This window comes from Streptomyces sp. CA-142005 (genome assembly GCF_050942335.1).
GTDB lineage: Bacteria > Actinomycetota > Actinomycetes > Streptomycetales > Streptomycetaceae > Streptomyces.
Window position 1 is genome coordinate 9,172,374 of sequence record NZ_CP192078.1, and the last position, 54,827, is coordinate 9,227,200.

Annotated in this window: 50 protein-coding genes and 1 pseudogene (1 of these 51 only partly in view); 26 read left to right on the top strand and 25 right to left on the bottom strand. The window is 73.3% G+C overall.

Features of this window, described 5'->3' with window-relative positions:
• Positions 1 to 357 carry the beginning of a M56 family metallopeptidase gene (locus tag ACQPXS_RS42310; protein WP_365331238.1) on the bottom strand. It extends 537 nt beyond the left edge of the window, so the window shows 357 of its 894 coding nt (coding positions 1-357); the start codon lies at positions 355 to 357; its stop codon lies off the left edge, out of view.
• Complete coding sequence (locus ACQPXS_RS42315) at positions 354 to 737, bottom strand: BlaI/MecI/CopY family transcriptional regulator (protein WP_390679938.1); 384 nt, start codon at positions 735 to 737, stop codon at positions 354 to 356. Before ACQPXS_RS42315 ends, ACQPXS_RS42310 begins: the two co-directional genes overlap by 4 nt.
• A 167-nt stretch (positions 738 to 904) precedes the next feature.
• On the opposite strand from ACQPXS_RS42315, the gene ACQPXS_RS42320 reads away from it, so the two are divergent.
• From ACQPXS_RS42320 to prcB, 3 genes are all read left to right on the top strand, one after another.
• On the top strand, positions 905 to 2,392 hold the full coding sequence (locus ACQPXS_RS42320) for a hypothetical protein (protein ID WP_433456193.1): 1,488 nt from the start codon (positions 905 to 907) through the stop codon (positions 2,390 to 2,392).
• A complete protein-coding gene (locus ACQPXS_RS42325; RefSeq protein ID WP_433454800.1) occupies positions 2,389 to 3,369 on the top strand; it encodes a lysylphosphatidylglycerol synthase domain-containing protein in 981 nt (326 codons plus the stop codon). The genes ACQPXS_RS42320 and ACQPXS_RS42325 overlap by 4 nt, the downstream gene beginning before the upstream one ends.
• 74 nt (positions 3,370 to 3,443) lie before the next feature.
• A complete protein-coding gene (prcB, locus tag ACQPXS_RS42330; RefSeq protein WP_433454801.1) occupies positions 3,444 to 4,298 on the top strand; it encodes a proteasome subunit beta in 855 nt (284 codons plus the stop codon).
• A 159-nt stretch (positions 4,299 to 4,457) separates the two neighbouring features.
• On the opposite strand, the pseudogene ACQPXS_RS42335 reads toward prcB, so the two are convergent.
• From ACQPXS_RS42335 to ACQPXS_RS42350, 4 genes and pseudogenes are all read right to left on the bottom strand, one after another.
• Positions 4,458 to 4,679: pseudogene (locus ACQPXS_RS42335) on the bottom strand (response regulator transcription factor); the annotation flags it as partial.
• Entirely contained in the window at positions 4,633 to 5,388 is a 756-nt protein-coding gene (locus ACQPXS_RS42340; protein WP_433454802.1) for a phosphatase PAP2 family protein, read from the bottom strand. The gene ACQPXS_RS42340 and the pseudogene ACQPXS_RS42335, both read right to left, overlap by 47 nt.
• Positions 5,385 to 5,996 carry a phosphatase PAP2 family protein gene (locus tag ACQPXS_RS42345; RefSeq protein ID WP_433454803.1) on the bottom strand — a complete coding sequence of 204 codons (612 nt, stop codon included), beginning with the start codon at positions 5,994 to 5,996 and terminating at the stop codon, positions 5,385 to 5,387. The genes ACQPXS_RS42340 and ACQPXS_RS42345 overlap by 4 nt, the downstream gene beginning before the upstream one ends.
• Complete coding sequence (locus ACQPXS_RS42350; protein WP_365331222.1) at positions 5,996 to 6,655, bottom strand: DedA family protein; 660 nt, start codon at positions 6,653 to 6,655, stop codon at positions 5,996 to 5,998. Before ACQPXS_RS42350 ends, ACQPXS_RS42345 begins: the two co-directional genes overlap by 1 nt.
• Positions 6,656 to 6,868: 213 nt before the next feature.
• On the opposite strand from ACQPXS_RS42350, the gene efeU reads away from it, so the two are divergent.
• The 3 genes from efeU (at position 6,869) to ACQPXS_RS42365 (ending at position 11,565) form a co-directional block, all read left to right on the top strand.
• A complete protein-coding gene (efeU, locus tag ACQPXS_RS42355; protein ID WP_433454804.1) occupies positions 6,869 to 8,899 on the top strand; it encodes an iron uptake transporter permease EfeU in 2,031 nt (676 codons plus the stop codon).
• A gap of 68 nt (positions 8,900 to 8,967) precedes the next feature.
• Positions 8,968 to 10,239 (top strand): iron uptake transporter deferrochelatase/peroxidase subunit, encoded by a 1,272-nt coding sequence (gene efeB / locus ACQPXS_RS42360; protein ID WP_433454805.1) that lies wholly within the window; start codon positions 8,968 to 8,970, stop codon positions 10,237 to 10,239.
• A 168-nt stretch (positions 10,240 to 10,407) separates the two neighbouring features.
• Positions 10,408 to 11,565 (top strand): HoxN/HupN/NixA family nickel/cobalt transporter, encoded by a 1,158-nt coding sequence (locus tag ACQPXS_RS42365; RefSeq protein WP_356311729.1) that lies wholly within the window; start codon positions 10,408 to 10,410, stop codon positions 11,563 to 11,565.
• A 16-nt stretch (positions 11,566 to 11,581) separates the two neighbouring features.
• Here ACQPXS_RS42365 and ACQPXS_RS42370 read toward each other — a convergent pair whose 3' ends face one another.
• A complete protein-coding gene (locus ACQPXS_RS42370) occupies positions 11,582 to 11,812 on the bottom strand; it encodes a hypothetical protein (protein ID WP_433454806.1) in 231 nt (76 codons plus the stop codon).
• A gap of 134 nt (positions 11,813 to 11,946) precedes the next feature.
• Between ACQPXS_RS42370 and ACQPXS_RS42375 the strand changes: the two genes are divergently transcribed.
• On the top strand, positions 11,947 to 12,423 hold the full coding sequence (locus ACQPXS_RS42375; RefSeq protein WP_433454807.1) for a DUF5709 domain-containing protein: 477 nt from the start codon (positions 11,947 to 11,949) through the stop codon (positions 12,421 to 12,423).
• A gap of 102 nt (positions 12,424 to 12,525) precedes the next feature.
• On the opposite strand, the gene sthA is transcribed toward ACQPXS_RS42375, so the two are convergent.
• Positions 12,526 to 13,911, bottom strand: a complete 1,386-nt coding sequence (gene sthA / locus ACQPXS_RS42380; RefSeq protein ID WP_433456195.1) for a Si-specific NAD(P)(+) transhydrogenase — start codon at positions 13,909 to 13,911, stop codon at positions 12,526 to 12,528.
• Positions 13,912 to 14,065: 154 nt separating this feature from the next.
• On the opposite strand from sthA, the gene ACQPXS_RS42385 reads away from it, so the two are divergent.
• A complete protein-coding gene (locus tag ACQPXS_RS42385) occupies positions 14,066 to 15,199 on the top strand; it encodes a molybdopterin-dependent oxidoreductase (RefSeq protein ID WP_433454808.1) in 1,134 nt (377 codons plus the stop codon).
• A 144-nt stretch (positions 15,200 to 15,343) separates the two neighbouring features.
• Here the strand turns inward: ACQPXS_RS42385 and ACQPXS_RS42390 are convergent, their stop codons facing one another.
• Positions 15,344 to 15,550 carry a hypothetical protein gene (locus ACQPXS_RS42390; protein WP_356311736.1) on the bottom strand — a complete coding sequence of 69 codons (207 nt, stop codon included), beginning with the start codon at positions 15,548 to 15,550 and terminating at the stop codon, positions 15,344 to 15,346.
• A 152-nt stretch (positions 15,551 to 15,702) separates the two neighbouring features.
• On the opposite strand from ACQPXS_RS42390, the gene ACQPXS_RS42395 reads away from it, so the two are divergent.
• Positions 15,703 to 17,550 (top strand): glycoside hydrolase family 15 protein, encoded by a 1,848-nt coding sequence (locus tag ACQPXS_RS42395; RefSeq protein ID WP_433454809.1) that lies wholly within the window; start codon positions 15,703 to 15,705, stop codon positions 17,548 to 17,550.
• Positions 17,551 to 17,641: 91 nt separating this feature from the next.
• On the top strand, positions 17,642 to 17,875 hold the full coding sequence (locus ACQPXS_RS42400) for a hypothetical protein (RefSeq protein WP_356311738.1): 234 nt from the start codon (positions 17,642 to 17,644) through the stop codon (positions 17,873 to 17,875).
• Positions 17,876 to 17,888: 13 nt separating this feature from the next.
• On the opposite strand, the gene ACQPXS_RS42405 is transcribed toward ACQPXS_RS42400, so the two are convergent.
• The 6 genes from ACQPXS_RS42405 to ACQPXS_RS42430 all read right to left on the bottom strand — a co-directional run bounded on the left by ACQPXS_RS42405 (position 17,889) and on the right by ACQPXS_RS42430 (position 27,140).
• Positions 17,889 to 19,208 carry a hypothetical protein gene (locus tag ACQPXS_RS42405; RefSeq protein ID WP_433454810.1) on the bottom strand — a complete coding sequence of 440 codons (1,320 nt, stop codon included), beginning with the start codon at positions 19,206 to 19,208 and terminating at the stop codon, positions 17,889 to 17,891.
• A 55-nt stretch (positions 19,209 to 19,263) separates the two neighbouring features.
• Entirely contained in the window at positions 19,264 to 22,002 is a 2,739-nt protein-coding gene (locus ACQPXS_RS42410) for a SpoIIE family protein phosphatase (protein WP_433454811.1), read from the bottom strand.
• Between the two features lie 85 nt (positions 22,003 to 22,087).
• Positions 22,088 to 24,598 (bottom strand): SpoIIE family protein phosphatase, encoded by a 2,511-nt coding sequence (locus ACQPXS_RS42415; protein ID WP_433454812.1) that lies wholly within the window; start codon positions 24,596 to 24,598, stop codon positions 22,088 to 22,090.
• A gap of 172 nt (positions 24,599 to 24,770) precedes the next feature.
• The gene (locus tag ACQPXS_RS42420; RefSeq protein WP_433454813.1) at positions 24,771 to 25,499 is read right to left on the bottom strand and encodes a 2-phosphosulfolactate phosphatase; all 729 of its coding nucleotides are present in this window, start codon (positions 25,497 to 25,499) and stop codon (positions 24,771 to 24,773) included.
• A gap of 29 nt (positions 25,500 to 25,528) precedes the next feature.
• On the bottom strand, positions 25,529 to 25,813 hold the full coding sequence (locus ACQPXS_RS42425; protein ID WP_433454814.1) for a DUF1232 domain-containing protein: 285 nt from the start codon (positions 25,811 to 25,813) through the stop codon (positions 25,529 to 25,531).
• A gap of 91 nt (positions 25,814 to 25,904) precedes the next feature.
• A complete protein-coding gene (locus ACQPXS_RS42430) occupies positions 25,905 to 27,140 on the bottom strand; it encodes a hypothetical protein (RefSeq protein WP_433454815.1) in 1,236 nt (411 codons plus the stop codon).
• A 326-nt stretch (positions 27,141 to 27,466) separates the two neighbouring features.
• On the opposite strand from ACQPXS_RS42430, the gene ACQPXS_RS42435 reads away from it, so the two are divergent.
• Both ACQPXS_RS42435 and ACQPXS_RS42440 read left to right on the top strand, forming a co-directional pair.
• On the top strand, positions 27,467 to 27,847 hold the full coding sequence (locus tag ACQPXS_RS42435; RefSeq protein WP_433456197.1) for a PadR family transcriptional regulator: 381 nt from the start codon (positions 27,467 to 27,469) through the stop codon (positions 27,845 to 27,847).
• Positions 27,844 to 28,845, top strand: a complete 1,002-nt coding sequence (locus ACQPXS_RS42440) for a hypothetical protein (RefSeq protein ID WP_433454816.1) — start codon at positions 27,844 to 27,846, stop codon at positions 28,843 to 28,845. The genes ACQPXS_RS42435 and ACQPXS_RS42440 overlap by 4 nt, the downstream gene beginning before the upstream one ends.
• A gap of 34 nt (positions 28,846 to 28,879) precedes the next feature.
• Here ACQPXS_RS42440 and ACQPXS_RS42445 read toward each other — a convergent pair whose 3' ends face one another.
• Together ACQPXS_RS42445 and ACQPXS_RS42450 are read right to left on the bottom strand one after the other, a co-directional pair.
• Complete coding sequence (locus ACQPXS_RS42445) at positions 28,880 to 29,845, bottom strand: DUF1152 domain-containing protein (protein ID WP_433454817.1); 966 nt, start codon at positions 29,843 to 29,845, stop codon at positions 28,880 to 28,882.
• Positions 29,846 to 29,978: 133 nt separating this feature from the next.
• Entirely contained in the window at positions 29,979 to 31,343 is a 1,365-nt protein-coding gene (locus tag ACQPXS_RS42450) for an FAD-dependent oxidoreductase (RefSeq protein WP_390679913.1), read from the bottom strand.
• Positions 31,344 to 31,567: 224 nt separating this feature from the next.
• Between ACQPXS_RS42450 and ACQPXS_RS42455 the strand changes: the two genes are divergently transcribed.
• Entirely contained in the window at positions 31,568 to 32,626 is a 1,059-nt protein-coding gene (locus tag ACQPXS_RS42455) for an NAD-dependent epimerase/dehydratase family protein (RefSeq protein ID WP_433454818.1), read from the top strand.
• Between the two features lie 34 nt (positions 32,627 to 32,660).
• Here the strand turns inward: ACQPXS_RS42455 and ACQPXS_RS42460 are convergent, their stop codons facing one another.
• Positions 32,661 to 34,280, bottom strand: a complete 1,620-nt coding sequence (locus ACQPXS_RS42460) for an NlpC/P60 family protein (RefSeq protein WP_433454819.1) — start codon at positions 34,278 to 34,280, stop codon at positions 32,661 to 32,663.
• Between the two features lie 367 nt (positions 34,281 to 34,647).
• Between ACQPXS_RS42460 and ACQPXS_RS42465 the strand changes: the two genes are divergently transcribed.
• Entirely contained in the window at positions 34,648 to 36,588 is a 1,941-nt protein-coding gene (locus ACQPXS_RS42465; protein WP_433456199.1) for a DUF1996 domain-containing protein, read from the top strand.
• Between the two features lie 176 nt (positions 36,589 to 36,764).
• Positions 36,765 to 37,403, top strand: a complete 639-nt coding sequence (locus tag ACQPXS_RS42470; RefSeq protein WP_433454820.1) for a GNAT family N-acetyltransferase — start codon at positions 36,765 to 36,767, stop codon at positions 37,401 to 37,403.
• Between the two features lie 20 nt (positions 37,404 to 37,423).
• Here the strand turns inward: ACQPXS_RS42470 and ACQPXS_RS42475 are convergent, their stop codons facing one another.
• The gene (locus ACQPXS_RS42475) at positions 37,424 to 38,125 is read right to left on the bottom strand and encodes a lipoprotein (protein ID WP_433454821.1); all 702 of its coding nucleotides are present in this window, start codon (positions 38,123 to 38,125) and stop codon (positions 37,424 to 37,426) included.
• Between the two features lie 91 nt (positions 38,126 to 38,216).
• Positions 38,217 to 39,161, bottom strand: coding sequence for a GNAT family N-acetyltransferase (locus tag ACQPXS_RS42480; RefSeq protein WP_433454822.1), 945 nt, complete (start codon positions 39,159 to 39,161; stop codon positions 38,217 to 38,219).
• 103 nt (positions 39,162 to 39,264) lie between these two features.
• On the opposite strand from ACQPXS_RS42480, the gene ACQPXS_RS42485 reads away from it, so the two are divergent.
• The 3 genes from ACQPXS_RS42485 (at position 39,265) to ACQPXS_RS42495 (ending at position 42,495) form a co-directional block, all read left to right on the top strand.
• Positions 39,265 to 39,723, top strand: coding sequence for a flavodoxin family protein (locus tag ACQPXS_RS42485; RefSeq protein ID WP_433454823.1), 459 nt, complete (start codon positions 39,265 to 39,267; stop codon positions 39,721 to 39,723).
• A 302-nt stretch (positions 39,724 to 40,025) separates the two neighbouring features.
• A complete protein-coding gene (locus ACQPXS_RS42490; protein WP_433454824.1) occupies positions 40,026 to 42,194 on the top strand; it encodes an acetoacetate decarboxylase family protein in 2,169 nt (722 codons plus the stop codon).
• A gap of 37 nt (positions 42,195 to 42,231) precedes the next feature.
• Positions 42,232 to 42,495 (top strand): hypothetical protein, encoded by a 264-nt coding sequence (locus ACQPXS_RS42495; protein ID WP_433454825.1) that lies wholly within the window; start codon positions 42,232 to 42,234, stop codon positions 42,493 to 42,495.
• 116 nt (positions 42,496 to 42,611) lie between these two features.
• Here ACQPXS_RS42495 and ACQPXS_RS42500 read toward each other — a convergent pair whose 3' ends face one another.
• Together ACQPXS_RS42500 and ACQPXS_RS42505 are read right to left on the bottom strand one after the other, a co-directional pair.
• Entirely contained in the window at positions 42,612 to 43,265 is a 654-nt protein-coding gene (locus tag ACQPXS_RS42500; protein WP_433454826.1) for a GNAT family N-acetyltransferase, read from the bottom strand.
• A gap of 370 nt (positions 43,266 to 43,635) precedes the next feature.
• Positions 43,636 to 44,289 (bottom strand): ATP-binding protein, encoded by a 654-nt coding sequence (locus ACQPXS_RS42505; RefSeq protein WP_433454827.1) that lies wholly within the window; start codon positions 44,287 to 44,289, stop codon positions 43,636 to 43,638.
• A gap of 720 nt (positions 44,290 to 45,009) precedes the next feature.
• Between ACQPXS_RS42505 and ACQPXS_RS42510 the strand changes: the two genes are divergently transcribed.
• From ACQPXS_RS42510 to ACQPXS_RS42525, 4 genes are all read left to right on the top strand, one after another.
• Entirely contained in the window at positions 45,010 to 45,885 is an 876-nt protein-coding gene (locus tag ACQPXS_RS42510) for a helix-turn-helix domain-containing protein (protein WP_433454828.1), read from the top strand.
• Between the two features lie 57 nt (positions 45,886 to 45,942).
• Positions 45,943 to 46,758 (top strand): SAM-dependent methyltransferase, encoded by an 816-nt coding sequence (locus tag ACQPXS_RS42515; RefSeq protein ID WP_365331161.1) that lies wholly within the window; start codon positions 45,943 to 45,945, stop codon positions 46,756 to 46,758.
• A gap of 121 nt (positions 46,759 to 46,879) precedes the next feature.
• On the top strand, positions 46,880 to 47,365 hold the full coding sequence (locus tag ACQPXS_RS42520) for an SRPBCC domain-containing protein (RefSeq protein ID WP_433454829.1): 486 nt from the start codon (positions 46,880 to 46,882) through the stop codon (positions 47,363 to 47,365).
• A gap of 178 nt (positions 47,366 to 47,543) precedes the next feature.
• Positions 47,544 to 48,044 carry a hypothetical protein gene (locus ACQPXS_RS42525; RefSeq protein WP_365331157.1) on the top strand — a complete coding sequence of 167 codons (501 nt, stop codon included), beginning with the start codon at positions 47,544 to 47,546 and terminating at the stop codon, positions 48,042 to 48,044.
• A gap of 107 nt (positions 48,045 to 48,151) precedes the next feature.
• Here the strand turns inward: ACQPXS_RS42525 and ACQPXS_RS42530 are convergent, their stop codons facing one another.
• On the bottom strand, positions 48,152 to 49,303 hold the full coding sequence (locus tag ACQPXS_RS42530; protein ID WP_433454830.1) for a PP2C family protein-serine/threonine phosphatase: 1,152 nt from the start codon (positions 49,301 to 49,303) through the stop codon (positions 48,152 to 48,154).
• 305 nt (positions 49,304 to 49,608) lie between these two features.
• Between ACQPXS_RS42530 and ACQPXS_RS42535 the strand changes: the two genes are divergently transcribed.
• From ACQPXS_RS42535 to ACQPXS_RS42545, 3 genes are read left to right on the top strand one after another with little or no spacing between them, the layout of a single operon-like run.
• Positions 49,609 to 50,328, top strand: a complete 720-nt coding sequence (locus tag ACQPXS_RS42535) for a hypothetical protein (protein WP_433454831.1) — start codon at positions 49,609 to 49,611, stop codon at positions 50,326 to 50,328.
• Positions 50,325 to 50,603 (top strand): BON domain-containing protein, encoded by a 279-nt coding sequence (locus ACQPXS_RS42540; protein WP_356311773.1) that lies wholly within the window; start codon positions 50,325 to 50,327, stop codon positions 50,601 to 50,603. The genes ACQPXS_RS42535 and ACQPXS_RS42540 overlap by 4 nt, the downstream gene beginning before the upstream one ends.
• On the top strand, positions 50,600 to 51,343 hold the full coding sequence (locus ACQPXS_RS42545) for a metallophosphoesterase family protein (RefSeq protein WP_433454832.1): 744 nt from the start codon (positions 50,600 to 50,602) through the stop codon (positions 51,341 to 51,343). Before ACQPXS_RS42540 ends, ACQPXS_RS42545 begins: the two co-directional genes overlap by 4 nt.
• A gap of 224 nt (positions 51,344 to 51,567) precedes the next feature.
• Here the strand turns inward: ACQPXS_RS42545 and ACQPXS_RS42550 are convergent, their stop codons facing one another.
• Positions 51,568 to 52,827, bottom strand: a complete 1,260-nt coding sequence (locus ACQPXS_RS42550; RefSeq protein ID WP_433456201.1) for an MFS transporter — start codon at positions 52,825 to 52,827, stop codon at positions 51,568 to 51,570.
• Between the two features lie 377 nt (positions 52,828 to 53,204).
• Here ACQPXS_RS42550 and ACQPXS_RS42555 point away from each other — a divergent pair, with 377 nt between their 5' ends.
• Positions 53,205 to 53,567: a DUF6343 family protein gene (locus tag ACQPXS_RS42555; protein ID WP_433454833.1), complete on the top strand. Its 363-nt coding sequence runs from the start codon at positions 53,205 to 53,207 to the stop codon at positions 53,565 to 53,567.
• 200 nt (positions 53,568 to 53,767) lie between these two features.
• Here the strand turns inward: ACQPXS_RS42555 and ACQPXS_RS42560 are convergent, their stop codons facing one another.
• A complete protein-coding gene (locus ACQPXS_RS42560) occupies positions 53,768 to 54,757 on the bottom strand; it encodes an aldo/keto reductase (RefSeq protein ID WP_365331145.1) in 990 nt (329 codons plus the stop codon).
• Positions 54,758 to 54,827: the final 70 nt, after the last annotated feature.

The following is a 54,827-nucleotide window of genomic DNA, read 5'->3' on the forward strand; positions in this document are numbered from 1 at the left end:
GTGCCCCGCGCACAGCCTGCGCAGGGCCCGCCGGGTACGGCGCTCGGCGCGTACGGCCCGGTACACCCGTACGGCGATCGCCACCAGCGCCAGGCAGGCGGCGAGGCCGATCGCCTCGGGCACCGGGTCCGTCACCGGATGCCCGTCCTCACGGGCCTCGCGGATCACCGGCGGCGCGTGCCCGAGGAGCGCGGCGGCCAGCAGGACCAGTGACCAGGTGGTGGCGGCGGCCGTCAGCACGGCCGCCGAGGTGAGCACGCGCGCGGCGAGCGCCGGAGCGACCGAACGGGCGACCAGCGGGCCGACCACCGACAGCAGCAGGGACAGCACCAGCGGGGTGTACACGTCGAACCTCATGCGCCGCCTCCGGCGAGCAGTTCGCGCAGCGCCCGCTCCTCCTCGGGGCTCAGCCCGGTCACGAACTGCTGGAGCGCGGCGATCGGGTCCGGGCCCCGGTCCAGGGCCTCGTGCATCGCCGCGGCGGTCAGCTCGGCAGCGTTCTTCGCCGGCCGGTACGCGCCGCGCCGCCCGTCGGCGTCCCGCAGCACGAGCCCTTTGTCGTACAGGCGTTTGAGGATGGTGTGCACCGTGTTGTAGGCGAGCGCCCCGTCGATCTCGGCCTGTATCTCGGCCGGGGTCAGTGGCCGCTCGGTGGCCCAGAGCGTGGCCAGGACCTCGCTCTCCAGCTCACCGGCGCTGCGCCGCTCCGCCCTGCCGCGGGACCCTGTGCCAGCCATGCCCCAACCTTACAGCGCGTAGTGCCGTGGGCCGGATGGCCCTGTCCGCCCGGTATCGGGCAGGTATTCGGGGTAGTTTGGCGGTGTTTTCCCCGACTCCCGTTCGCGGCCCTACAGGTTGTAGGGTGACAAGGGTCCCCACATGCCGCGGGGGCAGAGGGGTGATGATGGCCGGCAGCGCGCACGCCACACTCGCCGGACTCCGGCGCTCACGCTCACCGCGCACGCCCGGCGGCACCCGGCCCGTCCGCATCACCGCCCCGCTCGCGGCCGTCGCCGTGGTCTTCGCTTTGGCCCAACTGCTCCTGGTCCGGCCCGGCATGGGCCTCGGCTGGGACGAGGCGGTGTACGTCAGCCAGGTCAGCCCCCAGGCCCCCGCCGCCTTCTTCAGCGCACCACGGGCCCGCGGAGTCTCCCTGCTCGTCGCGCCCGTCGCCTCCTGGTCCACCTCCACCGCGCTGCTGCGGATCTACCTCGCCGTCCTGTCCGGCCTCGCCCTGTACCTGGCCCTGCGCGCCTGGCGCGGCCTGTTCCCGGTGCGCGTGCTCGCCCTGGCCGGCGCCCTCTTCGCCTCCCTGTGGGTCACCCTGTTCTACGGCCCGCAGGCCATGCCCAACTACTGGGTCGCCGTCGGCGCCCTGGCCGCCGTCGCCTGCTTCCTGCGCGCCCGCGCCGACCGAGGCGACAGGGGCGCTCTGTGGGGCCTGGCGGCGAGTGCCGCGCTCATGGCGCTGATGCGGCCCATGGACGCCGTCTGGGTAGTGCTGCCGCTCCTCGCCCTCGGCCTCGCACGCCGCCTCTGGCGGGCGCTCGCGGCGCTGCTCGCCGGCCTCGCGGCCGGCAGCGCCGAGTGGGTCATCGAGGCCTTCGCCGATTACGGCGGCCTGGTGCGCCGGCTGTCCGAGGGCTCGGAGATCCAGGGCGGACTCGGCTGGCATCTCGCCGTCGTGGACCAGCTGCGCAGCCTCGGCGGCCGGGCGCTGTGCCGGCCCTGCACCGGTGACGTCCCCCACCCGGTGGTCACCGTCTGGTGGTTCGTCCTGCCCCTGCTCGCCGTGCTCGGGCTCGTCGTCGCCGTCCGCGCCCGGCGTACGACGGCCACGCTGCTGCCGCTCGCCTGCGCGGCCACCGCCGCGTTCCCGTACCTGTTCATGATCGGCTACGCCGCGCCGCGCTTCCTGCTCCCGGCCTACGCCCTGCTCGCACTCCCGGTCGCCGACGCGCTCATGTACCTGCTCAGGGCGCCGCGCCGGCCCTGGCGCCCGGTCGTCGCGGCACTGCTTTGCCTCGGACTGGCCGCCCACCTCGCGGTGCAGCTGGCCGTCCTGGAGAACACGGTCGACGGCGCCACGGAGTCCCACGGCGCCTGGTCCCGCACGGCCACCGCGCTGCACCGGGTCGGCGTCCGCCCGCCCTGCCTGCTCACCGGGGACGAGGCGATCCCGGTCGCGTTCTACACCGGCTGTTCCTCGGCCGCGACGACCGGGCACAACGCCAACAGCACCGAGGAGGCCATCATCGGGACCGCCCGGCGGATCCCGGTCGCCGTACTGGTGCCCGGCGGCTCCCGGCCGCCCGGATACGCCCGCGACTGGCCGTCCGAACCGCTCGACGGACAGCGGCTGTACTACTCCCTGCCCGGGAGCGGCCGATGACGTCCCCGATCCCCACCCAGGAACGGCCGGCGGAGTCCCCGCCGCACCTCGCCCCGTCCCTGGGCCGCCGGCACGCCTACTGGCACGCCGGCGTCCTGCTCGCCGTCCTGCTCGGCGGCCTCTACCTGGCCCGCCGGCACTGGCCCGCCCTGGAGAGCGGGGCCGGGCGGCTGGCCGGCGCCGACCAGGGCTGGCTGCTGGTCGGCGCGACGGCGGCCCTCGGCACCTGGGCCGCCTCGGCGCTCGCCCAGCAGGGCGCGGTCGTACGACGGTTGCCCGGATCCCGGCTGGTCGCCGCCCAGTTCGCCGCCTCCGCCGCCAACCATCTGCTGCCCGCCGGGCTCGGCGCGGGCGCGGTGAACCTCAGGTTCCTGATGCGCTGCGGACTGCCCGCGGGCCGCTCGGCCAGTGCGCTCGCCGTCAAGGCCACCGCCGGTGGCACGGTCCGCCTGGCCCTGATCGCGCTGCTCGCCCCGGCCTGCCCGGGACTCCTTCGTCCGCCGCACCTCACCGCGACGGTCCTCGCCGTCGCCCTGGGCGGACTCGTGCTGCTCTCCGCGCTGCCGGTCACCCCCTGGTGGGCGCGCTGCCGCCGAGCCCTGTCGGCCGTCCTGGCCGACATCCGCGCGCTGCACGGCTGCCCCGCTCGGGCGGCGGCCCTGTGGGGCGGTTCCCTCGCCTTCACCGCGCTGCACTCCCTGGTCGTCATCGCCGTCACCCAGGCGGTCGGACTGCCCCTGCCGGCGCTCCAGGTGGCCCTGCTGTACCTCGCCGCCAGCAGCGCCGCCGCCCTGCTGCCCACCCCGGGCGGCCTCGGTTCCCTGGACGCGGCACTCGCCCTCGCCCTCACCGTCTCCGGCGCCCCCGGCGCGGCCGCCGCCTCCGCGGTGCTCGGATACCGGCTGCTGACCGTGTGGCTGCCCCTGCTTCCGGGGCTTGTGGTGCTCGGTGTGCTGGTGCGGCGCAAAGCCCTGTGAGGGACGGGGAGTTTCCCGCACGTCCGGCGCAGGTAGGAGTCGGGTGTCGCATGCCGAACAGGAGGGGGAGAGCCATGTCGGGGAACGACACGGCGGGCCTGCCGGGCGAGGCGTTCTTCACGCCGGGGACTTCGTCCTTCACCGAGTTCCTGGCCGCGCACCGCCCCGGGCTGCTTCCCACCGTACCCGTGCTGCCCGCCGGGGTGCGGACGGCTCCCGACCGGTTCCCGCACGGCACCACGGTGCTCGCCCTCACCTACCGCGACGGCGTACTGATCGCCGGCGACCGCCGGGCCACCATGGGCAACCTGATCGCCCAGCGCGACCTGGAGAAGGTGCATCCCGCCGACGACTACACGGCCGTCGCCTTCGCCGGCACCGTCGGCCTCGCCGTCGACATGGTGCGGCTCTACCAGGTCGAGCTCACGCACTTCGAGAAGATCGAGGGCACGCCGATGACCCTGGCCGGCAAGGCGACCCGGCTCGCGGCCATGATCCGGCAGAACCTCGCCCAGGCCATGCAGGGCCTCGCCGTCGTCCCGCTGCTCGCCGGCTACGACCCCACCGCGCCCGACGGCGGCCGCGGCCGCATCTTCGGCTTCGACGCGGCGGGCGGCCTCTACGAGAAGTACGACTTCTACGCCGAGGGCTCCGGCTCCCCGTACGCCCGGGGCGCCCTGAAGAAGCTGTACCGGCCGGGCCTCACCCGGCGCGAGGCCGTCCTCGCCGCGCTGCAGGCGCTGTACGACGCGGCCGACGACGACTCGGCCACCGGCGGCCCCGACCTGAACCGCCGTATCTTCCCCGTCGTCTCCGTCATCACCGAGGACGGCTTCGAGCGGCTGCCGCAGGAGGAGACCGGGGAACTCAGCCGGGAGATGATCGAGCAGCGCACCGCCCGCCCGGACGGCCCGCACGCCACACCCTGACCCGTGCGGTGCCGGCCGCTCAGGATGCGTTCAGGTTGTCGTCGGCACTGTCGGTGCCATGACCTCACAGACCTCTACGACCACGCCGGCCGGCGGTGGCACCACCGCGCCGGGCCGTCGCGCACGCGACCTCGTCGCCGAGCGGATGGACCTCGGCCAGGCGAGGAAGCCGTTCGCCCGCATCGCCTGGCAGACGTCCCGGCCGTCGGCGTCCGGCAGGCCGACGTCCAGCACGACGGCGGACACGTCCGGTGTCGCCAGCCGCAGGGCGGTGGCGCCGTCGCCGGCGCAGACCGTGTCGAAATCCTCGTCCTGCAGACCACGGCGCAGCACGTCACGCAGGGCGTGATCGTCCTCGACGATGAGAATCCTGGGGCGCATGTCTCTCCACCGGCCCGTCGGCCGCGTTGTTCGGGTGGGGTGTGCCCGGCTCCGGGGCAGGCAGGACGTGGCGCCCGGGCAGCCACCGGGCCGCCGCGCAGACGAAGAGGGCGAGCCAGCCGACGGCGAGCAGCCAGCCGCCGACCACGTCGGTGAACCAGTGCACGCCCAGGAAGACGCGGGTCAGCCCGACCCCCGCCCCCCAGCACGCGACCAGCAGACACAGCACGGTTCTGCCGCGCGGGGCGCGCAGGCACAGGGCCGTGATCAGCAGGCCCGCCGTCAGCGCGGCCGTGGTGGTGTGACCGGAGGGGAACGACCAGCCGGAGGCCTGGGTCTGCCAGTCGTACTGCGGCGGCCGGGCCCTGGCGACCAGCTCCATCACGCCGTACCGCACGGCCTGGCCCGCGCCCAGGCAGACCACGGCGAGCGGCACGGCCACCAGCCGCTGCCGCCCGGTGCGGCCCGCGATCAGCCCGGCCAGGACCACCAGGACGTACGGCACGACACCCGTGCCCGTGGCGGTCAGGCCGCGGGCCACCGCCACCGCCACCGGCGGACGGTGCCCGAGGGACCAGGACAGCAGACCCCGGTCCGGGTCGAGCGGGCCGCCCTGGTCGCTCACCACGACGGCGGCCAGCACCGCGAACGCCATCCAGGCGCCCAGGGCCACCGTGCCCGCCGGCTCCGCGAGCTTCCCGGGCTTCATACGGTCCCCGCCACCAGCAGCGGGCGCAGCCAGGTCTCCGACAGCCGTCCGGCGAGCCGGGCCGGCAGGCGGCGCAGGACGATCATGGCCAGGAAGCCGGCCAGCCCGCCGAGCGCCGCCCCCGCGACGACGTCGTGCGGATAGTGCACCCCGACCCACACCCGGGAGGCCGCCATGGCGAGCGCGCACACCGAGGCGACGGCGCCCAGCCGGCGGGACACGAAGAACAGGGCGACCGCCGCGGCGAAGGCGACGGCGGTGTGATTGCTCGGGAACGCCCAGTCCCCCCGCGCCGGACACGCCTCCAGCGTACGGAAGGCCAGGCCGCGGCACGGCCGGTCCTCGGCGACCACCGGCTTCACGGCGCTGTTCACGGCGAACGCCACCACCACCGCCACCGGCACGCTCAGCGCCGTCATGGCCGCGTCCGCCCCGCCCCGGCGGGCCCGCCACCAGCCCACCACCATGAGCAGCGCGAACACCGCCAGCCCGTACGCCGACCACACGGCGATGGTGCCGTCCAGCCAGCCGGGGGAGCGGTGGGCGAGGTCCACCACGTCCAGGTAGAGCGGCCCGTCGATCGAGGAGCCGGACCGAGCGGACGTCATCAGCGGGTCTCCCTGGCCGCCCTGCGGGAGCGCAGCACCTCGGCCGCGAGCGGGAGGAGGGACACGACGACGATCAGCGCGATCACCGGCAGCAGGTACCTGTCGATGTTCGGAATCGAGGAGCCCAGCGCGTATCCGGCGAGCGTGACGCCGAGGCTCCACACGAGTCCGCCCGTCACCTGCCACAGGGTGAAGGTCCGGGCCGGGACCTCGAGCGCGCCGGCGAGCGGGTTCAGCACCGTGCGCACCACCGGGATGAAGCGGGCCAGCACGATCGCCTTCGCGTGTCCGTACCGCTCCAGGAGTTCCTCGGCACGCTGCGCGCCCTCGCGCAGCTTCGCCGACCGGCTGCGGGCCAGCAGCGCGCCGCCCGCCTTCCGGCCGAGCAGGAACCCGCACTGCGCGCCGGCCAGCGCGCCGACGGCCGCCGCGACGAGCAGCGGCCCGAGCGAGAGGTGCACCCCGCTGTCGGACTTGCCCGTGCACAGCAGCCCGGCCGTGAACAGCAGGGAGTCTCCCGGCAGGAAGAACCCGATCAGCAGGCCCGTCTCCGCGAAGAGCACCACGCCGACGCCGAGCACGCCGAAGGCGGCGAGCAGCGAGTGGGCGTCGAGCACGTTGACCGCGAGCTGCGACGCCAGGTGTGGGGGAGTGGCCATCGCCGTACGCCCTTTCCTTCGACTTGCTTCGACAAGATCCGACTACACATTTGTAGACGGTCTACCGACCTGTAGACGAACGGAGAGTGGTGAACGTTCCCGGACTTTGCCTGCCCATTGCCACTTCGTGACCGGTCGACTACATGGGCGTAGTCATGATGGTCCGCGAAGGTAAGGCATGCCTTCACTAACTAACCGGGAGGGCAGCAGGGCATGTGGGACGACGCGTTTCCGAGTTTCCTGATCGGACTCAGGGAGGGACTCGAAGCCGGACTCATCGTCTCCATCCTGGTCGCCACCCTGGTGCGGGCCGAGGCGCGCTCGCGGCTGCCCCAGGTGTGGACCGGCGTGCTGGCCGCCGTCGCCGTGGCGATGAGTTTCGGCGCGGTGCTCACCTTCACCGCCGCGTCCATGCCGCAGACCGCCCAGGAGGCCTTCGGCGGCACCCTCAGCGTGATCGCGGTCGCGTTCGTCACCGCCATGGTCTTCTGGATGCGCCGCTCGGCCCGCGGCCTCTCCGGCGAGCTGAAGGAGAAGGTGACCGGCGCCCTCGCCATGGGCTCCGGTGTGCTCGTCCTCACCTCCTTCCTCGCGGTCGGCCGTGAGGGCCTGGAGACCGCCCTGTTCCTGTGGACCACCGCGCGGGCGGCCGGCGAGTCGGCCGGACCGCTGACCGGCGCGGGCATCGGCCTCGTGATCGCGGCGGGCCTGTGCTGGGGCCTGTACCGGCGCGTGCTGAAGATCAACCTGACGAAGTTCTTCACCGCCACCGGCGCCGTGCTGATCGTCATCGCCGCCGGTGTCCTCGGCTACGGCCTGCGCGACCTCCAGGAGGGCGGCGTCCTGCCCGGCAAGACCGCCTACGCGGTCGACCTCGCGGGCAGCGTCGACGCCGGCTCCTGGTACAGCACCCTGGTCCAGGGCGTCCTCAACCTCACCCCGACCATGACCTGGCTCCAGGTGGTGGCCTACGTCGCCTACCTGGCCGTCGTGATGACCCTGTTCGTGCGCGGAGTGCGGGCCACGGGCCCCAAGCCGGCGGAGGGACGCCCCGAGCGGGAGCCGAAGGCCGAGCGGCCCGCGCGGCGCCGGCCGGTCTGGGTGGTGCCGGCCGCCGTGGTCGCCGTACCCGCCGTGATCGCGGGGTTCGTCGTCGCCCTCTCCCGGCCCAAGCCCGCCGGGGACCAGACCGTCGCCGTCTCCGAGACCGAGTGCGGCAAGGGCTTCACCGCGCCCAAGCCGGGCCGGCAGACCTTCCAGATGCAGAACACCGGCAGCAAGACGTCCGAGGTGTACCTGATCGACCCGTCGACCAGCGCGGTCTACGGCGAGATCGAGGGCCTCGCCCCCGGCACCACCCGCGACCTCGTCGCCACCGTCGCCGGCGGCACCTACGCCTGGCGCTGCGTCCCCACCGGCGGCAAGGCCGTCACCTCCAAGGCCGTCACCGTGAGCGGCGGCGGCGCGGCCAAGCCGGTCGTCCCCGTCTCCGAACGGGATCTCGCCGCCCCCCTGAAGGCCTACAAGACGTACGTCGAGCAGGGGCTGGACACTCTCGTCACCCAGACCCGCACCCTCGACGACGACATCGAGCACGGCCACCTGGACAAGGCCCGCACCGACTGGCTCACCGCGCACCGCACCTACGCCTCCCTCGGCGCCGCCTACGGCACCTTCGAGGACTACGACCAGAAGATCGACGGCCGGGCCGACGGACTGCCGGACGGCGAGCGGGACAAGGACTTCACCGGCTTCCTCCGCCTCGAGTACGGCCTGTGGCACGGACAGTCCGCCAAGGACCTGACCGCCCCCGCCCGGCAGCTCGCCACGGACGCGGTGGGCCTGCGCAAGGCCTTCCCGTCCCAGGAGTTCGACCCGGGCGACCTGCCGCTGCGCGCGCACGAGATCCTGGAGAACACCCTCCAGTTCGAGCTGACCGGCGACACCGACGAGGGCAGCGGCACGGGCCTCGCCACCGCCGACGCCAACCTCGCCGGCACCCGTGAGCTGCTCACCGTCCTCAAGCCGCTGCTCACCAGCCGCGCGCCGAAGCTGCTCCCGACGGTCGAGGCGGACATCGCCCGCGTGCAGAAACTCCTGGACGCCGCCCACGACGGCACCCACTGGACCCCCGTCGACCGGCTCGCCACCACCGACCGGCAGCACCTCAACGGCGCCACCGGCCAGCTGCTGGAGGACCTCGCCCCGATCCCGGACCTGCTCGAGATCCGGAAGTCCGCCTGATGTCCGAAGCCTGCCCGATGACGTCCGGGCACCCGCAACCGCACCCGCGCCCCGAAGGGAACCCTGCGATGTCCACTGCCGAACCGTCGGCCTGCCCCGTCGGCCCCGCCCGCCGCTCCTTCGTGCGGACCGCGCTGGGCGCCGGTGCCGCAGGAGCGGTCCTGGCCGGCGGCGGCTTCGCCCTCGGCGAGAGCGGCGGCACCGCGCAGGCCCGGTCGGCGAACCCCGACGGCACCGCCAAGGTCCCCTTCCACGGCGCCCACCAGGCCGGCATCGCCACCCCGGCACCGGCCGCCGCCACCTTCGTCTCCCTCGACGTCATCGCCGACGACCGCAAGGGCCTGACCGAGCTGCTGAGGACCATCACCGAGCGGGCGCGCTTCCTCACCTCCGGGGGTGCCCCCACCGACCTGGGCGTCGGTGCGCCGCCCTCCGACAACGGCATCCTCGGCCCCGAGGTCCCCGCCGACGGCCTCACCGTCACCGTCGGCGTCGGCGCCTCCCTCTTCGACGACCGCTACGGCCTCGCCAAGGCCAAGCCGGCCCGGCTGACCCCGATGCGGACCTTCCCCAACGACAACCTGAACGCGGCCGAGTGCCACGGCGACCTGTCCCTGCAGATCTGCGCCCAGAGCCAGGACACGGTGCTGCACGCCCTGCGCGACATCGCCCGGCACACTCGCGGCGGCATGCAGATCAAGTGGCGCATCGACGGCTTCCAGAACGCCCCGCGCCCCACCGGCGCCCAGCGCAACCTGCTCGGCTTCAAGGACGGCATCGCCAACCCGGACGTCACCTCCGCGCGCGAGACGGACAAGCTGATCTGGGTCGGCGACGGCCAGGGCGAGCCGGCCTGGACCAAGGGCGGCAGCTACCAGGTCATCCGGATCATCCGGATGCTGGTCGAGTTCTGGGACCGGGTCTCGCTCACCGAGCAGGAGAAGATGTTCGGCCGCCGTAAGGACACCGGCGCCCCGCTCGACGGCGCCAAGGAGACCGACATCCCCAACTACGCCAAGGACCCGCACGGCACCGCGATCCCGCTCGACGCCCACATCCGCCTCGCCAACCCGCGCAAGGCCGAGACCGACAGCTCCCGCATCCTGCGCCGCGGCTACAACTACGACCGCGGCGTGGACAACGTCGGCAACCTCGACATGGGCCTGGTCTTCTGCTGCTACAACCAGGACGTCAAGCGCCAGTTCGAGGCGGTGCAGACCCGGCTGATCGACGAGCCCCTGGTCGACTACATCTCCCCGACGGGCGGCGGCTACTTCTTCGCCCTGCCCGGCGTCCGGGACGGCGCGGACTGGCTGGGCCGGGGCATGCTCTCCGCCTGACCGAACCCGGCGGACCCCGACAGGCGGCGGCAGGCCTTTCCCTCCTCATGGGAAAGGCCTGCCGCCGCCTTTACCGGCCATCTACTGCACATTATTTGCAAGTACGGGATGATGGCACCAGGCTGCGCTGCGCAGTCGTACCCGCACCACGGAAGGATGACCCACCCGATGACGGCCGCCCCTGGTTCCGCCCCGTCCCTCCCCGCCCAGGCCGACGCCCAGCGCTCGGCCTGGCGGCGTGTCCGCGGCTCCATGACGCGGCAGGAGTGGATCAGGGTCGGTTCGATGGCCGCCTTCGTGCTGGCCCTGCACATCGTCGGCTGGGGCACCCTGGTGGGGATCATCGCCCCACAGCACTTCAGCGTCGGCAAGGAGTCCTTCGGCATCGGCATCGGCGTCACCGCCTACACCCTCGGCATGCGGCACGCCTTCGACGCCGACCACATCGCGGCGATCGACAACACCACCCGCAAGCTCATGGGCGAGGGCCAGCGCCCGCTGTCGGTCGGCTTCTGGTTCTCCCTCGGGCACTCCAGCATCGTCTTCGGCCTCTCCCTGCTGCTCTCGCTCGGCATGAAGACCCTCGCCGGACCGGTCCGCGACGACGACTCGCACCTGCACGAGGTGACCGGCCTGATCGGCACGACGGTCTCCGGCACCTTCCTCTACCTCATCGCCGGCATCAACCTCGTCATCCTGGCCGGCATCTGGAAGGTCTTCCGGCAGATGCGGTCCGGCGCCTACGACGAGGCCGCGCTGGAGACGCAGCTGAACAACCGCGGCTTCATGAACCGCCTGCTGGGCCGGGTCACCGGCTCGATCACCAAGCCGTGGCAGATGTACCCGCTGGGCCTGCTGTTCGGCCTGGGCTTCGACACCGCGACGGAGATCGCCCTGCTGGTCCTCGCCGGCTCGGGCGCCGCCTCCGGCCTGCCCTGGTACGCGATCCTCTGCCTGCCCGTCCTCTTCGCGGCCGGCATGTCGCTGCTGGACACCATCGACGGCTCGTTCATGAACTTCGCCTACGAGTGGGCGTTCTCCAAGCCGGTCCGCAAGGTCTACTACAACCTCACCATCACCGGCCTGTCCGTCGCCGTCGCCCTCGTCATCGGCACCGTCGAACTCCTCGGCCTGCTCGCCGACCGGCTCGACCTGCACGGTGCCTTCTGGGACTGGATCTCCGGCCTCGACCTCAACACCGTCGGCTTCGTCATCGTCGGCCTGTTCTTCGCCACCTGGGCGATCGCCCTGCTGGTGTGGAAGGCGGGCCGCATCGAGGAGAAGTGGACGGAAGGCCTGGCCACGGCGGAGCAGCCGGGGTCCTGACCCCGGCCTCGCCGGGTCAGTACGACAGCAGGGACCCCAGCGCCAGCAGGAGAAGCACGGCTCCCACGCAGCCCAGCTGGAGCCGCATCGACCCGAGGCTCCTCCACGGCGTCCGCCACGTCCGGTAACGGTCGGTGAACAAGACCTCCGCCCAGTCCCACACCCTTACCGAGACACCGCGGTAGTCGAAGGCCACCATGAGCAAGGCGATGCCGATGATCACCGACAGTACGCCACGCAGCACCACCGCCGTGCCCTTCCTCTCCGCCGATCGAGACCCGCATGATCGCACCGCTGGTCCGTCCGCGCGCGGGCGGGGTTAGCACCGCGCTTCCGGGAAACGCGGACCGGGACCGCCCGCGAGTCCAGAGGGAGGCGACCATGAGCGACCAGCAGTCCGAGCAGACCCCGATGGCGGACGACGTCTACCAGCCCACCGGAACCAACGAGGAACAGGAGGACGCCGGTCCCCTGGACCTCCAGGACGCGGTCGACGAGCGCACCTACGACGACGTACTCGACGAGGGCTACTCCCCGCCGGAACGCCCCCTTGCCGTCACCAAGCAGGGCACCACCGCGGCCGAGCAGCACGCGGGGGAGACCCTGGACGAACGCCTCGGCCAGGAGGTCCCGGACGTGACCGCACCACCGGGCGACGGCATCGGCGACCTGCCCGGCGGCGAGGGCGAGCCGGTCGACCCCGAGGCCGGCGAGGCCCGGGCGGGCCGCCTGGTCGCCCCGGACGAGGGCGCGCACGCGGACACCGTGAAGGAGGAGGTCGCGCGGGACGTGGGCATCGACGGAGGAGCGGCGGGCGCCGAGGAAGCGGCCGTTCACGTGGTGGACGAGGAGACCTGAGCCGCTGGGCGGACGGGGCCGGTCCAGCCCCTGGGGTGCGGGGACCGCATGAGCAGCCGCCCGCGACCCCGCACCCGGCAACGAATCGGCACCCTGACGGCGCTACCCCAGCCGGTCCACCTGGCGGAGCCGATTCGTCGCGTCCAGGGCGGCGACCTTGTACGACTCGGCCAGTGTCGGATAGTTGAACACCGCGTCGACCAGGTAGTCCACCGTTCCCCCGCAGCCCATCACCGACTGCCCGATGTGAATCAGCTCCGTCGCGCCGGAGCCGAAGCAGTGCACCCCGAGCAGCGTCCGGTCCGCGGGCGAGACCAGCAGCTTCAGCATGCCGTGCGAGTCCCCGATGATCTGCCCGCGGGCCAGCTCCCGGTACCGGGCCACGCCCACCTCGAACGGCACCAGGTCCTCGGTCAGCTGGTCCTCGGTCCGCCCCACGAAGCTGATCTCCGGGATCGTGTAGATCCCGATCGGCTGCAGATGGTGCATCCGCCCCACCGGCTCCCCGCACGCGTGGTACGCCGCGGCCCGGCCCTGCTCCATCGAGGTCGCCGCGAGCGCCGGGAAACCGATGACGTCACCGACCGCGTAGATGTGCGGCACCTCGGTGCGGTAGTTCTCGTCCACCTTGATCCGGCCCCGCGCGTCCGCCGCCAACCCCGCCTTGTCCAGGTCGAGTTCGTCGGTGAGGCCCTGCCGGCCCGCCGAGTACATCACCGTGTCCGCGGGTATCCTCTTGCCGCTCTCCAGCACGGTCAGCGTGCCCCTCGGATGGCGTTCGACGGCGGCCACGGTCTCGCCGAACCGGAAGGTGACGGCCAGGTCCCGCAGGTGGTACTTGAGCGACTCCACGATCTCCACGTCGCACAGGTCCAGCATCCCGGGACGCTTCTCCACCACCGTCACCTTGCTGCCCAGCGCGGCGAACATGGAGGCGTATTCCATGCCGATCACGCCGGCACCCACGATCACCATGGACCGGGGCACCCGCTCCAGCGACAGCACGTTGTCGGAGTCCATGATCGTCCGCCCGTCGAACTCGACCGTGTCCGGGCGGGCCGGCCGGGTGCCGGTGGCGATCACGATGTGCCCGGCGCTCAGGCGCCGTTCCCGGCCGGAGACCTCGGACAGCGCGACCGTGTGCGGGTCGGCGAAGCGGGCCGTGCCGGAGTACACGGTCACCTGGTTGCGGGAGAGCTGGTTGCGCACGACGTCCACCTCGCGGCCGACCACGTGCCGGGTGCGCGCGGTCAGATCGGCGACGGTGATGTCGTCCTTCAGCCGGTAGCTCTGCCCGTACAGATCGCGCTGGGAGAGTCCGGTCAGGTACAGCACCGCCTCGCGCAGCGTCTTGGAAGGGATGGTTCCGGTGTGCAGGGAGACCCCGCCGAGCATGTCGGGGCGGTCGACGACGGCGACCCGGCGGCCCAGCTTGGCCGCGGCGATGGCGGCCTTCTGACCGCCGGGTCCGGATCCGATGACGAGCATGTCGAAGTCGAAGTCGGGCACCCTCGGGAGTCTGTCAGTCCACCGGCCCGCTCCGGAAGGGATCGCCGCCGCCGAAATCCCTTGAACGGCGCGGGAGTTTCCGTCGGCGTCCGCTCTCCTCGCCGTGCCGGAGCCCCGGGAGGACAATGACGCCATGGGCCAGCGATCCGGCGATGTGAGCTCCGCGGCCCGGCTGGCCGGTCCCGGCGAGGGGATCGGCGCCGACGAACTCGCGCTCGCCACCCGTAACCACGGTCTGCCCCTGGAGGCGCTGCGGCACGACGTCACCCCGCCCGGACTGCACTACGTCCTCACGCACTACGACATCCCGTACGTGCCGGACGTCGGTGCGTGGCGGCTGACCGTCGACGGCCGGGTGCGCACCCCGCTCGACCTGTCCCTCGCCGACCTGCTGTCGTTCCCGCAGGTCACCACCCGGGTGACCCTGGAGTGCGCGGGCAACGGCCGGGCCCTGCTCACCCCCCGGCCGGTCAGCCAGCCCTGGCTGGTGGAGGCGGTCGGCACCGCCGACTGGACCGGAGTGCCGCTCGGGCTGCTGCTCGCCGAGGCGGGCGCGGACCCGGCGGCCGCCGACGTCGTCTTCACCGGCGCCGATCACGGGGTCGAGCGGGGCGTCGAGCAGGACTACCAGCGCGCCCTGCCCCTGGCCGTCGCGGCCGGCGACGATCCGGCGGTGCTGGTCGCCACCGGGATGAACGGCGCGCCGCTGCCCCCGCAGCACGGCCGGCCGCTCCGGCTGGTCGTGCCCGGCTGGTACGGCATGGCGCACGTGAAGTGGCTGCGCTCGGTCACCGTCAGCGACGTACCGTTCACGGGCTTCCAGCACTCGGTCGCCTACCGGATCCGGCGCAGCGCCGACGAGGAGGGCGAACCGGTCACCCGGATCGCGCCGCGCGCGCTGGTCGTGCCGCCCGGCTTTCCCGACTTCATGTCCCGCACGCGGGTGGTGCGGCCAGGGCCGGTGAGGCTGTTCGGCCGTGCCTGGTCCGGGCAGGCGCCCGTTTCCTCCGTGGAGGTCAGCACGGACGGTGGCGCCCACTGGGCGCGTGCCGTTCTCGACCCGGTCGTGGACGGGCAGCGCTGGGCGTGGCGGGCCTGGCACCACGACTGGGACGCGGTGCCCGGCGAGTACGCGGTGGGCGCTCGGGCGACCGATGCCGTCGGCGGCACCCAGCCCCTCGAGCAGCGCTGGAACCGCGGCGGCTTCGCCAACAACACCGTGCACTGGCTGAGCGTGCTGTGCGTGGCCGACGCCCACTCGCCGTAGGGGCTTGCGTGGTGCTGCGGGGCGCGGTCGTGCGTGGTCGATCGCGCCCCGCGGCGGAGCCGCATATCGCATACGGCCCCGCGCCCCTGCGAGCCGGCTGTTCCGCCCCCGTTGAAAAGGAGCCCTTGTCGTCCCCGGACCGCCCTACGGCATCAGCCTCTCGATGGCTGTCGGGCCCTCCTTCTCCATCTTGCGGCGTGCCCAGTCGAGGTTCTTCGGTGTGACGTCCCTGCCCGCCGCCATCACCAGATCCTCCGGGGTGACATCCCTGGGGGGTGCGGAGTGGAGCAGGGCGTCCGGGGTGCAGTGGTCGTCGGACGACCGGGACTCGTCGGGTGTCATCGTCGACATGATGCCTCCTCCTCGGTCCGGATGACCGCATCCGTGCCGGTGCCGCCGAACGGGGCACACTCTCACCATTCCCCGCAGCGCCTTCCCGCGCCACCGGAGAGCACTCCCTCCTAAGCTGAAGACATCTCGCACCGCTCACCGGGAGGCCGCAGATGGCCGAGACCCCGTTTCCCGAGGACGTCCGCCCCAGTTCCCGCTATCTGCCCATCGCCGACCACGGACTCATCGGCGACCTGCGCAGCGTGGCCCTGGTCGGCACGAACGGCACGATCGACTGGTACTGCACTCCGTCCTTCGACTCCCCCAGCGTCTTCGCGGCCATCCTCGACGCCGAGCGCGGCGGCTGCTTCGAGCTGGCCGCCGCCGTACCCGCGCGCACCAAGCAGTTCTATTTCCCCGACACCAACGTACTGATCACCCGGTTCTTCACCGACGACGGCGTCGGCGAGGTGCAGGACTTCATGCCGGTCACCTCCGACAGCGCGTTCGGCACGGGAGAGGCAGGCCGGCACCGGCTGATCCGGCGCGTGGTCTGCGTCCGCGGCACCGTGCCCTTCCGGGCGCTGGTCGCCCCGCGGTTCGACTACGGCGGGGCCCCGCACACCCTGCGCACCATGGGCGGCACCGTCGTCTTCGAGTCCACCGAGGGGTCCCTGGCGCTGATCTCCACGGTCGACCTGGAGTGCGACGACCGGGACGCGCGCGCCGACTTCAAGCTCGGCGAGGGCGAGTCGGCGGTGTTCGCCCTCGACCAGGCCGGCGAGGCGGTGGCCCCCCGCGGCTGCGCCCACGCCGAGGCCGAGCACCAGTTCAACGCCACCGTCGACTACTGGCGGCGCTGGCTGCACCAGTCCCGCTACCGGGGCCGCTGGCGCGAGATGGTGCACCGCTCCGCCCTGACCCTGAAACTGCTCACCTACGCGCCCACCGGCGCCATCGTCGCCGCCCCCACCACCAGCCTGCCCGAGCAGCTCGGCGGCGAGCGGAACTGGGACTACCGGTATGTGTGGGTGCGGGACGCCGCCTTCGCCGTGTACGCGCTGCTGCGGCTCGGTTTCGCCGGGGAGGCCGAGGCGTTCATGCGCTTCCTGACCACGCACGTCAGCCCCTGCGAGGGCGCCGAGGTCGCGCCGCTGCAGATCATGTACGGCATCGACGGCCGCACCGACCTGCCCGAGCGCGAGCTGCCACACCTGGAGGGCCATCTGGGCTCCGCCCCGGTCCGGGTCGGCAACGGCGCCGCCGGCCAGCTCCAGCTGGACATCTACGGCGCCCTGATCGACTCGATCTACCTGTACGACAAGTGGGCGCAGCCGATCTCCAGCCACCAGTGGGACGACGTGTCCCATCTGGTCGACTGGGTCTGCACCCACTGGGACCAGCCCGACGAGGGCGTGTGGGAGACCCGTGGCGGCCGCAAGAACTTCCTGTACTCGCGGCTGATGTGCTGGGTCGCGATCGAGCGGGCCATCCGCCTCGCCAACCGGCGCGGACTGCCCGCCGATCACCGGCGCTGGCGGCAGGCCCGCGACGCCATCTACCGGCGGATCATGGACCGCGGCTGGTCGGAACGGCGCTGCGCCTTCGTGCAGTACGAGGGCGGCGACGTGCTGGACGCCTCGCTGCTGATGATGCCGCTCGCCAAGTTCATCGCCCCCACCGACCCCAAGTGGCTGTCCACCCTGGACGCCCTCACCGAGGACCTGGTCTCCGACTCCCTCGTCTACCGCTACGACCCGCAGGCCAGCCCCGACGGACTGCGCGGCGACGAGGGCACCTTCTCCATCTGTTCCTTCTGGTACGTGGAGGCGCTGGTGCGGGCAGGCCGGCTCGACGAGGCCCGGCTGGCCTTCGAGAAGATGCTCACCTACGCCAACCACCTCGGGCTGTACGCGGAGGAGATCGGCCGTACCGGCGAACAACAGGGGAACTTTCCGCAGGCGTTCACCCACCTGTCCCTGATCAGCGCCGCGTTCAACCTCGACCGCGCCCTGGGCTGACCATGGGGGCGGTGTGTCCGCAGGTCGTACGGGTACCCGGGAGTCTCCGAAAGGAGAACGACGCAGGGTCGAAAGAAGGAGGAGACCCCGTATGACCAGCTCCAGTGAGACAGGTGGCATCACCGGTACCCGCGACAGGAACTACGACCTCATCTGGTACGTGGAAGCGTGCCTGGACAACGCCTTGCGCCTGGAGACCTATATCCAGGACGCCGAACGCGACAACGACCGCGAGCTCATGGACCTGTTCCACAAGGCTCAGTCCGACAGTCGCAAGGGCGCCGAGATGGGCAAGCAGCTGCTCCGCGAGCGGCTGAGCGCCTGATCGCCTCCTCCGCTCAGGCGAAGCGGGAACTCGGGACGGGCCCGGCGGACGGTACGCGTGCCCGGTCGCCGCGCAGCCAGGTGCCCCTGACGGCACCGGCGAACGCGGCGAACGGCGCGTCGTCGTCCGCCGGGCCCTCGCCGTCCCCCGGATCGGCGCCGGGGTCGGCGGCCGTCACCTCGGCGGCGATCTCCGCCTCCGGGCGGTCGTCCGCGGGGCCCCGCTCGACGCCACCGCCCGCGCCCTGACGCAGCTGCTCGCCCCAGGGCGGCACCACCGACTGGTGCAGCAGGCCCACGCTGTCCGCGGTGATCGCGGGCGGGTCCGTCCAGCAGCTCGCGTGCGCGTGCAGCACCTGCCCGGGCACGCGCTCGAAGAGCTGTCCGACGATCTCCGGGCCGTCGTCGTGCGCCGCCAGGCCGTCGAGGTCGTAGGCGACGACCACGGTGTCCGTCCGTCCGGGCGCGAACGGCTCGGCCGGCAGGTCCAGCACCTCGGCCGCGGCGAGGCCGAGGATCCGTGAGTCCCGGTCGGGCAGCAGTGACACCGACCGGGGCCGCACCCCGGCCGCCTCCAGCAGGGTGCGCAGCCGCAGCAGCCCGCGCAGACAGGTGTCGGGAGTGTCCTGCAGCCAGGCGTAGCGGCCGTTCATGCCCGCGTCGAAACCGTACGGCGACAGGGTCCCGAGGACCGTGCCGGCGGTCACGTACTGCCAGCCGCGCAGATCGGTCAGGCCGAGCGAGGACACCCGCTCGGCGTCGGCCGCGCGCTCCAGCACCCGGTTCTGCCGGTCCCGCGCCGGCTGCCACTGCGCGTCCTCGGGGTCGGCCAGCAGCGCGTGCTGGCGCCGGGCCAGCTCCAGGTCGCCCGCCAGCACGGCGTTGAACACCAGCAGATAGCGGTCCGGCCAGTCCTTGAACACCCCTTCGTACCGGGCGAGTTCGGTGACCGCATCACGGTGCCGGCCTTCGTCCTCGTACGCCGACACCAGCTCCCGCAGGACGACAAGCGAACCGTCGCTGCGGCCCAGCGCCTCGCGGAGCGCCGGGATCGCCAGGTGGGACACGCCGCGTTCGACGCACGCGTACCCGAAGTCGAAGAGCGCCCTCGGGCGGCCGGGGTCGGCGGCGAGAGCCGCGGCCGCCTTCGCGAGGTCGTCGAAGCCCGCCGCTGCCGCGGCCCGCCGCACCACCAGGGCCACCTCGGCGAGCGGCTGCTCCTCACCGGCCGCCCGCAACTGCCGCAGCGCACCGGGCACATCCCCCGAGTCCAGGCACTCCCAGGCCTTGAGCAGATCGGGGGACTTCGGGCGGCGATTCCTGCGTGAGAACATGCCGGAGATCATCACCCGCCGAATGACGTGTCCTCAACACAATTCCCGCGGAGGTCTACGGCAGCGGCTGCTCCGCCCAGATGATCTTGCCGTCCGGGGTGTAGCGGGTGCCCCAGCGCTCGGCGAGCTGCGCGACCAGGAACAGACCCCGGCCGCCCTCGTCGGTGGCCGCCGCGTACCGCAGATGCGGCGAGGTCGTGCTGCAGTCGGACACCTCGCAGATCAGCGTGCGGTCGCGCAGCAGCCGTACCCGGATCGGGCCGCGCCCGTAGCGGATGGCGTTGGTGACCAGCTCGCTCAGGATCAGCTCCGTGGTGAAGTCCAGCTCCTCCAGGCCCCACTCGGCGAGCCGCCGGGTCACGGCCGACCGCACCTCGGACACCGCCGCCGGGTCGGACGGCACCGGCCACTCGGCGACCCGGTCGGCGCCCAGCACCCGGGTCAGGGCGACGATCAGCGCCACGTCGTCGCTCGGCTGGGGCGGCAGCCGGTCCAGCACGGCACGGCAGGTCTCCTCCGGCGAGCCGTCCGGCGTGCCGCGCAGGGCGTCGCTCAGCAGCTCCAGACCGACGTCGATGTCCCGCTCGCGGTCCTCCACCAGCCCGTCGGTGTACAGCACCAGCCGGCTGCCCTCGGCCAGCTCCAGCTCGGTCGCCTCGAACGGCAGCCCGCCAAGACCCAGCGGTGGCCCGGCCGGCACCTCCGGGAACTCCACCCGGCCGTCGGGGTGCGCCAGCGCGGGCGGCGGATGGCCGGCCCTTGCGATGCTGCAGTGCCGCGAGACCGGGTCGTACACCGCGTACAGACAGGTCGCGCCCGCGATCGCCGCGGAGCCGTCCGCGGCCGTCTCGTCCTGGTCGATCCGGCCCACCAGCTCGTCCAGCAGACCGAGGAGTTCGTCGGGCGGCAGATCCAGCGCGGAGAAGTTGTGCACCGCCGTGCGCAGCCGGCCCATCGTGGCCGCCGCGTGCAGCCCGTGCCCCACCACGTCCCCCACCACCAGCGCCACCCGGGCACCGGACAGCGGCAGCACGTCGAACCAGTCGCCGCCCACTCCGGCCTGCGCCGGCAGATAGCGGTAGGCGATGTCCAGCGTGTCCTGCTCCGGCAGCGAGCGCGGCAGCAGACTGCGCTGCAGTGTGACCGCCATGCTGTGCTCGCGGGTGTACCGGCGGGCGTTGTCGATGGACACCGCCGCCCGCGCGACCAGCTCCTCGGCGAGCGCCAGCTCCTCGGAGTCGAACGGCTGCGGCTTCTCCGAACGCCAGAAGTTCGCCACGCCCAGCACCAGGTTGCCCGCCCGGAGCGGCACCGTGATCAGCGAGTGGATGCCGTACGCCAGGACCCGGCCGGTGCGCTCCGGGTCCTGCGCGCGCCAGCCGGGCGCGTCACGCAGCACGGGCTCCAGGACCGATTGCGCGGTGGTCAGGCTGCGCGCCTGCGGCGAGGTGGCCACGAACCGGATCCGCTCGCCGACCGGATACAACGGCGAGTCCTTGCGGATGCCGGCACAGGCGGCGCGGCGCAGCGCGGTGCCCGGCTTGGGCTCCTCGCCGTGCAGCACCGCGTCGAACAGGTCCACGGTCACGAAGTCCGCGAACCGGGGCACCGCCAGCTCGGCCAGCTCCTCGGCGGTACGGGTCACGTCCAGGCTGGTGCCGATGCCCACCCCGGCGTCGTACAGCATGTTCAGCCGCTCGCGCGCCACCTCCGCCCGGCCGGACAGCGCGCGCAGCTCGGTGGAGTCGCGCAGCGTGGTGACACTGCCGGCCGGGCCGCCGCGCACATCGGTGGGCCGCTGGTTGATCGCCAGCAGCCGGTCCTTGACCAGATGCACCTCGTCCGTGGCCACCCGGCCGGAGGCCAGCAGCGCCGCCGTCTCGTCGTCCAGGCCCAGCTCCAGCACGCTGCGCCGCTCGGCGTCCTCGGGCAGGTCCAGCAGCCGGTGCGCCTCGTCGTTGGCGAGCACCAGCCGGCCGTCGTCGCCGACGATCAGCACACCCTCCCGGACCGCGTGCAGCACCGCGTCGTGGTGCTCGTACATCCGGGTCATCTCGTACGGCCCCAGGCCGTGCGTCTGGCGCAGCAGCCGTCTGCTGACCAGGGCCGTGCCCCCGGTGGCCAGCGCGAGCGCCACCGCCGCCGCGGCGAGCAGCAGGGGCAGCTGCTCCTGGGCGGCGCCGCCCACGTGCGCGGTGGTGACGCCCGCCGACACCAGGCCCACCACCTTGCCGGCCGTGTCCTTCACGGGGACCACCACCTGCACCAGCGGGCCTATGGTGCCGTTGACGTGCTCGACGACCGTGCCGCCGGCCTGCGCGGGGGCGATCGTGCCGACGAACTTCTTGCCGATGCGGTCGGGTTTGGGGTGCGTGTAGCGGATGCCGTCGGTGTTCATCACGACGACGAAGTCCACGCCGGTCGCCTTGCGCGTGGCCTCGGCCTTCGGCTGGAGGATGGCCGTGGGGTCCGGGGCGCGCAGCGCGGCCGCCGTGCCCGGCGCGTTCGCGAACGACTGGGCGACGGCGAGGGAACGGTTCTGTGCCGCCATGTCGCTGTCGCGCCGCACCTGGAGCACCTGTGCCACCACGGCCGCGACGACCAGCAGCAGCACGATCACCACCTGGAGGACGAACACCTGTCCGGCGACGCTGCGCCCGGTCACCGCCGACCGCAGCGCCCCGCGCCCGCCGCCGTTCCCGCCCGAGCCCTGCGTCCCCGGGACCTTCGATGCGCGCGGCAGCCCGGAACGTCGGGGCGGCCGGGTCGCGTTCCGGCCGGGCAGTCGCACCATGTGCCCATGTCTACACTGCCCGGCCCGGTCCGGCGAGAGCGTCACCCGAGGTGGTGCCGCCGTTCGGAGGGGGGGCGGTGTCCGCTCACCGGAGGCGCACGGGGACCGAACGGCGGGCGGCCAGCAGCAGCGCGACGTCGTCGGGGCGGTCGGTGGCATGCCGGGCGGTGGCCGTGAGCCGGTCGGCGAGCCCGGCCAGCGACCGTCCGCCCCGGCGCCCTGCGGCGGCACCCGCCCGGGCGAGCGCCAGCCGCAGCGCGTCGATGCCTTCGTCGATGTCCGTCCCCGGCCGCTCCACCAGCCCGTCCGTGTACAGCGCGAGGATCGCGTCCGGCTCCAGCACCAGCTCGGCCACCGGGTACCAGGCGTACGGATCCACCCCGAGGACGACACCGCCCGGAACGTCCAGCAGCCGGGTCCGCCCGTCGGCGGAGCGCAGCAGCGGCGGCGGATGTCCCGCCCGGGCGATCCGGGCACGGCCCGTCGCGGGCTCCAGCCGCAGATAGCAGCAGCTGGCGAACTGACCGGGATCGAGGTCGATCAGCAGGTGGTTGGTACCGCACAGCACCTCGTCGGGCGGCCGGTCGCCCAGCGCGAACGCCCGTACGGCGCTGCGCAGCTGCCCCATCGTGGCCGCCGCCTGTACCCCGTGCCCCTGCACATCACCGATCACCAGCGCCAGCCCGTCACCCGCCTCGACCACGTCGTACCAGTCACCGCCCACGTCCATGCCCTGCGTGCCCGGCAGATACCGGCCCGCGGTCTCCACCTGCGGATGCGTCGACAGCCGGCGGGGCAGCAGCGCCTGCTGCAGGCCGCGGGCGAGGGCCGCCTCGCTGTCATAGCGCTGCGCCCGCTCCATGGCGTGCGCGATCAGCCCGGCGAGCGCGGTGAGAACCGTGCGCTCCTCGGCGCTGAAGCCGCGCGAGCGGTCGAAGCCGAGGATGCAGGAGCCAACCGGCCGTCCGGAGGCGATCAGCGGCAGGAAGGCCCGGGCGCCCTCGTCGGCGTCGAGCGGGATGCCCGGGTAGGCGGCCAGCATCTGCTGCATCGACTCGAAGAACAGCGGCCGGCCCGTGGTCAGGCACTCCACGCCCGGCAGGTGCGCGTCCAGGCCGATCCCCTCGAACGGATCGAGGAACCCGTGCGGGAAGCCCGTCTCCCAGGCGAGATAGAAATGCCGTTCCTGGAGCAGATAGATGGCGAGGCACCCCCCGCCGAACGCGGGCAGGAGCTCCCGCACCACCACCGCCGACACCTGCCGGGCGGTCACCGCGTCCGTCAGCGCGATGGCCAGGGCGATCGGCCGGTACAGCGGCGCCATCGAGCCGCCGACCGTCACCGTGTCCTCCAGGACGTGCTCCTCGACGGCCGGCCCGGCCGGCGGATCCATCCGGCTGGCCGGGACGATCGTGCAGCTCAGCAGGTCCTCGCTGCGATGCACCGACACGGCGAGCCAGTCGCCCGCAGCGGGCTCGCCGGATTCCCCGGCCGGGCGGCGCACATGGAAGTGCACCGGACCCGGGGACAGCAGCGCGCCGCGCAGATGGTCGTCGTACGGCGCACCGGCCAGCCACGGCATCGCCTCCCACAGCGAGCGCCCGAGCAGCCACTCCCGGTCCCGGCCGGCCAGCCGGGCCGCCGCCTCGTTGACGTACACGATCAGTCCCAGCCGGTCCAGGCAGAACACCCCCTGCGGGAGCAGGTCGGCCGCGCCGTCCGCGGACTCGGCGGGCCCCGGCGCGACCACCACTCCGCCCACCTGCTCCCCGGCCCCGCCTTCGGTGGCCGGCCACACGTCCAGCAGCCGCGACGTGCCGTCCCCCGCCCGCAGGTTCAGCGGCGCGGCGGGCGGCTTCCCGGCCGCGGCGTCGCGCAGCGCGGTCAGGACGAGGTGCGCGTCGTGCGGGGCCAGCGCGACCGCGAGCGCCGTGTCCTTCCCCTCGAAGTCGCCGGGTGACAGCCCGAGAAGGGCATGCAGCCGGTCGTCCGCGCGCACCGCGCCGGTGGCGGGATCCCAGTGGAACCGCGCCACGACGGTCTGCGCGGGCCGGCTCGCGGGCGGCCGTACGCACAGTGGCTCACCGTCCCAGACCACCGCGGCCGCGTCGCCGTCGGCGAGCCCGAGCAGCTCGGCGCCGAGGCCCTCGGCGAGCCTGGCGAGCAGCTCCCGGTCCAGCAGTTCGTCCGCGGTGTCCGTCACCGCAGGGCGCAGCACCGTGAGCACCCCCAGTGGTTCGCTCCCGCCCGGCACCGGCACGTGCACCGACCCGAACGGGAACGGCAGGCTCGCCGCGAACTGCGGATACCGGCGCACCGTCTCGGCGGCGTTCGCCAGCACCACGGGTACGCCGAGGCGGTAGGCGTCGGCGACGGGGAGGGGGCGGCCGACGTGCAGTCGCCACCAGGGCCGGAACAGCGGTCCGGGCAGCCCCGCGAGCGCCGCGAGGCGCAGCTGGCCCGGGGTGCCGGAGCGCAGGTACACGGCCGCCACCCGGCCGCCGGCCGCCCCGAGCGCGCCGGTCGCGGTGTCGGCCAGCAGCGCGGCCAGCCGGGCCCGCGTACGGACCGCCTGCTCGCCACCGCTCCCAGTCATCGCCCCTACCTCGTCCCGTGCGCCCTCGGGTGGATGACACAGCAAGAATGCGCCCGGAGGACGGTGCGACGCACCTGCTACGCGCGGGAAACAGGGAGGCCGACGGAAAGCCGCTCGCCGCGCGGCCGCTCACCGGCCGCCGGCCATGCCCGCCGAGAGGACACGGACCGGCTCAGCCGGCCGGTCGTGCCGGTCCCGCACGGCCCGGCTCCGGGCGCGCGGCGGGCACCGGGCGCAGCACCAGATGACCGTCCAGCCGGTCGGCCACCATGGCGAACGGGAAGGCGTCCGCCTCCAGGCACATCGCCACGTCCTCGCGATGGACCCCGGTCCAGCCGCGCCGCGCGCCGTCGGCGAGCCGTCCGGCGGCGTCGGAGCGCCGGGCCCGTTCGAGGTAGGCAGCGGGGTCCGCGTGGGCCGACCGGACGCGGTCCGCGATGTACTCGGCGCAGGCGAGATCCTCCTCGGCCCGGCCGCCGTCCCCGGTGACCACGAAGGTCACCGTCTCCGGCCGGGCCCGGCGCAGCACCTCGGCGGTCGCGCCGGCCACCACGAAGCTCGCGCACAGCAGCAGCCCGGCGTCCGCCACGGCGAGCGCCCCGGCCGTACCGGCGGTGGTCTTCTGCACGACCGTACGGCCCCGCACGTCCAGCGAACGCAGTCGCGCGGGCGAGTTGGCCAGGTCGAACCCGGGCACCGGCTCGCCGTCCTGGAAGGCGAGCCAGCCCGGGTGACGGGCCTTCAGCTTCAGGGCCTCCCGCTGCGTGCCGGCGAAGACGATCCGCTCGGCGCCGCGCCGGAACGCCCAGGCGGCCACGGTGAACGCCCGCATGACATCGACCACCACGGCCACCTCCGGAGCCGTCGGGGTACCGGGTATGCCGGTGAACTCGGTCCGCATCACCCCATGATCGGGCCTGCGGCGGCCGTTCAGCGCTCGGCCGGACCGGGCGGCAGCGGCCGGGCGGCGCGCAGGCTGCGCAGCGCGAGCAGCAGGACGGCGATGTCGTCCAGGTAGACGGGGTCGGGCAGCAGGTCGGCGGGGAGCAGCAGATAGGCCACCGCGCCCCAGAACACCCAGCGCGGGCCCGTCGGCAGCCCGGCCCGCCGCAGCGTGCGCCGGGCGCGCACCAGCCGTACCAGCAGGCCGACGGCGACGGCGAGCAGCACCGCCGCGACGACGGCGCCGATCACCAGCAGGGTGGTGGTATCCATCCGGCTCCCTCCGGGCTCCGACAGGACGGCTACGACGACTTTCCGGATCCACTGTGACGGTTACGGCGGCGTCCCGCTCCCACTGTGCCGCCTACGACGACCGCTCCGTGCCGTCGGCTCTCTCCACGCCGCCGCTCTCCGCCGTGGGCTCGGGCGTCGCCGACGCGTCCGGTGCGCTGTTCGCCGAGTCCGGCGCCGGGTCCTGCGGGGCGGGCGCCGACTGCCGCCGGCCCTTGGCCGTGAACCTCAGCCGCTCGAACGTCCGGGTCAGCTGCTGCAGGGCCCCCCGTGTCCCGGACGTGGGCCGCTGCGGCGGAAGGGTGGGGGCGGGGACGTCACGGTAGGCGGCGAGCGCCTCCAGGGCCTGCTCGGCCGCCTCCTTGTACAGGTCACGGGACCGGGTCATCGCCTCCAGCGCCTCCGCGTACCGGGCGACCAGCCGCCGCTCACGCTCCAGCTCCTCCTGGAGGGTCAACAGGGTCCAGTTCTCCCGCAAGTCGGTCAGCGCCTCCCCCATCTCCCGCGGCAACGGCCGGGTCAGGGCGGCGAAGTGCCGCAGGGCCGCGAAGAGTTCGGCGGGCTCGGCACCGTCGAGGAAGACGCTGCGGACGGTGTGCTCACGGCTGTCGTAGCCCTCCGGAGCCGGGTCCGGGGGCAGCAGCACCGCGCCGCCGCGCGGCACCTCGACGCCGAGGTCCTTCAGCGCCCAGTTGACGGCGCGGAACTGGTGCGGCGCGGCCCGGTGCTCCACCACCCGGTGCCTGAGACCGGGCGGCAGCAGCCGGGTCAGCGGCAGCCTGCCCTGCTCGTCCGGGGTCATCGCCTCGTGCACGACGACGTTGAGGCACCACGCCTCGCGCGCCGCCTCCCGCAGCCTGCGCCGCATCTCCTTGTCGTCCGCGGGCAGCGCGTTGACCTGCCGCAGGCGCAGCCCGGTCACCGTGGCGTGGTGGTCCCAGGAGCCGTCGTCGCCGGCCGCGCCCTCGGGCCAGAACAGCGTCGCCGGCGAGGGCCATGCCTCGTCCCACGGGCGTTCCGCCTCCGCGACGAGCCGCCACTCGCGCCCCTGCCGCCGGCCCTCTTCCGCGACGAGCGTGAGCCGGGCCCGGACGGTCACCGTGCCGGCGACCCGCCAGCGCGCCTCGAACACCCGCCGGGCCGATTCCTCGGGCACGGGAGGTTCGGCGAAGTCGTCGATGTCACCGCTCTCCTTGTGCCGGCGCAGGGTGCGGCGGACGACCTCCTCGGGGTCGGGACCGGTGTGGCGGCCACGGGCCGCCCAGAGGGTCTGCGGGACGGTGGGGCGGTCGGCGGTGGAGTTCGACATGAGCCAATCTGCTGATGGGGGCGGGTGCGCCTCCCAGTATCACCGCTCGCCGAAGTACGACGTCGTCGGGGGCGGGCAGGCGGCGCGTGGCGGGGGCCGGACGCCCCGCGCACGGGACGCGCGCCCTACACCCGGGGCGCGCGGCACACGCCTCGGGCGGCCGCCGTTCACACGTGGTCACGCCCTCGTACGACCCCCACAATGGTCCGCCGAACGGGGTCCGCCCGCCCATCCGCTTAGGGGCGGGCCCCGTTCTCATGGCACTCGGTGCATCGCTCGATATATATCGGCAGGCGATATATCCTGGCCGCATGACAGCGAAGAGCATGACCCGGGCGGCGTTCTTCGTCCTCACGGCGCTCGCGGACCAGCCTCGGCACGGCTACGGCATCCTGCGCGAGATAGCGGAACTGTCCGACGGAGACGTGCAGTTGCGGGTCGGCACGCTGTACGGAGTGCTGGACCGGCTCACCGCGGACGGCCTGATCGTGCTGGACCGGGAAGAGGTCCAGCAGGGCCGGCTGCGCCGCTACTACCGGCTCACCGACGACGGAGTGGCGGCCCTGGACGCGGAGGCCGAGCGGATGGCCGCCGGTGCCGGGGCGGCCAAGCGGCGCATCGCCGAGGGCCGCCGCGCCGGCGCCCCCGCCCGCCACGCCGGGCTCGAACCCCGCACCGCACCCGGACTCGCGGGAGGCTGCGCATGACCACGCTGCTGGAGGCCCGCTACCGCACCGTCCTGCGCCTGCTCCCCGCCTACTACCGGCGGGAACGGGAGGAGGAGATGGTCGAGACGTACCTGGAGGACCTCGACCGCGACACCCAGGACCAGAGCCGGCCCACACTCGGCGAGGTGGCGAGCATCGCCGCCCTGGCCGTGCGCAGCCGCCTCGGCGCCGCCGGGGCGCCCCGCCGCTACGTCCTGCTCGGATCGGGCGCCCGGCTCTTCGCGCTGGCCGCCGTGCTGTTCCTGGCGGCCTCCGCGGTCGTCGAACCGGTCCTGCGGCTGACCTGGTCGTTCACCCGAGGCGGTGCGGAGCGACGGCTTTTCCTCGCGGATTTCACCGGCCACGGGCCTCTCGACGCGACGGTCGCCGTCGCCCAGTGGATCCTGCCGCTCGGCTGGACGGTCGCCTATTTCGCCCTCCTGTACGACCGTCGTCGCCTCGCCCGGACCGGCGCCCTGGTGGCCGCAGTGCCCACTCTGTGGCCGCTGGTCCGCTCGCTCACGGGGGAGACGGTCATCACGGAGCCGGCGTTCGTCGTGACGCTGGCGCTTCTCGCCTGGCTGCCCGCCCTCGCCCTGTGCGCCGCCCACCACCGCGACGCACCCCCGGCCCGGCTGCCCGGCGGCACTCCCGGTCTGGTCTTCATGGCGGCGTGCGTGGTGACGGGCGCGTCCCTGGTCCTCGTACCCACCGCCGGCGACCTGGTGTGGGGGCCCGCGAACTGCTTCGTCGTCGCCGCCCTCGGCCGGCTGCTGTGGAGGGCCCGCCGCGCGGCGAGCGTCGCGCCCGGCGGCGCCCTGGCCCTCGCCGCGCTCGGTCTGCTCCTGCTGGCCGCGCGCGTCGCCGCCGTCCACCCCTGGCTCCGGTTGCCGGGTGCCGCCCTCCACACCGGCGGCGGCCTGGCCCAGACGGCCGCACTCGCCCTGCTGACCGTGCTGCTGGGAATCGTCGGAGTCCGGGAACTCGCCCGCCGCTGAAGGGAGTTCCCCCGGTGGATGCGACGTAGCCGGGCTAGTGCGGGAACGCCCGGGGCGGCCGCTGCCGGGGCAGTTCCTCGCGGAAGCCGGTGATGACCGAGCTGATCTGGCGCATCAGGACGGTGTCCGTCAGCCGGTCGAGGTAGAGGTTGGCGCGGGCCAGGGCGGGCAGGTCCACGCAGAAGTACAGGCTCATCAGCGGGTTGACGAACAGCTCGCTGTTCCGGGTGCGTTCCGTGAACCGCACATCGCCGAAGTCACCGCGCACCGCGGCGGCGACGGACCCGTTCACGATGCTCGGGTGACTGGCGTGGCAGCGCTGGGCGTGGGCGACCGCGTCGAGATAGGCCGCGCCCTCGGCGCTCGCCCGAGGCAGCGAGAACGCGCCCAGGTAGCCGCCCGCGCGGTCCAGGGCGGCCAGGTTCTCCAGCACCAGCGCATGGTTGACGCCGTGAAAGGCGTCCACCCCGAAACCCAGGCAGGCCACCAGCCGGTGCGGAACCTCGTCGAGTCCCGCGACGGCGGCCAGGCTCGCCATGTCCTCCTCGGGCGTGCCGAGCCCGTGCTCGTCGCCCCGCATCAGGATGTCCGTCCCACCGTCCACCAGCACCACCGCGTCCACCTCGCCCAGGTGCCCGGCCAGTGCCCGGTAGGCGGCGCGGAGCGGCTCGACACCGGTGCGGGGAAAGGCGTACACGGTCTCCGGCAGGCCTTGTGTCCGCAGCCATCGGGCGAGCGACCGCTCGGGGAAGTAGTCGCCGCGCAGCGGGGTGTCCGGGCGGACCGCGGCGACATCCGGTGCCACCCAGTGGTCGGGCCCGAGGCCGTACAGGTCGGCGAACGACAGGCTCGCCAGGTGGACCTCGCTGCCGGCCGACCGCAGAGCCAGCGCCAGGGGCAGCCCGGCGTAGACGTCGAAGCCGCCGCCCGCACCGGCGACGAGCACACGCCGGGCCTCGCGCAGACGGGTGAAGAAGAGGGGTTCGCGGAGGGAGGACACCGCAGGACCCTAACAGGGCCTTTTCCTGGGCTCATCCGGGATCCACCGGGCCCGCGGCCGGAGGTTCCCCGGGGCGTGCGCAGGGGCCGGCGCACCCGCGCCGGCCCCGCTCGTCGCTCCCCGCGTCCGGGACTTACGCCCCGCTCTCCCGCAGCATGTCCTCGCGCTCGACGATCTTCACGCGTTCACGGCCCTGCGGCTCGCCCAGGGCGCGCTCGGCGGCGTCCAGCTTGTACCAGCCCTCCCAGGTGGTGAAGCGGACCTCGCGCTCGGCGAGGAAGGCGTCCACCGCCTGCGGATCGGGCGAGGCCGGGGTGTGCAGCCGGCCGTTCGCGTAGTCGTCCAGCAGGTTGGCGACGGTCTCGTTGGCGTCGCCCTTGGTGTGGCCGATCAGACCGACGGGGCCGCGCCGGATCCAGCCGGTCACGTACATGGACTGCAGGTGGGCGCCGCCGTCCTCGACGACCCGGCCGCCCTCGTCCGGGATCGTGCCCGAGTCGATGTCCCAGGGCAGCTTGGGCAGCTTCTCGGAGAGATAGCCGACCGCGCGGTAGACCGCGGTGACGTCCCATTCCTTGAACTCGCCGGTGCCCTTGACGTTCCCGGTGCCGTCGAGGGCGGTGCGCTCGGTGCGCAGACCGACGACACGGCCGTCCTCGCCGAGGATCTCCGCGGGGGACTCGAAGAAGTGCAGGAACAGCTTGTGCGGACGGTCGCCGACGTCGCGGATCGCCCAGTTCTCCAGGGTCTTGGCCACCATGTCGGCCTGCTTGTTGCCGCGCCGGGTCTCGATCGAGCCCTCGTCGTAGTCGATGTCCTCGGGGTCGACGATGACCTCGATGTTCGGCGAGTGGTCCAGCTCCCGCAGCTCCATCGGGCTGAACTTCGCCTGGGCGGGGCCGCGCCGGCCGAAGACGTGGATCTCCACGGCCTTGTTGGCCTTCAGGCCGTCGTAGACGTTCGGCGGGATCTCCGTCGGCAGCAGCTCGTCCGCGGTCTTGGCGAGGATGCGGGCCACGTCGAGGGCCACGTTGCCGACGCCGAGCACGGCGACCTTCTCGGCCTGAAGCGGCCAGGTGCGGGAGACGTCCGGGTGGCCGTCGTACCAGGAGACGAAGTCGGCCGCGCCGTAGGAGCCGTCCAGGTCGATGCCGGGTATGGACAGCTCGCGGTCGGCCATCGCGCCGGTGGAGAAGATCACCGCGTCGTAGAAGGCGCGCAGGTCGTCCAGGCTGATGTCGGTCGGGTAGTCGACGTTGCCGAACAGCCGGATCTGCGGCTTGTCGAGCACCTGGTGCAGGGCGGTGACGATGCCCTTGATGCGCGGGTGGTCGGGGGCGACGCCGTACCGGATCAGGCCGAACGGGGCGGGCATCCGCTCGAAGAGGTCGATGGACACGCCGGGGTCGGCGGCCACCTCGGACTTGAGCAGGGCGTCGGCGGCGTAGATCCCGGCGGGGCCGGCTCCGACGATGGCTACCCGCAGGGGGCGCGGCATGATCAGGTTCCCTTCGCGTCTGAATGGGCGACTTGATCAGGAAGCCTAAACTAAGGCAGCCCTAAGTTGGTATGCGGGTCCTGTCTATGACCTCATAAGTGGATCTTATGACTTACCAAGAGGGGTCTTATGGCCCGGGGTGTTCCCCTGGAGCGGCCGGTGCCCGACGCTGTCCTGGGGCGGGAGGAAGCCTGTCCTCGGGCGGGAGGAAGGCGGGGGCGAGGGTGGGCGGACACGCGGGGACGGCCGTGGCGGTGACCGGCGGCAGCGGATTCGTCGGCAGCCATCTGGTACGACGCCTGCTGGAGCGGGACCACCGGGTCCACGCCACCGTACGGAACAGGGCCGATGCGGCCAAGGTCCGGCCGCTGTGGGAACTGCAGGAGGCCTTCCCCGGCCGACTGCGGCTGTTCGAGGCCGACTTGCTGAAGGACGGCACCTTCGACGCGGCGTTCCGCGGCTGCGGTGTGGTCTTCCACGTGGCCTCACCGTTCCTGATGCCGGAGCGGATCAAGGACGGCCGACGGGACGTCGTGGACCCGGCGCTCCTGGGCACCCGCACCGTACTGGCGGCGATCGGGCGCATCCCGGAGGTGCACACGCTGGTGTTCACCTCCACCGTGGGCGCGATCTTCGGCGACTACGCCGACGTCCTCGCGATGGACGGCCAGGTCCTCTCCGAGCGGTACTTCAACACCTCCAGCACCGTCGAGAACAACCCGTACCACTACGCCAAGACGCTGGCGGAACGCGCCGCGTGGGAGGCCGAGGCGGCGCAGGACCGCTGGCGCATGGTGTCGGTCAACCCCGGCCTGATCCTCGGACCTTCGTTCACCCCCGCGTCCGACTCCGGCAGCCTCTTCCTGCTGGACGAGCTGTTCCGGGGCTACTTCTGTTACGGCGCCCCGGACTTCAGCTTCACCACGGCGGACGTCCGGGACGTGGCCGACGCGCACATCGCCGCCGCCGAGAACCCGGCCGCGCGAGGCCGGTACATCGTGGCCGCCGAGACCATGACGTCGTTCCACGAGATGGCCCGCATCGTCCTCGCCCGCCACCCCCGCGACCTCCGGCTGCCGCGCACCAGGCTCCCGCACTGGCCGGTGCGGATCCTGGGCCCCGCCTTCGGCCTCACCCAGGACTACATCCGCAAGCACCTCGGGATGCGCTTCCGCGTCGACAACAGCCGCAGCGTCGATGAACTCGGCCTGACCTACCGCCCGTTGGAGGAGACACTGCTCGACCACTACGACAGCCGGCGCGCACACCGGCGCCGCGGCTGAGCCCGGTCCCGGTCGTCCCCGGTCCGCGCACCGCTCAGGCGGGTCGCACGATCCGGTGGATCGCCGACTCCCCGGCGCCGTAGATCGACTCCTCGCGTATCGACGATCCCGGGCCCGGCGCGTGCACCATCATGCCGCCGCCGACATGGAGGCCCACGTGCCGGTCGTCGTCGAAGAAGAGGACCAGATCGCCCGGCTCCATCCCGGCGAGGGTGACCGGCGCACCGGCGAGCGCCTGCTCGTACGCGGCGCGCGGAAGCGGGACCCCGGCGGCCTTCCAGGCGGCCTGGGTGAGGCTGGAGCAGTCGTACGAGTCCGGCCCGGTCGCACCCCACACACAGGGCTTGCCGATCTGCGCCCGAGCGAACGCGATGGCCTTCGCCGCCCGCACGGCCCGGGGCGACTCGGGCACGGCGGTGAAGGACGCTGTGCCGGTCACAGGGGCCGGGGTGACGGGCGGGACGTCCACGCCGGGCAACGGGGTCGCCGGCGCACCGGGTGCCGCCCATTCCGGCTGCTGCCACTGGCTGGGCGACGCGGGGTCTTGGGAGGCCGGCTGCGCGGGTGGCGTGAAGGATACGGGTGCGGGGGGTGCAGCGGTGACGGAAGCCGACGGTGCGGCCGTCGCCGGCATGGGCGTGGATGGCGTGGCCGGGACCGATGCCGGAGGTATGTCAGTAGCGGATGCCGGCGGTGTCGCCGTAAACGATGCCGGCGGTGTCGCTGTCACGACCGCGGCTTGAGCGGTGGCGGCGGCCGTCGTGAGCCGGGCGGTGTACCGGGTGATCACATCGCTCGCCGCGGCCAGCTTGCGCTGGTTGCTCGCCTTGGACGCGGCGGCGGAGGGGCGGCCCGGCGCGCTGGGCCCGGGCAGTGTCCTCGGTTCCTGGACCGGGGGGCCCTGCACGGCGGACAGTGCGGCCACCGGGAGGACGGCGGTCTCGACGGGAGCGGGGTCGCCCGCGGGCGCGGTGCCGAGGCCGGCCGGGTACACCGGACCGAGGCCGGCCGCGTCCACCCGACCGAGACCAGCCGGTACTCCACGCATATCGGTACCGGCCAGGGCGGCCGCGCCGGGTGGCGCCGGATCCGTCGCGCTCGTGCCGGGCGCACCTGTTCCGTCGACAGTAGGCAACTCCGCACCCGCGGAGGGGAGTTCAAGGCGCCGTGACCCGCCCAGGGCAGCGCGTCCGCTCTCCCTCGCCGCCAGGGCCAGACTCTCCGGGTCCGTCGCCCGGCCGGCCGTCAGCTCGGCCACCGTGCGGTCGAAGGCGCGCTCCAGGGCGGGCCGTCGAGCGGCCGGGCTCACGCCCAGGGCGTCCGCTGTGCCGCCCGGATGGCCGCCGCGGTCCCGGGAGCGGCCCGTGGCCGTTGCCGGGCGGTCGGGGAGCCGGTCGGCGGGCAGCACGGCGGGGACGGTCGGCCCGAACTTGGCGCGCGCCCCGTCGAACCACTGCCGGGCGACCTCGTCGAGAGCCGGATCCGGCCGGCGCCCCGGGCGCTTGGCCAGCGGGACGCCCCGTGAGCGCGTCAACGAGGACATGGCCCGGGTCGCGTTGTAGTTCCCGGTCGCGTTCTCGGCCTGGTCGTAGAGGGAGTCGATCCGCTGCCGAACCTCGTCCTGCGCCACCTCGTCGCGGCTCTCCGGCGCCATGGAAGACACGCTCCTTCCTTGCCTCACAGGGCAGTTGGGCCGATGCGTCCGGTCCGTCGAGACCGGGCGGCCTCGCGTCAACCTAGCCAACGTGTGTACCTCGTGTGAAGGTTGAGGTGTGAAATGTCCGATACATATTTGTGATGTTCGTGATGCTGTTCGAAGGGGAAAGGCTGGGTTCCATGTGTTCCTGTGAGGTCCCGGTGAATCCGCGATTCTGTTGAACACACCGGTGCCGCCCTCCGTATGAGGCCGGGGAGCTCCATGCCCGACCGGCGCACACACCACACAGGGGACGACCTTGGTACGCAACAGGCGCAGACGCCCGACCGGCGCACGACGCGCGACCCTCGCAGCGATGGCTCTGATGCTGGGCGGAGGCGGCCTCGTCGCGGCCAACGTCTACGCCTCGGCGACCGAGGGCTGGGGCGACGGGTCCGGCACGAACGGAACCGGACAGGTCCTGTCCGCGGGTATGGCCACGATCGACTGCCCCGACGTCGGCAGCCGGCTGACCGCCGTACCGGACGCGGCCCGCCCCGACGTGGACCGTGAACTCGCCCTGCTGGACCGGCAGACGGCCGAGGCCTACCACCGGCTCCAGCAGTCGGGGCAGACCGGCGCAGCGGACTCCGGCGCGGTCGAGGACACGATCGTGAACCCGCTCAAGGAGCAGCGGGCCGCCGCGATCGGCCGGATCGCCGACGCCATCGACCGGGCGGGGGACCGTCCGCAGGGCCTGGACGACCTGGCCGCCTGCACCCTGCGCACCGGCGGCGACGGCACGGGCGCCGGCGCCCAGTCCTCCGCCGCCCCGACCCGGAGTGCCCAGCCGGGCGGCGCGGGCCAGGGCGGCAACGGGCCCGTGGTCTCCGACTACGCGGACATCACGTCCGTACCGCCCGAGGCGGCGAACCCGCCGCAGCAGTCCGGCGCCTCGCGCGGCAGCTTCACCTCCGACTGCGGCGTCAACGCGAACGGTCTGCGCAACTCCGACAACGTCATCGTCGCCCCCGGCGTCTCCAACGGCGCCCATCACTTCCACGACTACGTCGGCAACCAGGGCAACAGCGCCTTCGCGAGCGACGACGACCTGGCGAAGGCCGGCACGAGTTGCGTGGACCAGGGTGACAGGTCCACCTACTACTGGCCGGTGCTGCGCCTGCAGAACGGCACGCAGGAGCGGGACGCCGGATCCCCGGGCGGCGGCACGGAGGGCAACGCGGGCCAGATCGTCACCCCCAAGCAGGTCACGCTGACGTTCGTGGGCAACCCGCGCGACAAGGTCACCGCCATGCCGCGGTTCCTGCGCATCATCACCGGCGACGCCAAGGCCTTCGTCAACGGGCCCGGCAACGCCAACGCGTCCTGGAGCTGCACCGGTTACGAGAACCGGCAGCTGAAGGACAAGTACCCGCTGTGCCCGCCGGGCAGCGACGTGGTGCGCACCTTCAAGTTCCAGAGCTGCTGGGACGGCCGCAACATCGACAGCGCCAACCACCGCACCCACGTGGCCTTCACCGCGCCCGACGGCTCGTGCCCGGCCGGCTTCCAGGCCATTCCGCAGCTGGTGCAGCGGATCGTCTACGACGTGAAGGCGCCGAGCCTGCAGGACGGCGGCCGTACGGTCCCGCTCTTCGCGGTCGACTCCTTCCCCGAGCAACTGCACAAGCCCGTCACCGACCACGGCGACTTCATCAACGTCTTCGACGAGGACCTGATGCGCCAGATGGTCGACTGCATCAACTCCGGCCGCTCCTGCGGCCCGGACGGCGGCGACTCGGGTACGACGGCGTCGCCCACGGCGAGTTCCGGCTCCGGTACGACGGCCGCCCCGGGCTCCGGCACGACGCAGCAGCCCGGTGACACCGCCACCCCCACCTCCGCGCCGGCGCCCTCGACCGCGCAGCCCAGCGAGGAACCCAGGACCGACGCGACGACCACACCGGACCGCCACACCACCGCGCCGGACGACGGCAGCGGCAGTACCAAGCAGGACCACACCACCAAGCGGGACCACACCACCAAGCAGGACCGGTCCACCCCGCCGGCACCGCCCGCGCCCACGCCCGCGCCCACGTCCGCGCCCACCCGGTCCGGGGCGGCCCAGCCCCAGCCCAGCCGGCCCGCGTCCGCCCAGGCCACCCCCGCCGGATACGTTCCGCCCGCCGCCGCGCAGCCCCAGGCACAGGGAACGCAGGGCGGACTGGCCGAGACCGGGGCGCACCTGTGGCCCGCGGCGCTCGGCACCCTGCTCGCCCTGTCGGGCCTGATCATGCTGCTCAGGGCCAGGCGGCTCCGCTACTGACGGCGGCGCGCCCACCCCGACGACCGGCCGTCCTCCGCAGGGCGATCGCCTCCGCGGTCCCCTCCATGCCTTCCATGGAGGGGACCGCCCCCTGAGTCACGCATCGGGCGGTTCCGTCAACGACCGCTTGAGAGCGGCGACTTGTGGGAGCGCTCCCAAGGGCTCAGGATGACACCATGCCCGCTCTCCCTCCCCCTCCCTTCATCCGCCCCTACCGCCCCGCCGACCGGGCCGCGGTGGCCGACGTCTGTGTCCGTACCGCGCTCAACGGCGGCGACTCCCGCGCCCACTACCCCGATGAGCGCCTCATGCCCGCGCTCTTCGCCGAGCCGTACTGTCACTTCGACCCCGACCTCGCCTTCGTGCTGGACGACGGCACGGGCCGGGCCGTGGGCTACATCGTCGGCACGGCGGACACCGAGCGCTTCGTCGAGGACTTCCGCCGGACCTGGATTCCCCGGCTGGCCGACCGCTACCCGGCCCCGGCAGCCACCGAGCCGCCGCGCACGCCCACGGAGGAGATGATCCGCCTCCTGCACCACCCGGAGCGCATGCTCCTACCCGAACTCGCCGGTCACCCCGCCCATCTGCACATCGACCTGCTGCCGCCCTGGCAGGGGCGGGGCCACGGCCGCCGGCTGATGCACACCTTCCTGAACGCCGTGCGCGGACAGGGCGTCCAGGCCGTCCATCTCGGCATGGTCACCGTCAACACCGCGGCCCGCGCCTTCTACGACCGCCTGGGCTTCCGGGAGATCCCGGTGGCGGACGCCGGCCCCCTCACCTATCTGGGCCGGTCCACGACCGTGGGGTGAGCGCTTCCGGTCGGTTGCGATCAGGTCGACTCGAGCGTCCGCTTGGCGAGTTCGTAGGCGGGCCGCATCGCCTCGTGCTCCTCGGTGTCCATGCCGCCCAGGTGCAGCACGACCGGGCCGTCGGGCGTGCCGACCGCGAGCGCGGTCTCGGTCTTCGTCTCGTCCAGAAGCTTGCTGGTGTACAGGTACTCGACCTCCACGCCGGTCAGGCCGCTGCCGGTCCTGAAGGAGTGGTACCTCTCCTTGCTGACGTTGTCCTCGGCGGCCACGAACTGCCGCAGCACGCTGCCCGCGTCGGCCTTCCCCGCCTTGCCGGTCCACACGCGCAGGAAGCCGATGTGGCCCGCGGGCTTGGCGTCGATCTCGCAGGCGGCGGCGACCGGTCCCTGGCGCAGGAAGGCGTCGGCGAGCGACCCGCTCAGGTCGCCGTCGGAGCCCTTCGACGCCTTCGACAGCTCCGCCTCGGCGTCGATCGCCTTGGCCTTCCAGTGCTTGGCGATGTCGAATCGGACGGGCAGTTCGCAGGCCGAACCGGCCGCGCCGATCGAACCGCCGCTCGCCGTCGCCGCCCCCTTGGCCGCCCCTTCCCCCTTGGCGGCCGGGGACGCGTTCACGGCATCCCTCCCGTCACCGTCCGCTGACTTCGCGCACCCGCCGAGCACCGCAGCGAGCGTCACCGCCACGACCACCGCGCCCCGCCCGGACCCCACCCTGACCTGCACTTCCCGCTCCCCTCCTGTTCAGGGGCGCAACTGTAGCCGAGGGCACCGACACCACCGAACGCGTTTCCGCGTGGTCGCACCTCGGCCCGGGTCAGTCGGTGAGGAGCGGCTTGCCGTAGACGGTGGAGCTGCGCTGGACCGTCATGCCCAGGCGCTCGTACAGGGAGAGCGCACCCGTGTCGGAGTGCGTCCACAGGGTGCAGGCCGGCCTGCCGAGGCGGTGGAAGGTGCGGAACGCCTCGCGCAGCAGCGTGCGGGCGATGCCCCGGTCGCGGTGGTCGCGCCGTACCGCCACCCGCTCGACGTATCCCTCGTCGTGGCCCGGAACATCCAGCGACAGCACGGCCCCGACCAGTTGGCCGCCGGCGAAGGCGAGCGGTGACGCCGCCGGCAGGAACGTGGTGCGTTCGACGCCGTGCCGCGCCCATTCCGCGTAGGTCTTCCGGCGCGACTGCCATTCGTCGAACGCGTCCTCGGTGAGCTGGTACGCGGCCTGTTCGTCGCCGGCCCGGAACGGCCGTACGGTGATGTCCGCCGGCGGATCGGGCACCTCCGGTTCTCGCGGCAACGCGATCCGAAGCAGCCACTCGGTGACCAGCCGGGAGTACCCGCCGGCCCGCAGGAGCGCGCTCGCGGCGCCGTCGCTGTCGGGGACCGTCTGCGCGAGCCGGTCGCCGCCCGCGCTCCGGGCCCTGGCCTCGGTCCAGTCGAGCAGCGCACCGCCGAGGCCCCGGCCCTGGTGACCGGGGTGCACATGAACCCTGGCCCGCCGCCCCTTCACCCAGCCGTAGCCGGCCGGCGCGCCCGTGCCGTCGTGCACGAGCACCGTGTCGTCCTGCGGCCGCAGACCGGGCAGGGTGAGTTCGGCGGTGATCCGGTCGGCCCCGGTCACGGAGCGGCCGTGCAGCACGTGTTCGTACGCGGCGACGAGGCGGTGGATCGCGTCGGCGTCGGCGGTGGTCGCCGGCCGCCACCGGTAGCCTGCCGGCAGCCGGTCCGGGTGGAAACCGGCCTTCGGCGCACCCGCTCTGGTCACGTCAGCCCCTCCCGTCCTCCTCGTGCACAGGCTCTACCCCGCGGCACCGGCCGCCACGCCCGCCGTTTGCGAGGCGCCGCGGGGGCACGGCAGGGTGCGGGGTGTGCCCACCTTGCTGATCGTCCACCACACCCCGTCGCCCAACTGCCAGGCGCTGTTCGAGGCCGTCGTCTCCGGCGCCACGACACCGGAGATCGAGGGCGTCCGCGTGGTCCGCCGGGCCGCCCTGTCCGCGACCGCGGCCGACGTGCTGGAGGCCGACGGCTATCTGCTCGGCACACCGGCGAACCTCGGGTACATGTCCGGCGCGCTGAAGCATTTCTTCGACCAGATCTACTACCCCTGCCTGGACGAGACCCGGGGCCGGCCGTTCGGTTACTACGTCCACGGCGGCAACGACGTCACCGGCGCCGTCCGCGCCATCGAGGCCATCGCCACGGGCCTCGGCTGGCGTCGTGCGGCCGACGCGGTGACGGTCACCGGCGAACCCGGCAAGGCCGACACGGAGGCGTGCTGGGAACTCGGGGCCACGGTCGCGGCCGGGCTGATGCCCGGGGCGTGAGCGCGGTCGGCCCGCGGGCGGCCACCGGAGTGATCCAAGGACGGTTACGCGCGGTCACCGGCGTGGGCAGAAGCCCGCGTGGACCGCTCCGTCCTCCTGCATATGCCGCGATCAGACGGCAGCCGTACGCCTGCGCCGCCGAGGCCCGGTGGCCGACATGCGCTCGGCGGCTGTCCGCTGCCTGGACGGATCAAGGTGCGGGCCCGGTGTCCCTGGCCGACGATGGGACCGGGGTCGCGCCCCTCCGGCGTGGCTGAACCCTGTCATGTGTCGTCGTACGTCGTCGAACGAGGGAGCGTCGGATGCGAGCGGACGGCCACGCACCCGGACGGCCCGCGCCGGGCGGCCGAGACGCCGGAGAGCTGCTGCGCCGGTGCGCACGGGACGTGGTGGACATCGCCGAGGGCATCCGCGCGGTCTCCGCGCGCACCGGCGCCGCGTTGTCCGCGCCACCCCTGGCCGCCTCCGCGCGCCGCCGTCCCCGCACCGGCCTCGCCGCCCAGTGGGCGCTGCTGCGGGCCCTGACGAACAAGGAGGGCCTCGGCTGCCCGCCGACAAGCGCACCGAAGGGCATCGGCCAGGTGTTCGGCGCGGCCGGTGAGGTGCTGGGCCGGGAGAACCTGGCCGCGCGGATCGCCGTCACCTCGCTGCGCCTGAGGATCGCCGCCTTGCTCGCCGACCACCCCGAGTTCGCACGCGACCCGGGCATGCGCCGGCTGATGGAGACCGTCACCGCCGACCGCGACCCGGAGGCCGTACGGGCCCTGCGCGCGCTGTTCCGGGACCAGGGCGCCCAGCGGGCCCTGTCCGGGCTGGCCCCCCTGATGGGTGAACTGCTCGCCGTCCGCATCCTGCTGGACGAGGACCCGCACAACGGCGAGACCGGCTGGGCGCCCGCGGCGGGACGCGAGCCGTCCGTCGATCAGCCGCAGGGGATCGACGTCCCGGGTCTCGCGCGCACCGACGAGGAGCAGGGCGCGGCCGAAGCGGTCGACCTCACGGACCAGGAGAAGCAGTTCATCGCCATCGAGGGCTCCCTTCTCGGGTTTCTGCGCAACATCGAGGTGCTGTCCACCGACGGGCGGATCCTGGTGCAGAACGTGCGCGGTCCCGACGGTGTCGTCCGCTATGTCGTCCAGGCACCCGGCATGACACCCGGCCGGCCGCGCAACCACTCTCCGCAGGACGTCGTCGGCGCCTGGCGGAACCTGTTCACGACCGAGTCGCCCTACACCCGATCGGTCCTGCTCGCCCTGGCGGACTACGGCATCCCGCGCGGCGCCGAGCTCGCGCTGATCGGGCACGGCGAGGGCGGGCTCGCGCTGATGAACCTCGCCCAGGACGAGCAGTTCTGCCGCACCTACCGGGTCACGCACGTCGTCGCCGTCGGCTCTCCGATCGACGCCATGAAGCCCGCCGACCCGCGTACCTGGGTCGCCGGCATCACCAACCAGCACGACATCGTGCCCGTCCCGGACGACCGCAGAGCGGGCTCCCTGTTCGACCCGCACCCGCACTGGTACCGGGTCGACTACACCGGGCCCACCCGCGAGTTCCCGCTGTGCCACATGCTCCGCGAGTACATCGAGCATCTGCGCACGGTGGTGCCCCAGGCCCGCGAGGACGTCGACGCGGCGCTCACGCCGTACCGCGGCCCGATCGTGCGCACCCAGGCCTACCAGCTCAAGGACCGCGCCCACCCGCCCGAGGGCTACCCGTTCCTCACCCTGCCGACCACCTCGATCCCGACGACGGCGGGCCCGGTCGACGTGCCGGTGCGCTACTACGACTCCTCCGCCGCCCACCTCTGCTTCCCCGTCTCCGCCGACGCGGCGCGCGGCCTGCTGCCCGGCGCCACCTGGCTGACCCCGAGCAGGCTGGGCCGGCGGGCCCTCGCCGTGCTGTCGCTCTACGAGCACCGCTGCTCCACGATCGGCCCGTACACCGAGATCGCCCTGTCGCTCGTGGTCGACGACCTGTGGCGGCCGCGCCCGTACGACGTCGCCGCGGACCTGCTGCGCCGCGTCGACCTGCGCCGCACCGGCCGTTACGTCCTCTCCCTCGCCGTCACCAGCGACGAGGCCCGCGTGGTCGCCCGGGAGATCTGGGGCCAGCCCGCGATGCGGACGACCGCCGAGGCCGACCTGACGGGCCGGCGGATCGACGTCCGGTCCCGGGACCTCGGGCTCACCGTCGAGGGCCGGCTCGGACCGGGCGTCCGCTGCCCGGAGTCCGACTGGATCCTCTACGGCCGCCGGGCCGCGAGCACCGTGCGCACCCTGGTCCGGACGCACGGCAGGCTGCGGCTGCACCGCGGCACCGGCGTGCGGCTGCGGCTGGACACCGCGGCGGCCGAACCCCTCGCCGGACAGCTGCGCCGGCTCGGCATCCACCGGGCCCGGCCCCGGTTCGTCCTGAGCTGCCCCCAGTTCCTGCTCCACCGCAGTGCCGGCGCCCTCCTGCCGCGCTGAAGCCCCCCGCCCCAACCCCAGTCGAGTGGGAGCCGCCATGGTGACCGAGTCCCCCCGAGCGACCACGGCCTCGGCCGACGAACTCCTCGCCCACGCCGCCAGCTTGCGGGCCGACGCCGACCTCATGGACGGCTACGCCCGCCGGCTCCTCGCCACCGCGGCCACCCTGAGCGGCTGCCCGGCCGCACCCGACTGGAGCCGTCCCACCCTGAAGCGGCAGGCCGCCGCCTGCACCACGGCGGCGAAGCAACTGCGCACCGCCGCCGAGGCGTTGGACACCCACGCGCGCACCACGGACTGAGCCGTCCAGCTCGTACATCCGTGCCGAGTGCGGCTTGCCGGTGTCGATCCGCTCCGGGCCGAATCCGGTGTCTGCCACGTCGGCTCTCCGGGAAGGGCTGGGGGATCGGGCGATCGTCAGTGGCAGCGGGAGGCCGCCGCGCTGTCGTGGCGGTGCCAGACGGCCTCGACCACCCGGCCGTCGGGCAGCGTGTGCCGGGGCGGCCCCTCGTCCGGCACGAAGCCGGCCTGGGCCAGGGCCCGCCGGCTCGCGGTGTTCCCGGGCTCCGCACCCGCCCGGACCGTGCTCAGTCCCGCATGGGTGTGCGCGAGGGCCACGCCCGCGCGGAACAACTCCGCGCCCAGGCCCTGGCCACGGCAGGCCGGCGCCAGCCAGCCGCCCATCTCGCCCGTGCGGTGCTCCAGTTCGAGGGCGCCGGCATAGCCGAGGTCCGACCTGCGCACGCAGACGAGCAGCAGCGGATCGTCCGGGCCGGGTGCGTACGGCTGGGCCAGCTTCCGCGGCACCCGGCGGCCGTCGTCCCCGGCCGGCCGCCAGGCGAGCAGGGCCTTGCGGGTGCCGGGGTCGGGCAGGACCTGGTCCGCCAGGGTGCCGAGCCAGCGCTGCGCCTCGGCATCGGCGCAGGCGGCGAGGGCCGCGGCCACGTCCAGCCGGGTCCGGGGCGTGAACAGCAGCAGCCGCTCGGTGGCCAGGACGTGCCGGCCGGCCTCGGGCCCGCAGCGCCCGGGCAGGGGAAGACCGGACGTGGCGGCCCGCCTCCGGCGGAGCACCGACCAGACCATGCACACCCCCGACGGAACGGTCCAGCCCGACGGCCACGGAACCCGTACGGACCCGGGCCCCGAGGGATGCGGAGGACCCGCACCGGCGGCGAATGTACAGGGGTTCGGTCACCGGTGGCGTGTGGGCGGGGGTGGTTTTGGGACGGGGGAGTGAAGTGGGGGAGCGGCGGGGGTGGCCGGGGTCAGCCGGCCTGCTCCTGGGAGCCCGGCTTCGGGCGGGTGCGGGTCCAGGACGGGTCGGCGGACGGGGCCGGGGCCGGGGTGGGGGCGAGGGGGTGCGTGGGCATGTGCATGTGGATCCTTCGGACTGGTGGGGGATGGTCCGTGGTGGTCGAGTCGGGGCGCGGCGGGTGTGGTGTCAGTCGCGGCCGGAGCGCAGCTCCGCCCAGACGACTTGGACGGGCCGGCCGGTCAGCGGCGTCACGCCCCAGTCATGGCTCAGGGCGTCGACCAGCAGCAGCCCGCGCCCGTGCTGGTCGTCCGGTCCGGCACGGCGCGCCGTCGGCAGCGTGGAGCCGCCGTCCTGGTCCTCGACCTCGATGCGTATCCGGTCCGCCGTACCGTGCAGCCGGCAGGCGATCCGCTCACCGGCCGTGTGCACGAGCGCGTTCGTGACCAGCTCCGAGGTCACCAGGACCGCGTCGTCCCGGGTGCCGTCCGGCACGCCCCAGGCGGTCAGCAGATCCCGTACGACACGCCGGGCCGTGCCCACGGCCGCCGGCTGCGCGGGCAGGTCGAACGCGGCGGCGGAGCGGGGAAGCGGGTCCCCGGAGGCGGGCCGGTCGGGGCCGAGGAGCCCAGGGAGTCGACCGAGGCGCCCGCCTCCGGGTGGTCTTGGAACACCGGCCGGGACCGGCGGCCGGTACGGGTGCACCAGGGTGTCCGGGGCGGGGTGCGGGCCCTCCTCGGCGTCGTCCGCGGTGGGGCGTGGGCGGTTCTCGGTGTCGTCCGAGGCGCGGTGCGGTACGTCCGCCGTGTCCGCGCACCGGCACGGTCCGTCCGCGGCGTGCATCCACCCGTCTCGTCGTTGCGCGCTGTCCGGCACAGGGCGTGGCTGATCCGTGCTGTCCAGGATCCGGGTCGGCCGGTCTGCGCTGTCCAGCGGTGGGCGCGGCTGGTCCGCGCTGTCCGGAGACGGATCCGACCGGTTCTCGCCCTCCGGGGCCGGGTGCGGCTGGTCCGTGTCGTCCTGAGCCTGATCCGACCGGTTCTCGCCGTCCGGCACCAGGGGGGCCCGGTCCGCGTCGGCGGGGGACCGGTGCGGGTGCCGCACGGAGGCGGGGGTGTGGTCCGGGCTCTCCCCGGACCGGTGCTGGCGGGGTAACGCCGGCAGCTGTGACGGGGCGGGAGACAGGGGTGTTCGGGTGGGGCTCCGGTTCTCGGACGGGTGGTGGAGCGGTCGGGGGAGGGAGGGCGGAGCCATCGCCGTGCGCCTTTCGTCCGGCCTCGCGTGGGGGGTCGCCGTGTCGGGCCGACCGCACGCAGCAGACGACACGCCTCCACGAGGCCGTACCGCGGCCCGGTCTCCCCCAACCCGGCCACGCCGCCTGCTCCTTGGGTCGGCCGGAGCAGCGGATCCACTGTTGCACCCGCCAACAACGCTCCGCAACCGGCAAGTTGAAATTTGCAAGTCGCCAAGTGCATGCTGCTCCGGCCGGAACGTGATCGAATGGGCCCGGGAGAGCGACCGTGTACGACGGTGCTCCCGTGACCTGGTGAGGGGGGTGGGGGCATGACCGCGGAGACCGAGTGGGGCGGCGCCCCCTCCGTCCTGCGCATGATCCTCGGACGCCAGTTGGAGGAGCTGCGGATCCGGGCCGGCCTCAACTACGCCGAGGCGGGCGCCGCCATCGGCGTCAGCCACTCCACCATCCGCCGCATGGAGGGCGCCAAGGTGGCCCGGCTGCGCCTCGCGGACGCCGAGAAACTGCTCCAGGTCTACGGCGTCGCCGACCGGGACGAGATCGACACCTTCCTGAAGTCCGTGCGGGAGGCCAACAAGCGCGGCTGGTGGCACACCTACCGCGATGTGATGCCCGACTGGTTCGCCGCGTATCTCAGCCTGGAACAGGCCGCGTTGCAGATCCGCGCGTACGAGAACCAGTTCGTGCACGGCCTGTTGCAGACCGAGGACTACGCCCGCGCCCTGCTCGGCGCGGAGAACCCGCACGTCTCCGCCGAGGCCACCGAGCGCCGGGTCGCGCTGCGCATGCGCCGCCAGGAGCTGCTGGCCCGCGAGTCGCCGCCGCGGGTGTGGGTGGTGATGGACGAGACGGCGCTGCGCTGGCCGGTCGGCGGACCGGAGGTGATGCGGGCGCAGATCGACCACCTCGTCGAGGTCAACCGGCTGCCCCAGGTGACCCTGCAGCTCATGCCGTTCGCCAACGGCCCGCACCCGGCGATGCGGGCGGGCGCCTACCACCTCTTCCGGTTCCGGGCCCGCGAACTGCCCGACATCGTCTACCTCAGCGGCCTGGTCGGGGCCGTCTACCTCGACAAGGCCGACGACGTCGTGGTGTACCGGGAGGCACTGGACCGGCTCGGCGCCCAGGCGGCGCCCGCCAGGAAGACCGAGGCCCTGCTCGCCGCGATCCGCAGGGAGTTGTGACACCCCTCCGCACCCCGTACGCGAGTCCCCACCCCCTCGACCGAATGGAGAACGGCGTTGTCCGACAACGGATGGCCGGCCGACCGGATCGACACCGAGAACGCCCACTCCGCCCGCATCTACGACTACATCCTCGGCGGCAAGGACTACTACCCCGCCGACAAGGAGGCCGGTGACGCCATGTCCCGGGAGTGGCCCGCGCTCCCGGTCCACATGCGCGCCAACCGCGACTGGATGAACCGTGCCGTGCGCTGGCTCGCCGAGGAGGCGGGCATGCGCCAGTTCCTGGACATCGGCACCGGCATCCCCACCTCGCCCAACCTGCACGAGATAGCCCAGGCCGTCGCGCCCGAGTCCCGGGTCGTCTACGTCGACAACGACCCGATCGTCCTCACCCTCTCCCAGGGCCTGCTGGCCAGCGCGCCCGAGGGCCGCACCTCGTACATCGAGGCCGACTTCCGCGACCCGGCGGCCATCCTGGACGCCCCGGAGCTGCGCGAGACCCTGGACCTGGACAAGCCCGTCGCGCTGACCGTCATCGCCATCGTCCACTTCATGCTCGACGCGGACGACGCCGTCGGTGTCGTACGCCGGCTGCTGGAGCCGCTGCCGTCCGGCAGCCATCTGGCGATGTCCATCGGCACCGCCGATTTCGCTCCCGAGGAGGTGGGCCGGGTCGCCCGCGAGTACGCGGCCCGCAACATGCCGATGCGGCTGCGCACCCTCGACGAGGCCCATGAGTTCTTCGAGGGCCTTCAGCTGGTCGAGCCCGGCATCGTCCAGGTCCACAAGTGGCATCCCGACGGAAGCGGAGAGCGGAACATCCGCGACGAGGACATCGCGATGTACGGCGCGGTCGCCCGTAAGCCCTGACACACCGACGCCAGGCCCCGACAGACCAGGGGCCGGGGTCCGCACCCACCTCCCGGACCCCGGCCCCGCCTCTCTTTCCGTACGGCGCGTCGCGCGGCTCCCCGGCCGCTAGCGTGGGCCCATGTACGACACCCGAGTCTCCCGGCACGTGCAGGCACCCCCGCACGCCGTCTACCGGGCCCTGACCGATGCCGACGCCGTCGCGGCCTGGCGCGTCCCGGCCGGCATGACCGCCCGCGTCCACACCTTCGACGTCCGCGAGGGCGGTACCTTCCGGGTCTCCCTGACCTACGACGACGCGTCCGCCACCGGCAAGTCGGGCGGTCACACGGACACCTACCACGGCCATTTCGCCAGACTCGTGCCCGATGCGCTGGTGGTGGAGGTGTTCGCGTTCGAGAGCGACGACGACTCCGTCCACGGCACCATGACCATGACGACCACGCTCACCGCGGCCGACGGCGGCACGGACGTGCAGATCCTGCACGAAGGCATCCCCGACGAGATCCCCCGCGAGGACAACGAACTCGGCACCCGCATGGCCCTCGACAACCTCGCCCGGCTCGTCGAGGGACCGTACGCCCGCCGGCCGTCCGAGGCGGAATGACCGAAAGGACGCCGAAAAGCGACCGGAATTCGGCACAACCATCCGGCTGCCTCATGTTCCGGGAACGGAGTGGGAAAAAGCCGAGAGAAAGCGGAACCGGTGCGAGGGAAATGGGGTCTTAAAGTCCGTCGACGGCCGGGATCAGCCCGGTCGTAACGAAACCGGGGGAATGAGACCTATGTCCGTCCGCAGCCGCAAGACCCTGATCACCGCCGTCGCCCTCACCGGCGGCCTCACCCTGGCCGCCGTGACGCCCGCCCTCGCGGGCGCCGGCGCGAGCCGCACGACCCGTGCCGCCGCCGTGTCCTCCGCCCAGGGCGACCCGCGCAACGTCACCCAGCACGTGGCCGACTTCTACGGCGCCTACATCGACGCCGTCTGGTCCATCGACGACAAGTCCGCCGGTGACGCCGCCAAGGCGCTGCGTGCCTTCTACCTCTCCGCCGCCGCACAGAAGAAGGTCGCCGCCTTCGAGAAGAAGGAGCACGCCGACGGCATTCTCTTCGCGCAGAACGTGCCGGTGAAGTGGAAGGTGACCTACACCGGTTCCGGCGCCGGCCACGCCACCAGCCGGGTCACGCTCACCTGGAGCGACGGGCCGCACGCCGAGGTCAGCAAGATCGACGTCCAGTCCGACCTGAAGACCCTGAAGATCACCGACCTCAAGTCGGTCCGCTGACCGGGGGGCGTGCGGTCCCGCCCCGCCCCACTCGGGGCGGGGCTCACGCCTGCTCGACGGATGTGCCGGACGCCGTCCATGGCCTTCCGGCAGGTGCCCGGCCGCCCTCACGGCTGCCGGAGACTGTTCGCACCGGTGACCCGGCCGTGGTGGCGGCGCCGGTCCACCGCCGTGCGGTGCAGCGCGATCAGCGCGGCGTCGTCGTCCAGCCGGCCCCCGGCATGGGTGAGCAGGTCGCGCCGCACATGGTGCATCAGCGCCTCGGGGGCGTCGTCCGTCCAGAGCGCGGCCCGCTCGGTGAGCGGATAGAACCGGCCGCGGGCGTCCCGGGCCTCCACGACCCCGTCGGTGTACAGGAGCAGGGTGTCACCGGGCTCGAAGGAGAACACGTCCAGCGTGTGTTCGCAGTTGCCGTGCACCCCGAGCGGCGGGGACGGGTGCAGGCTCGGGACCGTGACGGCGTGGCCGGGGCTCAGCAGCAGCGGCGGCGGATGCCCGCAACTGGTCATCCGGGTCACCGGATCCCGGTCCGGGATCTCCACCAGCAGCGCGGTGGCGAACCGCTCGCCCGCCTCCTCCGGCGGGTCCAGGTCCGCCGCGTACCGGGTGACGCTCTGCTCCAGCAGGGTGGCCAGCTCCTCCAGCGGGATGTGCCGGTGGGCGCTCTCCCGGAAGGCGCTCAGCAGCAGCGCGGCCTCACCGATCGCGGGCAGCCCCTTGCCGCGCACGTCACCGATCAGGACGCGCACCGCGCCGTCGCACCGGGTCGCCGCGTACAGGTCGCCGCCGATCTGCGCCTCGTCCTCCGCCGCCAGGTACAGCGAGGCGATCCGCAGCGGGCCGATCTGCTCGGGCAGCGGCCACATCAGCACGTGCTGCGCGGCCTCGGCGACCGTGCGGACCTGGGCCAGCTGGGCCTGCCGGCGCTCCCGCAGGGCGCTGTACAGCACCAGCGTCCCCGTCAGCACCGCGAGGGTGATGATCTGCACGACGTGGTTCGACGTGCCGATGCCGCCGTGGGTGAAGCCGATGAGGGTCTGCGCGGCCAGTGCCAGCGCTCCGACGGCGGCCGTGGTCCGTGGCCCGGCGAAGGAAGGAGTGATCGCGGGGGCGATCACCAGGGCCGGGCCCAGGTGGATGTTGGTGGGGGTCTGCACGTCCACCACAGTGATCACCACGATGAGCGTGATCGGGAGCAGCAGCAGAGCGTGCACCGACTGCCACGGCTGCCGCGAACCCGCTCTGGGCCAGGGCGTCATCCCTCCAGCGTGCTCCCGGGCCGGACACGCCGCACGCCAGTGTGGGCGCGGGCCGAGTGACGTGGCGTCCGGTGCGTCGGTCAAGGCGGTACGGAGCAGGGGCCGCGGCGTGCCGATCATGCAGGCACCGAAGTCCCGCCGCTCGCCGCGGAGAGATCCTTACCGCCTGTTCCCGCTGGTCGCGGACGACCGAGCCGCCAGGAACAGCCCGACCGTGCGCCGTGTCGGCGCGATCGCGCCGGGTACCCGTACGCCCCCGGGTCCGGACCGGCCGCCCGGGGCCCCGGGCCGCGAACGGAGCCGCCATGACACACAACGGAGAGGACACCGCTCCCCTCCGGCGACCGGAGGTCACCGAGCTGCGCCTCGCCGCGGGCGGACCGGACCAGCCCACCGGGACCGCGCCGGGACAGCCGGACCAGCCCACCGGGACCGCGCCGGGACAGCCGGACCTGCCGCAGGACCGCAGCCAGGCGATCCTGGAGGCCACCAAGCAGATCGGTGCCCTGTTCAAACGGGCCGGCCACCGCTTCGCGCTCGCCGGCAGTGTGGCGGTCTACGCCCACGGTGGCAGCCGCTACCTCCAGCACGACGCCGACTTCTGCGTGCTGCGGGACGAGGCCACGGCGGTGGCCGGCACCCTGCGCGAGGCTGGCCTGCCGATCCGGACCCCGCCGGAGGACTGGCTGCTGAAGACCACCTGCCGCGGGCAGAACATCGACATCATCTTCGCCCTCGCGCACCAGCCCGTCACCGAGGAGATGCTCGACCGGGCCCATGTCCTGCCGGTCGACTCGGTGATGATGCCCGTCCTCTCCCCGACCGATCTGATGCACAGCCTGATCAGCGCCTTCTCGGAGCACTACTGCGATTTCGGGGCGGTACTGCCGGTGGCCCGCGCCGTCCGCGAGAAGGTCGACTGGGAGGAGCTGCGGACGGCCTGCGGCGACCAGCCCATGCCGGCCGCCTTCCTCTTCCTCCTCGAACGGCTGAACGTGATCGAGCCCCAGGAGGGGCAGCCATGACCGACACGAGCCCGCCGCCCCCGCAGGCGGCCGGCAACCTGGACTACCGCGTCGCCCACCTCGCCGAGCGCCTGGCCACCGGTGACCTCGGGGAACTCGGCGTACGGCTGGAGCTGCGCGGCGACGCCATCCTGCTGACCGGCACCGTGCCGTCCAGCCAGTGCCGGGACGAGATCTGCCACTTGGCACGCGAAGAACTGGCGGGGCACCCCGTCCACTGCGACATCCTCGTCGCCGGGACCTCCTCGCCCGACCACGGAGAGGATCTGACATGATCCGCGTCGCGGCCGTCGGGGACATCCACATGAGCCCCGAGAGCCAGGGCACGCTGCGCTCCTCCTTCGAGACGCTGCGCGAGTGCGCCGACGTCCTGCTGCTCGCCGGCGACCTCACCCGGCACGGCACGACCGAGGAGGCCGCGGTCGTCGCACGGGAGATCAAGGATCTCGGGGTGCCGGTCGTCGCCGTCCTGGGCAACCACGACCACCACGACGAACGGCCCGAGGAGGTCACCGCGATCCTGCGGGACGCCGGGGCCCACGTCCTGGAGGGAGAGGCCGTCGTGGTGGGCACCGGCGAGACCCGGATCGGGGTCGCCGGGACCAAGGGCTTCGGCGGCGGATTCGTCGGGCGCTGTGCCGGCGAGTTCGGCGAACCCCTCATGAAGGAGTTCGTCCGCTACAGCCGCCGGTGCGCCGACGGTCTGCACGCCGCCCTGAAGGACCTGGCCGACCGGAACTGTGACGTCCGGATCGCCCTGACCCACTTCTCGCCCGTTCCGGACACCCTCGCCGGGGAGCCGCAGGAGATCTATCCGTTCCTCGGCAGCTATCTGCTCGCGGAGGCGATCGACACCGCCGGCGCCGACCTCGCCGTGCACGGGCACGCCCACGCCGGCACCGAGCACGGCATGACCAGCGGCGGTGTCCGCGTACGGAACGTGGCCCAGCCGGTCATCGGGCAGGCCTTCCACGTGTACAACCTGCCGGGCCACGAGGAGCACGGGCAGGGGTGAGCCGGCAGGGCGGTCGGGCGCGGGACCGTGCGCCTGCCGGTCGGTCACGGTCGGTCGGGGGGTCCATGCGGCGCACATAGCTGCGGGTCAGGCGGCGATACCGGGCGTCTCCAGGCAGGCGGGGCAGCGTGCGACACCGAGTGTGCGCCACCCGACCGGTCAAGAGGCCGTACCGTGCGCCCCCGGGCCGGTCAGGCGGGCCGTACCGAGCCCCTCCGGGCCGGTCAGGCGCAGGTACCCAGCGCCTCGCGTGCGGTCACGTCGCCGTCCTTCGCGGCCACGGTCACCGGCATCAGGCCGCCACGTCGCTGGGCCAGCAGGCCCGCGCCGATCGATCCGGCGATGAGGAGACCACCGGCGACCAGGGCGCCGCGCGCACCGGCCCACTCCATGAGGAGGCCCAGCAGGGGCGGGCCACCGAGGCTCCACACCGTGCCGATGCTGCTCCACACGCCGAGCACCCGGCCGCGCAGATGGGCCGGCGGGTCGGTCTGCAGGACGGCCGTCCCGGCGGTGTCGGAGACGGACTCCACCACGGCCATGGGCAGCACCAGCACCATCAGCACGGCAAGCGAGGGCGACAGGCCCGCGACGACCTGGAGGAGGGCGCCCGCGGCCGCGAGCAGACCCACGGTCCGTACGGAGGGCTTGCGCAGCCGGGCACCGAGGATCGCGCCGATGATGCCGCCGACCGCCAGCACCGTGGAGACGGTGCCGAACGACCCGGCGCCGCCCGCGAGCGGGCCGGTGACCAGGACGGCGAGGGTCAGGCCGTAGTTGCGGCCGAAGACCGAGCTGATCCCGGTGATCCCGGCGAGGGCCATCAGACGGGGGCGGCGCACGAAGAACCGCAGGCCTTCACGCACGCTCATCTCCGCCTGTGCCGGGGCGGGGGTGGGGACGGTCCGCGTCTGCGCCACCGGCTCCGCCACCGCCCCGTGAACCGGCCGCAGGAAGGGCACGACCGAGGCCACGAACAGGAAGGACAGCCCGTTGGCGGCGTAGGCGGCGCCCGTGCCGAGGAAACCGACGGTCACACCGGCGAGCGCGGTGCCCGCCAGCCGGCCCGCGCTGTGCACGAGGGCGCCCACACCGATCGCCGACGGCACGTCCTCCCTGGGCACGAGGTCGTTGCCGAGCAGCGCACACGCCGGTCCGTCGACGGTGGCGATGATGCCGGTCACGGCGGCCAGCACCAGCAGCGCCGGCATGTTGATCCGGTCCAGCGCCACCAGCAGGGCCGTGGTGAACGCGACCGCGCCGAGCAGCGCCTGGCTGACCGCGACCGTCAGCTTCCGGGGCCAGCGGTCCACGGCCGCGCCGCCCAGCAGGCTCACGAACAGCGCGGGAGCCGCCTGCACCGAGATCGACAGGCCGGTCGCCGCGGCGGAACCGGTGATGTGCAGCACGAGCAGGTTCTGCACCGTGAGCTGCATCCAGGTCCCGGCGTTCGAGACGAAATTCGCGGCCGACCACCAGCGCATTCCGCGGTGTCGCAGGGACCGCCACGGCGAACGCGAGGCGGGGGCGGAATTGGGCACGGATGTGGGCAGGGCAGGGGCAGCAGACACAGGCGGTACTCGACAACCAAGGGAGTCGGGGAGAGACCGGCGGAACCCGTCGGGCCGGCTGCACTGCACGGCCGGGCCGCCCGGTCAGGGCGTCGCCCAATCGTGGCAGACGGGAGGGCACAGTGGTCGGCGTGGCGTCTTTCGGGCGGGCGGCGAGAGGCACAAAAGCCGGTGCCGGTAGGGCACTTGAGCCGCGCGTGTGCTTCCTCACAGGCTCCCGGTTTCCCGGTCCCGGGTCCTGGCTACGCGGTCGGTGCCAGACCGTGTCGTCCCGCCGAAGGAGGTATTCCATGCGTGACGAACACCACGGACGTACGGCGGCACCGGAGCCTCGGTCACGCTCCGGAGCGTTTGGTCACCGCTTCCCCCGCACCGGCACCGAACCGGCCACCGCCCGCAGCGCACTTCGGCTGCGCCGGCTGCTGTCCGCCGTCTTCCTGCCGCTGTTCGCCGCGGCGACGGCCGGCTTCGCCGTCTGGGCGGCGCATTCGGGCCCCGGCGACAGCCCGGGCAGCGGCGCGCTGACCACCCTCGCGGTGGTGTGCGGTGTTCTGGCGCTGGCCGCGGCGCTGGATCTCGCGGTCGTGAGGGGGCGGAGGCGCCGGGAGCGAGGCGCCGAGACGGACACGGCAGAGCCCGGCACCCACCGGTGAGCCGGGCCCGCCCCGCCGATCGCGGCCCTCTGAGCAGACCCGCCGACTCGGAGCCTGCCGATGTGTCCTCTCAGTAACAGCCCGTAAGCAGCTCCAGCTCGTCTCCCGGTGCGTGCTGTTCGTGGGCGCCGCCGTCCTTGCCGTAGGCGCCTGGCAAGGGCGGCGAGGACGCCGGGCGGGCCGTAGCCGCTTTCGGCGACCTAGCGATTGACGGCCCGCATCCCCGCCTCGTCGTACCGCTCACCCGCCGCCTCGGGCAGCTCCGCGTCGATGCGCGCCAGGTCCTCCTTGGTCAGCTCGATGCCGACCGCGGCGGCGTTCTGCTCCAGGTAGGTGCGCCGCTTGGTGCCCGGGATGGGGACCAGGTCCTCGCCCTGGGCCAGCACCCAGGCGATGGCCAGCTGGGCCGGCGTGACGTCCTTCTCGGCGGCGATCTCTTTCACCTTGGCCGCCAGTCGCAGGTTCGCCTCCAGGTTGGCGTCCGTGAAGCGCGGGTTGTTGCGCCGGAAGTCGTTCTCGTCCAGCTCGTCCGGCGAGGTGAAGCGGCCCGCGAGGAAGCCGCGGCCGAGCGGGGAGTACGGCACGAAGCCGATGCCGAGCTCCCGGCAGGCCGGCAGCACCTCGGCCTCCACGTCCCGCGTCCACAGCGAGTACTCGCTCTGCACGGCGGTGATCGGATGCACCGCGTGCGCCCGCCGGATGGTCTCCGCGCTCGCCTCGCTCAGCCCGATGTGCCGCACCTTGCCCTCGGCGACCAGCTCGCCCAGCGCGCCGACCGTCTCCTCGATGGGCACGTTCGGGTCGACCCGGTGCTGGTAGTACAGGTCGATGTGGTCGGTGCCCAGCCGCTGCAGCGAACCGTGGATCGAACTGCGCACGTGCTCGGCGGAGCCGTCCTGCCGGCCGACCGTGCTCATGTCGCCGGGTACGGCGTCGTCCATCCGGTAGTTGAACTTGGTCGCGATCACGTACTCGTCCCGGTGCCCCCGGATCGCCTCGCCGACCAGCGACTCGTTGGTCAGCGGGCCGTACACCTGCGCGGTGTCGAGGAAGTTGACCCCCAGTTCGAGGGCCCGCCGGATGGTGGCGACGCCCTCCTCCTGGTCGGCGGAGCCGTAGAAGGCGGACATCCCCATGCATCCGAGGCCGATGGCCGATACCTGGAGGTCCCGCAGACTGCGCTTCTGCATGTGATGTACCAGCCTTTCCCGCACACTCGATCGTCGTCCCGCACGGCACACGGGTACGAACCCCCGCCGT

What these genes read in the sequence shown, in the direction of transcription:
- ACQPXS_RS42315 (WP_390679938.1), bottom strand. Translation starts at nt 737, where the DNA reads ATGGCTGGCACAGGGTCCCGCGGCAGGGCGGAGCGGCGCAGCGCCGGT.
- ACQPXS_RS42320 (WP_433456193.1), top strand. Translation starts at nt 905, where the DNA reads ATGGCCGGCAGCGCGCACGCCACACTCGCCGGACTCCGGCGCTCACGC.
- ACQPXS_RS42325 (WP_433454800.1), top strand. Translation starts at nt 2,389, where the DNA reads ATGACGTCCCCGATCCCCACCCAGGAACGGCCGGCGGAGTCCCCGCCG.
- prcB (WP_433454801.1), top strand. Translation starts at nt 3,444, where the DNA reads ATGTCGGGGAACGACACGGCGGGCCTGCCGGGCGAGGCGTTCTTCACG.
- ACQPXS_RS42340 (WP_433454802.1), bottom strand. Translation starts at nt 5,388, where the DNA reads ATGAAGCCCGGGAAGCTCGCGGAGCCGGCGGGCACGGTGGCCCTGGGC.
- ACQPXS_RS42345 (WP_433454803.1), bottom strand. Translation starts at nt 5,996, where the DNA reads ATGACGTCCGCTCGGTCCGGCTCCTCGATCGACGGGCCGCTCTACCTG.
- ACQPXS_RS42350 (WP_365331222.1), bottom strand. Translation starts at nt 6,655, where the DNA reads ATGGCCACTCCCCCACACCTGGCGTCGCAGCTCGCGGTCAACGTGCTC.
- efeU (WP_433454804.1), top strand. Translation starts at nt 6,869, where the DNA reads ATGTGGGACGACGCGTTTCCGAGTTTCCTGATCGGACTCAGGGAGGGA.
- efeB (WP_433454805.1), top strand. Translation starts at nt 8,968, where the DNA reads ATGTCCACTGCCGAACCGTCGGCCTGCCCCGTCGGCCCCGCCCGCCGC.
- ACQPXS_RS42365 (WP_356311729.1), top strand. Translation starts at nt 10,408, where the DNA reads ATGACGGCCGCCCCTGGTTCCGCCCCGTCCCTCCCCGCCCAGGCCGAC.
- ACQPXS_RS42375 (WP_433454807.1), top strand. Translation starts at nt 11,947, where the DNA reads ATGAGCGACCAGCAGTCCGAGCAGACCCCGATGGCGGACGACGTCTAC.
- sthA (WP_433456195.1), bottom strand. Translation starts at nt 13,911, where the DNA reads ATGCTCGTCATCGGATCCGGACCCGGCGGTCAGAAGGCCGCCATCGCC.
- ACQPXS_RS42385 (WP_433454808.1), top strand. Translation starts at nt 14,066, where the DNA reads ATGGGCCAGCGATCCGGCGATGTGAGCTCCGCGGCCCGGCTGGCCGGT.
- ACQPXS_RS42390 (WP_356311736.1), bottom strand. Translation starts at nt 15,550, where the DNA reads ATGTCGACGATGACACCCGACGAGTCCCGGTCGTCCGACGACCACTGC.
- ACQPXS_RS42395 (WP_433454809.1), top strand. Translation starts at nt 15,703, where the DNA reads ATGGCCGAGACCCCGTTTCCCGAGGACGTCCGCCCCAGTTCCCGCTAT.
- ACQPXS_RS42400 (WP_356311738.1), top strand. Translation starts at nt 17,642, where the DNA reads ATGACCAGCTCCAGTGAGACAGGTGGCATCACCGGTACCCGCGACAGG.
- ACQPXS_RS42405 (WP_433454810.1), bottom strand. Translation starts at nt 19,208, where the DNA reads ATGTTCTCACGCAGGAATCGCCGCCCGAAGTCCCCCGATCTGCTCAAG.
- ACQPXS_RS42410 (WP_433454811.1), bottom strand. Translation starts at nt 22,002, where the DNA reads ATGGTGCGACTGCCCGGCCGGAACGCGACCCGGCCGCCCCGACGTTCC.
- ACQPXS_RS42415 (WP_433454812.1), bottom strand. Translation starts at nt 24,598, where the DNA reads ATGACTGGGAGCGGTGGCGAGCAGGCGGTCCGTACGCGGGCCCGGCTG.
- ACQPXS_RS42420 (WP_433454813.1), bottom strand. Translation starts at nt 25,499, where the DNA reads ATGCGGACCGAGTTCACCGGCATACCCGGTACCCCGACGGCTCCGGAG.
- ACQPXS_RS42425 (WP_433454814.1), bottom strand. Translation starts at nt 25,813, where the DNA reads ATGGATACCACCACCCTGCTGGTGATCGGCGCCGTCGTCGCGGCGGTG.
- ACQPXS_RS42430 (WP_433454815.1), bottom strand. Translation starts at nt 27,140, where the DNA reads ATGTCGAACTCCACCGCCGACCGCCCCACCGTCCCGCAGACCCTCTGG.
- ACQPXS_RS42435 (WP_433456197.1), top strand. Translation starts at nt 27,467, where the DNA reads ATGACCCGGGCGGCGTTCTTCGTCCTCACGGCGCTCGCGGACCAGCCT.
- ACQPXS_RS42440 (WP_433454816.1), top strand. Translation starts at nt 27,844, where the DNA reads ATGACCACGCTGCTGGAGGCCCGCTACCGCACCGTCCTGCGCCTGCTC.
- ACQPXS_RS42450 (WP_390679913.1), bottom strand. Translation starts at nt 31,343, where the DNA reads ATGCCGCGCCCCCTGCGGGTAGCCATCGTCGGAGCCGGCCCCGCCGGG.
- ACQPXS_RS42460 (WP_433454819.1), bottom strand. Translation starts at nt 34,280, where the DNA reads ATGGCGCCGGAGAGCCGCGACGAGGTGGCGCAGGACGAGGTTCGGCAG.
- ACQPXS_RS42465 (WP_433456199.1), top strand. Translation starts at nt 34,648, where the DNA reads ATGCTGGGCGGAGGCGGCCTCGTCGCGGCCAACGTCTACGCCTCGGCG.
- ACQPXS_RS42470 (WP_433454820.1), top strand. Translation starts at nt 36,765, where the DNA reads ATGCCCGCTCTCCCTCCCCCTCCCTTCATCCGCCCCTACCGCCCCGCC.
- ACQPXS_RS42490 (WP_433454824.1), top strand. Translation starts at nt 40,026, where the DNA reads ATGCGAGCGGACGGCCACGCACCCGGACGGCCCGCGCCGGGCGGCCGA.
- ACQPXS_RS42495 (WP_433454825.1), top strand. Translation starts at nt 42,232, where the DNA reads ATGGTGACCGAGTCCCCCCGAGCGACCACGGCCTCGGCCGACGAACTC.
- ACQPXS_RS42505 (WP_433454827.1), bottom strand. Translation starts at nt 44,289, where the DNA reads ATGCACGCCGCGGACGGACCGTGCCGGTGCGCGGACACGGCGGACGTA.
- ACQPXS_RS42510 (WP_433454828.1), top strand. Translation starts at nt 45,010, where the DNA reads ATGACCGCGGAGACCGAGTGGGGCGGCGCCCCCTCCGTCCTGCGCATG.
- ACQPXS_RS42520 (WP_433454829.1), top strand. Translation starts at nt 46,880, where the DNA reads ATGTACGACACCCGAGTCTCCCGGCACGTGCAGGCACCCCCGCACGCC.
- ACQPXS_RS42525 (WP_365331157.1), top strand. Translation starts at nt 47,544, where the DNA reads ATGTCCGTCCGCAGCCGCAAGACCCTGATCACCGCCGTCGCCCTCACC.
- ACQPXS_RS42530 (WP_433454830.1), bottom strand. Translation starts at nt 49,303, where the DNA reads ATGACGCCCTGGCCCAGAGCGGGTTCGCGGCAGCCGTGGCAGTCGGTG.
- ACQPXS_RS42535 (WP_433454831.1), top strand. Translation starts at nt 49,609, where the DNA reads ATGACACACAACGGAGAGGACACCGCTCCCCTCCGGCGACCGGAGGTC.
- ACQPXS_RS42540 (WP_356311773.1), top strand. Translation starts at nt 50,325, where the DNA reads ATGACCGACACGAGCCCGCCGCCCCCGCAGGCGGCCGGCAACCTGGAC.
- ACQPXS_RS42545 (WP_433454832.1), top strand. Translation starts at nt 50,600, where the DNA reads ATGATCCGCGTCGCGGCCGTCGGGGACATCCACATGAGCCCCGAGAGC.
- ACQPXS_RS42550 (WP_433456201.1), bottom strand. Translation starts at nt 52,827, where the DNA reads ATGCGCTGGTGGTCGGCCGCGAATTTCGTCTCGAACGCCGGGACCTGG.
- ACQPXS_RS42555 (WP_433454833.1), top strand. Translation starts at nt 53,205, where the DNA reads ATGCGTGACGAACACCACGGACGTACGGCGGCACCGGAGCCTCGGTCA.
- ACQPXS_RS42560 (WP_365331145.1), bottom strand. Translation starts at nt 54,757, where the DNA reads ATGCAGAAGCGCAGTCTGCGGGACCTCCAGGTATCGGCCATCGGCCTC.